Genomic DNA, 55,759 nt, shown 5'->3' with positions numbered 1-55,759 from the left:
CCCTAAGTAAAAATTCAAGCATTTGTAATTCTTGAGAAGCCGGAAATTATTCACAGGACTTACGCAACTGGCACATTGGTAGGGTGCGTCAGACTGCATAAATCTTGCAAATAAACAGATTGTTGATATCTGACGCACCCTACAACAGATTTTTAGTGTGACACTTGCGTAAGTTCTAATTCAATCACCTGAATTTCATCAAGTTGATTAATCACCACGTCTGCACCTTGAACATTATCTGCCCTAGCAATCCAAGTAATCCCAATACAGCCGGCAGCCTTAGCATGACGCGCCATTTGCATATCACCTATAGAATCACCTACCATTAAAGTCGCCGCTGGTGATACTCCCAAGGCTTGGCAAGCTTCTAAAAACAGCGTCGGATCTGGTTTACTCGGACCATCATCAACTCCCTTTTCCAGTTGCAAATAATCGCTTAATTGGTGAGTAGTGACAAATTTTTTGACCTCTTGAGTCGTTGCTGCTGACAGGATTCCCAATTTTAAACCCGCTACTGACAAGTACTTTAATATCTCCAAACTACCCACAAATAAAGGTGAAGGAGTTTTACCAACATATTGTTCAGCTTCTTCTAAAGCTTGACGAGCGATTTTTAAAGATTCAAACCATCCCCTACCAGTTTCTGCAATGTAAGCGGCTGCTGCAACTTCTGTTTCTCTACGACTCGCTACTGATATTAAACCTGCTAGATCTAAGAAATTGCCATTAATACCAAAAGCCATTAATAAAGGTTCGCCAATTCCAGGAATTTGTGCGTCTATCATCCGTGCCGCTTTTTGTCCCAATGTTCTTAAATATGACTCAGAATCTTCTAAAGTACCGTTTTTATCAAATAAAATTGCTTCAATATTAGAAAATGCAATGTTTTTACATTTAATAGTTGCCAAAATATTTCACCCCATTCATGTTAATTGCGGATTTTCGATTGTAAGTAAAAAAAAAGAGGGATTTCCCTCTTCATAATATACTTTAACAATTTGAGTTGTAATCACTGACAATTATCAATCTATGATTCAATAGCTGCGGGGATCTCTTCTTCAATCTCTGTGGCTGGGGGAATTTCTTCCTCAATCACAGCTTCCATAGGTGCAACTTCTTCAGCTACGGCTTCCACATCTGTAGCTTCCACAGGTGTAGTAATACCTTGCTGTTTGGCAAGCAATTGTTCCCGATACTTAGCTGCCATTTCTTCGGCCTTATCATAAACCAAATCACGGTTCTTGATCATGTCACCAGGTTCGGGTTCTAACTGTTTAGTAGACAGTGAAATCCGTCCCCTTTCTGCATCCAAGTCAATGATCATTACTTTCACTTCATCATTAACATTGAATACACTATGAGGAGTATCAATATGCTCGTGGGAAATCTCAGAAATATGTAGTAGTCCGCTCACGCCACCAATGTCAATGAAAGCACCGTAAGGTTTGATACCGCGAACAGTACCAATAACTACTTCGCCCACTTCCAAACGGTTCATCTTCCGCTCAACCAGCGCTCGACGATGGGAGAGAACTAAGCGGTTACGCTCTTCATCTACTTCTAGGAATTTCAAGGGCAGTTCTTCGCCTACCAAATCTTCCTTGGGTTTGCGAGTGCTAATATGAGAACCGGGGATAAAGCCGCGCAGTCCTTCAATTCGCACTAATGCACCACCACGGTTGGTTGCGAAAACGCCAGAACGGACAGTAGCATCTTCTGCTTGTAACTGCCGAACCCGCTCCCAAGCCCGCATATACTCAATCCGACGAATTGAAAGGGTGAGCTGACCATCTTCATTTTCATCCGTAAGGATGAAAAATTCCCGTGTTTCGTTTGATTGTAAGACTTCTTCCGGGGCATCGACCCGGTTAATAGACATTTCTTGTATGGGTATATATGCTGCGGTTTTCGCACCTATGTCAATCAGAGCGCCGCGCGGCTCTATACTGAAAACTGTACCCGGTACGACATCTCCAGGGCTGAAGTGATAGTCGTATTTATCAAGTAGAGCAGCGAAATCTTCGTGGGTAAATCCAATTTCTGTAGCGGTTAAGTTCTGATTGACCATGCTAATGTGTTCCTGGGTCTAGTCTCCGTAAAGGTTTTGTCATAAATTCAGTTTATATGTAAGTAGTGGGAGGACAATTTCCACTTACATTGCTGTCTTATCCTAGCTTAGAATAGCTAGTCTTAACACATATCAACTTCCAGACATAAAATTATATCATATATGGCGGTGAATAGGGAATAGGTGACAGGTGACAGGTGACAGGTGACAGGGAATAGGGAACAGGGAATAGGGAATAGGGGACAGGGAATAGGGAACAGGGAATAGGGAATATCTGAGTTTTAATACCTAAACCAAAATATCCGCTGCTACTTATGATAGTAACAACGGATATTGTTAGTATATATTCCCTAATGAATTGGGAATAAGTAACCTATTTCTCTTTTTTCTCAAACCGGGGGGGTTCGCGGAAGGCGATCGCAAAAAAGAGTACACCTATTGCTAGGGTTAAAATCAAGATGTAAGCAACACTTTCCATATTTTTCAGATCCTGTCTGTTGAGCCAGTAATTTTAGTTTAACAAACCACAGAAAAAGCATGAAGTAGAAAAATCTACTTCACACCTCATCCAAGTTTTAAGCTTCCTTTCTCCGGCGAGTTGTCTTGTCACCCAGCTTCTGGAACAGACCCCATTCAACTTGTTCTTCTTCAATTTCCACACCGGCAAATACATCACGGTAGATTGTCCGTGAACCGTGCCACAAGTGACCAAAGAAGAATAATAGAGCAAATACAGCATGACCAAAGGTAAACCAACCTCTAGGAGATGTGCGGAATACACCGTCAGAGTTCAAGGTTTCTTTGTCAAATTCAAATATTTCTCCACCTTGAGCTTTGCGGGCGTACTTCTTCACATCAGCGGGATCTGTAAAGGTTTGACCATTCAGGTTCCCACCGTAGAAGCTGACTTTTACGCCAGTTTGTTCAAAGCTGTATCTAGATTCTGCCCGACGGAAGGGGATGTCAGCACGGATAACCCCATCTTTATCAGTCAAAATGACTGGGAAGGTTTCAAAGAAGTTAGGTAGACGACGAACTGTTAATTCTCGTCCTTCGGCATCTGTGAACACAGCGTGACCTTGCCAAGATTCAGCAATACCATCACCTTTCACCATTGCCCCTGTACGGAATAGACCACCTTTTGCGGGGCTATTACCAACATAATCATAGAAAGCTAGTTTTTCAGGAATTTGCGACCAAGCTTCGGTCAAAGAAGCACCTTCGGCAACGCTTGTTTGCACACGACGCTGAATTTCTTGGCGGAAGTAGTCTTGATCCCATTGGTAGCGGGTAGGACCAAACAGTTCGATGGGGGTAGCAGCGTTACCGTACCACATAGTTCCGGCTACTACGAAAGCAGCGAAGAATACAGCAGCGATACTGCTGGAAAGTACGGTTTCAATATTACCCATCCGTAGGGCTTTGTAGAGCCTTTCAGGAGGTCTAACTGTGAGGTGGAATAAACCTGCAACAATACCGACGATACCAGCCGCAATGTGGTGAGCGACTATACCACCTGGATTATAGGGGTTAAATCCAGCCGGACCCCATTCAGGGGCTACTGGCTGAATACTGCCCGTCAGTCCATAGGCATCAGATACCCACATTCCTGGACCAAAGAGTCCAGTCTGGTGGAACGCACCAAAACCAAAACAAAGTAAACCGGATAAGAACAGGTGAATACCAAACATTTTTGGCAAGTCTAGTGCAGGTTCACCGGTGCGAGGATCTCTAAAGAGTTCCAAATCCCAGAAAACCCAGTGCCAAACAGCAGCCAAGAATAATAAACCAGAAAGAACGATGTGAGCAGCAGCAACGCCTTCAAATGACCAGAAACCGGGGTCTACTGCTGTGCCACCAGTTACACTCCAACCGCCCCAAGATTCGGTTACGCCTAAACGTGCCATGAAGGGAAGTACGAACATCCCTTGTCGCCACATGGGGTTGAGAACTGGATCACTAGGGTTATAAACGGCTAGTTCGTACAGTGCCATTGAACCTGCCCAGCCAGCTACTAAAGCTGTGTGCATTAAGTGTACAGAAATCAGCCGACCTGGATCGTTGAGAACGACTGTATGTACTCGATACCAAGGTAGTCCCATTGACTACAAGCCTCCTGGATAGTTATGTTTACAAAGCAATTTTCTTACGGAGGTTCACAGATGACGGAAACCGTCAATCAGAGAAAGCTCTGAGTTTTTTTATTGCTGATTTTGAGTTTGGCAATACTGACGCACTACCATAGTTTGAGTTCTTTTGTCAAGAACTTGCTGTTTGAGTGTTTGGGTAATTGCTAAACAAAAATGAGAATATTTTAAAAAGTGTAACTATTGATGGAACGCTTTGCAAGCGTTTCTATTGCTGGAGTTACGTAGCTTGTGGCTTAAATATCGCTATCAGTCCCCAGAAATGCTGGTTATAACCTGATCTATTGGGAAGGCTGAAGTTTTTTAAGGCCACTATTCCAGGATAAAACTAAATTGGGGTTTTGTTCGGCGAACTGCTGGCAGCAGCGCTTTGCGATCGCTCATCGAGAAACTACAGATTTCATTATGGTAAATTAACAGACAAAGAAAACATCATCTACTTTGGGAATCTTCAATATTTATCAGGATCAATCGTCCATACAGGAGACAATTTAACTGGCGCTGGTGATGGTGATGACGAAGTAATTATTATTGATTTACCTCGCATTCCTGCTGATATTGCTAAATTAGTCTTCGTCATCAATATTTACGATTGTATTGCTCGTAAACAAGATTTTACTCAAGTTGACAATGCTTTTGTTAGATTCGTGAATGCAGCTAAGGAACGCAAATTTAATAACCTGCAATTCTGATGTAACCTGGAATGGTGCGTTACGCTGTCGCTAACACACCCTACTTTTGCACCTTATTTAATTCACATTCCTAAGTAATTGGACAAAAATATTTACAGTCATTGCGAGGGAAGGGAAGCAATCACAACCCTTGGAATTGCTTCATTTCACTTCGTTCCATATGGCTAACGCCACGCTTCGCTAACTCAATGACATTATGTAATTAATTCTGTCTCACTACTTATTGATAGCTTAATTGCCAAGTGGCTTCCATGCCGTTCGTTATTTCTTGTGATTTACAGGAACGGGAGGAGGAAAGTCTTAATCAGTTCCAATTATCTATGTCATGCAACCGCTTATAAGCAGAGTATTTAGTGAATGAGTGCGATCGCATGATTAACTTCTGCGGTTTTATAATTCCCCAACTTCAGCAAGAAAGATTGCGAAACTTGAGTCAAGAATTACAATTTGCTATTAATACTAATAATCTCTCGTCAATGGAGTATCACAGTCAGAAAACTAGAAAAGACTGATGAGGTACAGCTAGTACAAGGTTGTATTCCCGCCATCCAACAAGCCAAAGCCATTGCACCAAGCCAAACTAATGCCATGTCTGGCAAACTCTCTCGGATGTTGAATGCAGCTACAGGTGATGATAGTAATGAGGCAGATCGTTTATGGCGGGAATTACAACCAGATGTATAACATTGGTTAAATCAAGAATTACCCAGTAATAGCATTATCACGGGACTTACAGGATGAACACCAAAACTAAAATTGACTGTCCGGTTTGTGGGTATAAAGGAATTGAGAGCAAAAGTTGTCCTCATTGTGACACTGATGTTTCTCTAATCCGTTCCTTGGCAGAATTACCCCAGCGTCCGAAATCTTGGACAACAAGTATTGCCATTTTCATGCTGATAATAGGCATTACTATTGGTGCAGCAGGTAGTTTTTTTGCCCTACAAACGGCTATATATACCGCAACAGTTCCTAAACCTACAGTTACTACTACTAATCTCACTCCTCCTGTAATTACTCCTGTAATTCCTAAACCAGCCCCACCACTAGCCACTTATACCGTAAAATCAAGAGATACTCTTAGTAGTATTGCAGGAAAATTTTGTAGTAAATCTACTGATTGGCAATTAATCGTTGCCGCTAATCCTGAATTACAAAAACGGGAAAATCAGTTAGATATAGATCAGGTGTTGAAAATTCCTAGTAGCTGTCAAAGGAAAAGCCTATGAAGATAGTTGAGGTCACTACTTTTCCACCCTTCGGGTTTTGCACGCACAAGTCGTTTTTCATCCCCTGTCTGTAGCACGAAAGACGGAACTGGAGTTCCTGTTTCTCAGGGGCTTTCAAACTTCCTAGTCTTTCTTGTAAAATAGGATTTTTCGACCGAGATTATTGACAATAGAATCAATAAGGGTGGAAATTGATATGTATCTTTTTATGTCTAAGTAAGTGAACACAATAAAACCAAACTGTGTAAAGAAACGTAAAATCACCCAAACCCTCTTCACTCTTGCCTCTTGCCTCTTGCCTTTTGCCTTGCCATAACGACAATTTTCAACGCCAACCTACTTAACAGGATTGAAATGGTTGGAGAGTTTTGGTTTCAAGGTACGTTGTCCCCCAGTTAGGTTTTTATACAGGTTGATTACCTTTCCTGTCATCTGAGATGATAACATCAAATATAATCAACTTATCACTGGGGGATAAATCCCCTCTTACAGCTTTCATCCCCGGCTAACAAGACATTGATACCTAAAAATTTTGGGGATTTTTAGGTATCAATTCCGGGGTTTTTAGCTTATCTTCTTATAAAATATTTAGAAGATTACTGTCAAGGTTGTCAAGAGCGCAATAGCCAAAATTATATTCAAGCCCAAATGTGGTTAATTTAAGCTTATCAAATGGGTGGACAATTACAAAGAGCGATCGCTCTGAGTCAAATTTTGCGTAATCATCCTCATTCCCAAATCAACACTTAGGCTAACAAAATTCTAGCTGTGCTATCTAAAGAGATTTCCCGTGCCTGATCTATCCCCCAACTATCTGATTAGCGTAGAATTACGAGAATTACTCGTACAAAAACTCGGCGTTCTGCAAAAAGACAATGTGTTATTACAGCAGTCTTTGAGAGAACAGCAAATTAAAACTACAGCCCAAACAGAAGATTTATTCTTGGAACTTTTAGAAGTTGCTGATGCCTTAGAAGCTTTATTAGACTATCTAGAAAACAATCCTAGTCCTAGTCCAGAATTTATAGAACGTCTACCCAGATCCATAGGTGCAGTTAATCGCAAGTTTCTCGGTGTTTTAGGAAAGCGCCAACTTTTACCTATAGAATTACAAAAAGGAACAGAACCAGATTTTAACTTATGTCGCGTCATTGACCGGGAAGAAAGAACAGATATCCCAGACCAAACAATTACTAAAATTGTCCGTCGCGGATTTCATTTAGGTGAAAAAGTTCTCCGTCCCACAGAAGTCATTACTGCTAAATCAGATAATGGTAATGGGTAATTGGTAATGGGTAATTGGTAATTGGTAATTGGTAATTGGTAATTGGGAAAATTCTTTCTCCCCCACTTCCCCCACTTCCCCCACTTCCCCCACTTCCCCCACTTCCCCCACTCCCCCCACTTCCCCTGCCTCTTTTAACTCCTACTTACACTGTTAACTATGACTCCTCACAAAAGTGATATTAAAGATACTTCTTCACAAACAAAAATCTGGAGTAGTTGGCAGGAAAATTTAGTTTTAATAACTATTGCCCTGTGTTTAGCGCTTCTAATTCGGACATTTATTGCTGAACCACGCCTGATTCCCTCAGAATCAATGTATCCTACCTTGCACACAGGCGATCGCTTAGTTGTAGAAAAAGTATCATACCGCCTTCATCCTCCCAAAATCGGCGATATCATCGTTTTTAACTCACCACCAGAACTACAAAGACGTGGATATTCTCAAAACCAAGCCTTTATCAAACGGGTAATTGGTGAACCAGGCGCAATAATTAGTATCGCCCAAGGCAAAGTTTACCTCAACGGTACAGCCTTAACAGAAGACTACATTGCCGAACCACCAAATAGCCCATTTCCCGAAATCAAAGTCCCAGAAGCCGCATTTTTCGTGATGGGAGACAATCGCAATGATAGCAATGATTCTCGCTACTGGGGTTTTGTCCCCAGTCAAAACGTCATCGGTCGCGCCACGTTCCGCTTTTGGCCTCTTGACCGCATCGGCTTAACTTAGTCCACTGACCACTGACAAAGGGCGCAGGCCCTGCGCCCCTACGAAAAGCGTAAATAATACATCAACTGAGCGATCGCATCCCCAGATAATTCTAAACGTTGTTGAAAATCTGCTAAACTTCGGTAAGAACCAGCAGCCACACGGTTTTCCACAACTATCTGTGCTAAAGATAAATCTATAAAAGGGATTTTGGCAAGACTTTCTACCGAAGCAGTATTAGGATTAATCGGCTGAGGTTTATCCAGGGAATTCTGATCATAATAATTAAAATTCAGCAAAGGTTTTAATGGTTCTAACCGTTGTACTGGCAAACCCAAAGCCGCCGCCACATCTTCAATACAGTAGAATACCACACCAGCGCGAGAAAGTTCCACAAGCGATCGCCCTTGATGAATTGACAACCCAGGTAACCGCAGCCAATCATCCACAGTCGCCTGATTAGCATCAACACCCAAACCCAACTCAGCCGCCATTTGCACCTCTTCCCAGGACTGCAAACGATAATAGGCATCATTCATCAACTTAGCGCGAAGCCTTTGCAATTTCAGATTTAAAGGTAGCCACTTATTCATTCTTAACCTGATCCTTTTACCAATCACCTAAATCTGATCCAACATCTGACGACGTTTTTGCTCAAACTCATACTCAGAAATTAATCCATCTTGACGGAGTGCTTCTAACTCACGCAAAGCATTAGCAACCGATTCCACTTGATTACCAACTGGTGATGGTACTCTCGTTACCGACTCACCCAAATTAAAATATCGATCAAAAGTTTCTTCCTCTTGAGTTAAATACCAAACCCCTTCAATAGCACAAGCCACCTTGGGAATAGGTGTCCAAGACAACAAAACATATAGAATTCCCCAAAGTGGCTGTCCCAAGTAAAATTTATGTAAACCCGAAACCGTTAATGTGCCGGAAAATGCTAGAATAGCAGCAATAGTACGGCTTTTTCGTTTAGTGAATATCATTTTATCTATAGCCATTCTACTCAATTCGTCAACTAATGGGTCAAGTTACATAGATTAGTAGTAGGTTGGGTTGAGGTACGTATCCCTGACGGGAGGCGTTAGCCATAACCCAACAAATACGTCGGGTTGCGCTGTCGCTTCATCCAACCTACAAAAAATAATCTCCGCGTCTTTAGACCGGAGAGTGTCAACGAACTCTATACTTGAAGTCAAGTAGTGAAATTCGGGTAAAAACCCCTACTTTAACCGAAGTAGTTTCCCCAGATGAATCTTCTACAATAAAATAAGACATAAAGGCAAAATTCGGAGCTACTCAACTAATAGCATTAAGTTAAAGAAAAGCAAAATGGGATTCTTCGACTCTGAAATAGTGCAGCAAGAAGCCAAGCAATTGTTTGAAGACTATCAAGCACTGATTCAACTTGGCAACCACTACGGCAAATTTGACCGCGAGGGCAAGAAGCTGTTTATTGAGCAAATGGAGTCTATGATGGATAGATACCGCGTCTTCATGAAGCGTTTCGAGCTATCAGAGGATTTCATGGCACAAATGACCATGCAGCAACTAAAAACTCAACTAGGTCAGTTTGGCGTAACTCCACAACAAATGTTTGAGCAAATGAACGTGACCTTAGAAAGGATGAAAGCGGAATTGGAAAAAACAAAATGACTGAGAACTGGAAGCAGTGACAGTAGGGGAGGATAGAGAACTTTTGACTGTTCCCTGTTCCCTGTTCCCTCTTAATTTGATTTAGGACGTGGAAACTGAGAAGTAGACTTAAACTTTTCTACAGGTACACCCTTGAGCGCCTTTGTCATAAAGTCCCGCCATATAGGGGCTACCATGACCCCACCAGTTGCTCCACGTGCCAGTTGTTTGCTATCGTCTCTCCCTACCCACACAGCAGTAGTTAACTGCGGTACAGTACCGATAAACCAAATATCCTTTTCTGAGGATGTAGTTCCTGTCTTACCAGCAGCAGGGCGACCTATTGCAGCATTTTTACCTGTACCTTCAGTCATTACTGAAGTCATAATATCAATAGTAGCTGCTGAAGCCCAAGGATCTAAAACTTGTTTTGGTTTGGGTGTATTATCAAGAATTACATTACCAGCACTATCGGTAATGCGAACAATTACCGTAGGTGGTGACTGCCAACCATAATTAGCCAATGTAGCATAAGCACTAGTCATTTCTAAGGGAGTAACACCAATAGCGCCCAAAGGTAGAGAAGTAACTGGTTCCATTGGACTCATAATACCCAAAGTCCGGCAGGTTTCAATGACTTTATTCATCCCCACCGCTTTACCAAGTTTAATGACCGGAATGTTGCGAGACTGGGCAAGGGCTGTGCGAATTGACATCGCTCCTGAGAAACTACCATCGTAGTTTTTTGGATAGTACCAACCATTACCATCTTGATAACTAACTGGAGCATCTATGACTGTGGTATCAGGTGTATATTTACCAGTAGCAAAGGCGGCATAATAAACAAAAGGTTTAAAAGCCGAACCTGGTTGGCGTTGGGCTTGGGTGGCTCGGTTAAATTCACTGAGTTTATAATCTACACCACCGACAAGGGCTTTCACGAAGTGAGTGCGAGGGTCAATTGACACTAGCGCCATTTGATTCTTAGATAACCCTTGGGACTGAAGCTTTTCGTGCCATTCTTTGACGGTTTCTTCAGCCATTGTTTGGAATTTAGCATCAACAGTGGTTTGGACGCGCATTCCGCCTTTAAGCAAGGAATCACGACCAAATTTCTTCGCCAGCTCTTGAGCTACAGTATTGGTGATGTAAGGTGAGGCACTACCCTGAAAAGACCTGATCTTACCCAGTTTAATTGGTTGTTTCAGGGCATCATCATATTCTTTTTTGGTGATCCAATTTAACTCTACCATCCGCCCCAGAACTTCTTTTTGTTTCTGTTTGGCAAGTTTCATACTCGCAAAAGGGCTAAACTCTTCTGGAGCTTGGATTAAACCTGCCATCATAGCTGATTCACCCAAAGTTAAATATTCTGCTGATTTATTAAAATAACTGCGGGCTGCTGTTTGCACACCGTAATTGTTATGACCCCAATAAACTTGATTGAGGTACATTTCTAGAATTTCGTCTTTACTGAGGATTTGCTCTAAACGAATTGCTAGGACAGCCTCTGCCAATTTCCGCGTAAAAGCCCGTTTTTGAGATAAAAATAGGTTTTTAACTAATTGCATGGTGATGGTAGAACCACCTTCTTTCACGCCTCCTGCTACCATATTAACTACTATGGCACGACCAACACCAGTGGGGTTAATGCCATGATGATCGTAAAAGTGACCATCTTCACTAGCTAAGACGGCGCGTTTGAGGTTGGGGGAAACTTTATTGAGGGGTACTACTTCTCGGTTAGCTTCCCCGTGGATACCAGTTAAAAGTTTGCCTTTTATATCGTATATGTAAGTTGTTTCCGAGGGGAAAAAGTTTTTTATTTGTCTAACATCTGGTAAATTACGGAAACTAATGGCTAAACCTACTAGTGTTCCCGCAACAATAGAGCTTGTTAGGAGTGTTATGGATAGCAAAGTACCGCCAGTTATCTGACCTACTCCCTTAAAGAACTCAAATCCAGATGAAGCCTGCTCTTGTGGTTGTTTGTTTGCAAAAGTCCTAGACGACACGGCGATCTCACTTCCTCACTTGTAAATTTAAATGTAATTCATTAAATGGAAAAAGGCAGTTAATTTTTTGCAATTATAGTAATCTGGCAGAAGAAAGGACAAATAATTGGTTTGTGAACATAATAAACTTAACTTTTAGAGTGGAAAGTATAGTTAATAGTGAATTTCTTAGTATGACGCAAAATTTCTCTTGGTTGCATCGTGGTGTGGCGGAAATTTTTCCGCAACCCCATGTTGGTGATAATGATACGGAAAGTTTGGAAAAGCGATTACTCAATTCTGACCGCCCTTTAAGAATTAAACTGGGTATTGACCCTACGGGAGCAGATATTCATTTTGGTCACAGCATACCTGTACGAAAGTTGCGGGCGTTTCAAGATGCTGGTCACACAGCAGTTCTCATTATTGGTGATTTTACAGCACGGATTGGTGATCCTACTGGTAAATCTGAGGTACGTCGTCAGTTGACAGAAGCACAAGTAGCGCAAAATGCCCAAACTTATCTTGACCAAGTCCGTCCTATTTTAGATTTTGACACACCTGGTCGGTTAGAAGTCCGTTATAACTCAGAATGGCTTTCTCGTCTAGATTTGGGGAAAACTTTGGAGTTACTTTCAACGATGACCGTAGGACAGATGTTAGCTAAGGAAGGTTTTGCGGAACGTTATAAACAAGAGAGTCCGATTTTTCTCCATGAGTTCCTGTATCCACTGATGCAAGGTTATGATTCTGTGGCTGTGGAGGCTGATGTTGAATTAGGGGGGACTGATCAAAAATTTAACATTGCTGTGGGGCGAGATTTACAGCGTCATTTTGGTCTGAAGCCTCAGTTTGGATTGTTATTGCCAATTCTCATTGGTACTGATGGTGTCCAAAAGATGTCTAAGTCTTTAGGTAATTATGTGGGGTTGGGGGAACATCCTTCCCAAAAGTATCAAAAATTTCAAGGTGTACCGGATAATTTACTGTCACAGTATTTTGAATTGCTGACAGATTTACCTTTGGATAGTTTGCCAGAAAATCCGCGCCACGCCCAAGAATTTTTAGCTTGGGAAATTGTCTGTCAGTATCACGGTGAACAGGTGGCTAATGAGGCGAAGGAAGCTGCGAAAAGTGGTGGTAAGGAGGGAACGTTACCTGAATTTTCTCTGGCTGCTATTCCCCAATTTCCTGCTAAATTAGCTTTTATTCTTGGTGCTACCGGTTTATGTAAAAGCGGTGGCGAAGGAAAACGCAAAATCCAAGAAGGTGGTGTGCGCCTAGATGGAAATAAAATTACTGATATTGATACCTCTTTTTCAGAACCTAGCGAATTAAACGGTAAAGTTTTACAAGTTGGTAAAAATAAGTTTGTGCGTTTAGTGGCAGGATAGGGAACAGAGAACAGGTGACAGGTGCTACGCCACGGAGACAGGTGCTACGCCACGGGGACAGGTGACAGAAAAAAGATGCTTCCCAATGACCAATGACCAATGACCAATGACCAATGACCAATGACCAATGACCAATGACCAATGACAACTGACAAAATTATTGTTCCTTTAGATGTACCAGATTTAGAGAGTGCGATCGCTCTTGTTAATAAACTTCCTCAAGTCACTTTCTGGAAAGTTGGTTTGGAGTTGTTTACTAGCACAGGTCCCAAGATTCTGGATATCCTCAAATCTCAAGAAAAGCGGATTTTCCTCGATTTGAAATTTCACGATATCCCCAATACTGTTGCTGGTGCTTGTCGGACTGCGGCTAGTTATGGGGTGGATTTATTGACAATTCACGCAACTTGTGGTAAAGATGCTTTAAAAGCGGCGGCGGAAGCTGTGCAAATTGGGGCGGAAAAAGCAGGAACAAAACCACCAAAATTAATTGCTATTACGTTGTTAACCAGTATTTCGGCGCGACAATTGGCGTTTGATTTGAAAATTCCCCTCGAATTGCCAGAATTTGCTTTAGAAATGGCACTATTGGCTCAAAATTCTGGTTTAAATGGGGTCGTTTGTTCTCCCCAAGAGGTGCAACAATTAAGAACAAGTTGTGAAAAGGATTTTTTACTGGTTTGTCCAGGAATACGACCAATTTGGGCTGAAAAAGGAGATCAAAAGCGATCGCTCACTCCCTCCCAAGCTATCACAGCCGGTGCAGATTATCTAGTTATCGGTCGTCCCATTACGGCGGCGGCTGAACCTGAGTTAGCCTGGAATCAGATTGTTGAGGAGTTAAAAACAGTGTGATGAACAAAGGAGTCTGTAGGGGTTTAGTAATGCTCAATAGACACGCCAGGAACGCCAGGGAATAAATTCCCTGTCTCATAGCTCAAGTCCGTTAAAACGGACTAATAAATTTTCCAAATATTTAGTCATCAAAAGACAACTTTCGCTATTAGCAAGGAACTTGAGTTCCTTGCGGGATATAGGTTTTACTTTCAGTTGACACTAATGAGCAATGCTAAACCCTCAAAAAAAGGTATATTTCTCCACTGCTTTGTGGTTTTCGTGGTTGGTAATCTGTAGTTATTTTCACTACCCAGTAATTGCTAAAAATATTCCTTCTCAACCTGTAAATCCCGAAATTAGTAATTCTTGTTCTGAGCAAAGTTTAGAGACTTTAACAACGCAGATGATGCTGGATTTACCTAGCTATACTAACCGAGTGATTCAACGTTCTCGTCGTCTTAAACGGAGTGTTGATACTTTTTCCTATATGTTGGCTGCTGGTAAACCAGAGTTTGCATCTTTACCATTAAATCCAGGTATTGATAATGGGGACAAGTATAATGTGGATGATGTAAGACAGGTTTTTTTTACTACATTAGAACGGAAATATATTCATAAAAAAGCTGTAGAATTACAAGAATTCCATCGGCTATTTTTAACAAAAACTAATATTGGCTGGACTGTGGTGATGATGTTTTCCCAAACTAGTAGTTATCCAGTCAAACCACCTATTGCACCACCCAGGGATAGTAGTAATAGTGCGATCGCTCAAAGTGTTAAACTGTGGTTACGAGATTGTCAAACAATTGACACAGGAAAATTCAGGAGTAGGGGCGCAGGGCCTGCGCCCAATCAGGATTCAGGCGTTTGATGTGTAGGGATTTAGCAGTGCTTATTGGTGTCAACTTAAGCTAAATCCCTACCGATAGGATAAAGAATCTCAGCAGCTAAAGCCGCTGAGATTGTTAAAGAGTTTGGAAATACTTCTCCAAAGCCTCATGTACCAAATCAGTCATCGGTCGTTCTTGTTTTTCCGCAGTTTCCCTGAGTTGAGCGTAAAAATCATCCCGCAGACTGACACGGTGACGGGATTTACCACTGCTGGTAGAGTCTCCTGGGGTGTATTCAGCCACAAATTCCCGAATCGCATCAAAACCCAATCTGTCGCAAAAATCCCCAAAACTTTCTTTTGGTGTGCGGAACTTTTTAAAGAAGACAAAAATCGGTTCTAGGAAACTTTCAATATCATCATGGTGCAATTTTTCTGTAAAAGGTTGTGCTAACCGGGTTTGATGTGGTGAACCACCCAACCAAACTTGATAGGATTCTGGCGCACTACCCACTAAACCCAATTCTGCCATATAAGGACGAGCGCAACCGTTAGGGCAACCAGTCATTCTGACCACAAAATGTTGATTTTGTAACCCCAGTTTATCTAATAAAGCCCTAATTCTCTCTAAAATACCCGGTATTGCTCGTTCTGATTCCGTGATTGCTAAACCACAGGTAGGTAAAGCCGGACAAGCCATAGCATAGCGGGTTAATAGTGCTATTTGATCGGGATCAGCAACAACGCCACAGTTATCCAGAATCTCTTGAATGGCTACTTTGTCTTCTGGTGCGATGTCGTAAAATAGTAGGTTTTGATTACCTGTGAGGCGAATTGGCAGATTAAATTGCTCAACAATTGTCCGCAAAGCGGTTTTGAGTTGAAATGTGCCATCATCTTTGACACGCCCGTTATCAATAGAAATACCTAAGAAGAGTTTACCGTCTCCTTGTTCATTCCAGCCCAGGAAGTCCTTATATTTAAACTGGATTAGGGGTTTAAATGGTTCCAGTTTTTTGCCAAGGTATTCTTCTACTTGAGTGCGGAATTTATCTACACCCCAATCATTAATTAAGTATTTTAATCTCGCGTGTCGTCTGTCGGTGCGATCGCCATAATCTCGTTGTGTCGCAACTATAGCTTTTACAAGATTATATACATCAGCTTTGGCTACATAACCGATAGGATCAGCCGCTCTAGCAAAGGTTTCTTCCTTATTATGAGTTCTCCCCAAACCACCACCAGCAAAAATATTAAATCCTGCTAATGTGCCTTTTTTATTGGTAATCACTACCAAAGTCAAATCTTGGGAATATAAATCAACAGAATTATCTCCCGGAACTGTGACGCAAATTTTAAATTTGCGAGGCATATAGTGAGTTCCATAGATAGGTTCTACGGAATCATGAACAATAGTACCATTACCGTTGCTGTGTCGGGCTGCTTTAACATCTGGATGTTCTTCGGCGCTAACGGCTTTTTCCCCGTCTAACCAAATTTCGTAATAAGCACCGGTTTGGGGAGAAAGTAAATCAGCGATATTTTGGGCATATTCCCAAGCATACTGATATTCTGAGCGATTTTTAAAGGGGGCTGGCGGAGCCATGACGTTGCGGTTAATGTCACCACAAGCGCCCAAAGTTGAACCGAGATTTTCGACAATTGTAGCGATCGCCGCTTTCAGGTTCTTTTTCAGGATACCATGTAGCTGAAAGCCTTGGCGAGTAGTAGCTCTGAGGGTATGATTACCATATTCATCAGCCAATTTATCCAAAGCCAAATATAGCTCTGGGGGTACTAACCCGCCGGGATTTTTTGTCCGCAGCATCATTTGGTAATCTTTTTCCTGACCCTTAACTCGGTTATCACGGTTATCCTGTTGATAAGAACCGTGAAACTTAAGAATCTGAATTGCGTCTTCAGTAAAGTGGGTGGTGTCTTGGAGGATTTCCGTCGCCACAGGTTCACGCAAAAAATTACTATTTTCTTTGATACCTTCAACTTTAGAAGGCTTACGATTAGTTACAGGAGAAGCAGCAGAGTTAACCATTACAGTAGATACTTGTGTCAAAAAATAAGGCGTAAGTTGAAGCAGGCAAAAGGGGTAAGAGACGGATGCAAACCCCGAAAAATCGGTCGGAATTATGAATAATATTTTAATTTTAACATGGTGAGAGGCCAGCTTGATTCATGATGTAGCTTATCATTTTAGTTGACACTGAGATTAATATTTAAAATTATGCTAGATACCACTAAAATACTATCTGGTTTCATGGGTGTATGTGTGGGTGATGCCTTGGGTGTACCTGTGGAATTTTCTCTTCGTACTGAACGCATCAAGTCACCAGTCACAAAGATGTTAGGTTATGGAACATGGAACCAACCTCCTGGAACTTGGTCTGATGATAGTTCGTTGATGTTATGTTTAGCAGATTCTTTATGTAGTGGCTATGATGTGGATGATATGGGCAAATCATTCTGTCGCTGGTACAGAGAAAATTACTGGACTGCTCATGGTGAGGTATTTGATATTGGTAATACCACATATAAAGCTATCATCAACTTAGAAAAAGGTATTCCACCGTTACAAGCAGGTGGTACTGGTGAAAGTAGCAATGGTAATGGTTCATTAATGCGAATTTTACCAATGGCGTATTTACATGAAACCTTAACTTTTCTCGATTTAATTACAAAAGTACATGAAGTTTCTTGTCTTACCCATAGCCATCTCCCTTCACAAATGGCTTGTGGGATTTATATTAGTATCGCTATAGAATTATTGAAAGGGGCTAATTTAGCAACAGCATATTTACAAGGGTTGGAGAAAATTCAAGAAATTTATACTATTAGTAAATATATTGGGGAAAAATCCCATTTTCAGCGAGTATTTAACGGTAAAATTGCCGCATTACCCATAGAAGAAATTAATTCTGGTGGTTATGTCATTGACACACTAGAAGCGTGTATTTGGTGTTTATTAAATAGCTCATCTTACGCTGAATCGGTTTTCAAGGCTGTTAATTTGGGTGGAGATACAGATACTACTGCTGCGGTGACAGGTGGGTTAGCAGGAATTTATTACGGGGTAGAAAATAGAAAATATTCCCCCGGAATGGTTTCAACAAACCGCACGGAAACAAGACATTATTGATTTATCTCATCGTTTTGCCGCAGTTTGATCAAGCAGAAGTTAGAGTAGTGAACTACTCTAACCAGCAAGTACCTGCATGACCTTTAAACTAAAGACAAAGAGTAGACTTGACCATCAATTAACAGTCTGGTAATCCCCTTAGCCTGTAAATGGCTACTAGCCTTATGGAGCATTTGACTATCGGGGACTTTAATCACGCGATCGCGCTTAGTAGAAAAGCGTTTAGCCACACGATGATTATCAAAAATCGGCAGTGTTTTCTGTTGATTTTCCAGACTCGGAATCAGACCCAAATCACCAAAGTCCTTGAGTGGACGGGTAATTAACTCCGCAGAGCGATCAATTACCAAATAGCAAGTTTTTGGTAAATGGGCAACCGACAATGGTAAAACCTGAACAGATACTTCCCCATTTCCGCGTCTGGTAACTAGGGGTTTTGGGGCTTCATAGTCTTCGTCCTCAAAATCCTCCTCATCCTCATACAAATCATCATCTAAATCGTCATCCAAATCATCAGGTTCATCCAGCAAATCCTCATCCAAGATTTCCGCAAACAAATTGGGCTGTGAATATGGAGATTCTACATCTATCTTAGATTTGGGGACAACTGGTGTTTCTGTCGGCTTGTGTCTGACAATTTCTAATTCTTTGACAACAGGAGTTTCCTTAATAACGGGAAGTTTGGGTTTTTCCACGGATGAGGAGCGTGTTTTTACCCGTCTAATAACTGGAATAGGGTGAGCAAAATCAGAATCACCATCTCCTTCTGGTTCTGGTTCTGGTTTTGGTTCTGGTTCTGCTGCTATTGTCGGCTGTTCTAGTTCTAGATCAGATAACCTCTCCACCGTATCAGCACTGCTAGAAATTTCCACTGTCAATGGTGGTTGATTCAACAGCGGTAACTGCTCATAACTTACCTGCGCTCTGCCTTCAGGGGTTCTAGCAGCACGTTTTAAAGAAACGAGAAATTCATACTCTTCTTCTGGTAAGGTACTTTTGAGCAGTCGGCTAATTGTGGAATTACTCACACCATAGCGTTCTGCTAAAGTCGAAGTTGTTTCGGCAGTTTCTCGATATAGCTTGAGAATTTCTTGTTTGTCAGAATCTGTTAATTTTCTCACGGTAGACACCAAAATTTGTTAAGTTCGTTTGCGTCCACGGTCTCGGCGTTTAAGACTCAATGATGCGTCGTATTCTAGGACAGCACCCAGACCGAATAACACTCCACTAAACACCCAGAATACTTCTAGTATGTCTCCACTTTGATAATCCGGTCTTTGAGCGAATTTAAACCACATATCTGCAATGTAGAGCGAAAATGCGGCTGCGGCAATCATTCGCCAAGATAAGGAGACTTTACCTACCCAAAAAGCCAGTAGCATAGTTGTGGCAATCATTAGTAACGCCACATCGCTAACTATGTAAAACAAATTCAGCAAAAAGGCAATTTGTTCAGTTGATGCTTTTTCCTTTTGAGAAATCAACCAAGCTAGAAAACTGCCTAATGCTTCAACTGCCGCCACAATTAGCCACTGCCGTGCTTCCAGGTTAATTCGGCAAGAAACCAAGGCTAAAGCCATACCATTCCCTAAACATAAATATGTGAGGACAAAAAATATATCAGCAATAGATACATCTGGATCTTGTTTTAGGACGATTTCTGTATAGCCGAAAACGAGTCCACCTATAAAATAGGCAAACATTCCTAACCCGATTGACAGCCAGACTTTTCCACTACTAACCATTTGGGTACTCCGCTAGTTCCTCCAGCATAAGAGACTTGCGACCAAATAAGCCACAGCTTTAAAAATATTTGTGCCAATTACATACCACTGAGCGTGGACTTCTATTCCTCTTTGCACTGGGTCGGGGATTTTGGTACTAAACAACAAAAAGTATAACAATGCTAAGAAAGCCCAGCTAACACCAGCTAAAATAAGATTTTGAGTAGTTGATAGGGACTTAACGGGAGATGAATTATTGTAAGATTTACTCATAGAGACTAACTAAGTAAATGCTCTGAATGTAATATTTTTTGCACATTGAATAAAATATATACTGCAATTGGTTCATAGTTTAACCAAATATGAAACCCCTCTGGTAAACCTCTCCCCGCAACGGGGAGAGGTTTTGAACCTTGTTCTTTGTATGACAAAAAAGTCCAGATTCTAGCCGTTTTGAGTATAGCAGATGGCAGATCAATATCACTTGCAGTTTATTACTAAAACTAGGAAATTAAAAATTTCCTCTTGCCTATTTAGACAATTTTAGATATAATAGTGAAGGTTTCATGGGTACGTAGCTCAGTTGGATAGAGCATCCGCCTTCTAAGCGGACGGTCACAGGTTCGAGTCCTGTCGTACCCATTCATTAAATACAGCAGAATTCAGGAGTCAGGAACTAGGTTGCTGTCTGGCTTTGAATAGAGGGCGTTGCTGATAGCCTGCGTGGCGAAGCCATATTGAGGCATGAAAATCAAAAATTCTATTTCTCAATCTCTTACTCTCTGCGACTTTGCGCTTCTGCGTGTTAGCAAAGCTTGATAAATTCACTAATGCCGAATAAAGAATTGTTGGTTTATATACGCTGTGTTGTACTAGATTTAAACAAGAATAGTTGAGGGTGTTAGGGCTAAAGTTTTCGTTAAATCTGTCAGGAGAAAGCGATCGCAGAGTTTAAATAATTCTATCTCTGTAGAGGTGTGTCGCATCAGCCGCAGGAAATGACCGTCAGTATCAACATTCAAAGCAATGTAGTTAAGAAACATTTTCAGGTAGCCTATCCGCGCACGTTCTGGCATAGTGGAAGCTGTAGGGTTTTGCCATAAGCGATCAATGTAATTGCGTACCTCTGCTAACGGCACTAGTGTGATCTGTTCTCCCCGTAAAGCCTGACGAATTTGATTAAACAGCCAAGGATTTCCAATCGCCCAACGTCCCACCATCACCCCCGCTGCACCTGTTTGCGAAAGCACTTCTAAGGCAGTTGTCGCCGATTTGATATTACCATTAGCCAGCACTGGACAGTTAACCCGTCTCACCGCTTCCGCAATCAAATCATATTTAACTTCCCCGTGATACATATCTTTCACCGTGCGACCATGCAAACTCAATAAATCAATATTGTTATCAGCAATTATATCTAGGATTTTATAAAAGTTATCTGTATTTTCAAAACCTACGCGCATCTTCACCGTTAAAGGTCTATCATTAACCACAGAACGCAGTTCTCCCAAAATCCGCTCGACTTTTTCCGGTTCTCGGAGTAATCCACCTCCAACATTTTTGCGATAGATTCTCGGCGCAGGACAGCCCATATTTAAGTCTACTCCAGCGATATTATAGTCGCAGAGTTCCTTTGCGGTTCTGGCTAAATCGGGGATACTTTCGCCAATCATTTGGGCAAAAACCGGGCGACCTGTATCGTTTTCGGTAATTGCTGCCAGGATTTTCCGATTGAGTCGTGAGGTATCATTGACACGAAAATACTCAGTAAAGAAGTAGTCAGGGCTACCGTAGTGGGCAATGACTTTCATAAACCAGAGATTGGTTACATCTTGCATAGGTGCAAGCGCAGTAAGTGGTAAGTCTTGCTGAAGCGATTGGGGGAGCAATACGTGGGACATAGAGTTGCAAAGCGTTCAACGGTAATTGAGAATTAATTATAACAAAATCCTTACGGAGTAAAGTTTTGACTGTGGTATAAGTAGATTGGCGTTGAAAATTGTCGTTATAGCAAGGCAAGAGGCAAAAGTAAGGAAGTTTTCAGCGATTTTACGTTTCTTTACACAGTTTGGTTTTATTGTGTTCACCTACTTATCTTAGAGGATGTTTTAAAAGTGGTATTCCGTAATTTTTAAGCTGTTACGCAGCTAAATTTGATAACCATAATTTACTTGAACTTTGTAGTGCGGGCATCTTGCCCGCTAGAATTATACAAACTAAATGCACAACAGCTTATCACATTGCTACCCCCCTTTCCCCTTGTAAAGGGGGAAACAATAAAAATCCAGTTCCCTCCCCTTTACAAGGGGAGGGTTAGGGAGGGGTAAAAAATATTTGATACATCAACCATAACTTTTCAAATACCCTCTTAACTCTTTTTGTCATCCCGTTAGCTATCAGACAAATTGATTAATTCGTTGCCAAACACTTTCTAATAAATCATAATTATCCATATTAACATATTCAAGATTAGGAGATTGTCTAAACCAAGTCCGTTGACGTTTAGCGAATTGTCTGGTATGTAAAACAATTAATTCTTTTGCTTCTTCTAAAGAAAGTTCACCGGCTAAATATTGCTTGATTTCTTGATATCCCAAAGTATTTAATAAAGATAAATCAGTACCATATTTTTGACAAAGATATTCAACTTCACCAACTAAACCATCTGCTATCATTTGCTCAGTTCGCTTGCGAATTCTCACGTCTAAATGTTCTGCATCAGAATCTAAACAAATTTGCAAAATTGGATAATCTGGTGGGTTTTCTCCTTGCTGTTCAGAAATGGGTATACCAGTTGTATAATAAACTTCCAAAGCTCTTAAAGTTCGCACCAAATCGTGAGCATGAATTTTTCGGGCAGCGATCGCATCAACTTGTTGTAATATCTGGTAAAGTTGAACTTGTCCTAAAGATTCTAATTGCGATCGCAATTCTGGTTGTGGTGAAACCCTGGGAATCTTCATTCCTTGCACAATGGAACGAATATATAAACCAGTTCCACCCACTAACAACAGTGTTTCACCCCCCAATCTAGCAATTAAAGCTTGTGCTTGTTCCTGATAATTTGCTAATGTCATTATTTCAGTTGGTTCACAGATATCTATTAAATAATGGGGAACTGATTTTTGTTCAACCATATTTGATTTAGCCGTACCAATATCAAACTCACGATATACTTGACGAGAATCAGCACTAAGAATTACAGAATTTAACCTTTGTGCTAAACTCAAAGCCAAACCAGATTTACCCGTCGCTGTCGCTCCACAAATTACAATTAATTTAGTCATTGGTCATTGTCTCTTGAATTCCCGTTAGGGTTACAACCCCTAATAAACTTCTCACAAAATTGCGCTACAGACGGCAGGAAGGCTTTTGTGTTATAATGTTGGGGTGATTTGACTTTTTTAGCCTTTTGGCGATATTAACCCCAAGCATCAGGAGAATTTTCATGACGAGCAGTTACAGTGCCGATCAGATTCAAGTTCTGGAAGGTCTGGAAGCCGTCCGCAAACGACCAGGGATGTACATTGGTACTACAGGTCCGCGAGGACTCCACCATTTAGTTTACGAGGTAGTGGACAACTCTGTTGATGAAGCTTTGGCGGGTCACTGTACCCATGTTGAAGTGGATATCAATGCTGATGGTTCTGTTACAGTAACAGATGATGGTCGGGGTATTCCCGTAGATATTCACCCAAAAACCGGAAAATCAGCTTTAGAAACTGTGTTAACTGTTCTCCATGCTGGTGGTAAGTTTGGTGGTGGTGGCTATAAAGTTTCTGGTGGTTTACACGGAGTGGGAATTTCTGTTGTTAACGCCCTCTCTGAGTTTGTAGAAGTTACGGTTTGGCGAGATCACAAGGTACATACCCAACGATATGAACGGAGTTTCCCTGTTACGGAATTGGTAGCAACGCCTTACAAAGAAGATAGAACTGGTACTTCTATTACCTTCAAGCCAGATACACAAATTTTTACCACCAGCATAGAATTCGATTACATTACTTTATCAGGAAGATTGCGCGAGTTAGCGTACTTAAATGCAGGTGTCAGAATTACTTTTACCGATCATCGTTTAGAAATCATTAAAAGCGATACACCGAGAATAGAAACTTATGAGTACAAGGGTGGTATTAAAGAATATATCGCCTACATGAACCGTGAGAAGCAACCTCTCCATGAAGAAATTATCTATGTCCAAGGGGAACGTAATAACGTCCAGGTAGAAGTTTCTTTGCAGTGGTGTACTGATGCTTATACAGATAATGTCCTCGGCTTTGCTAATAATATTCGGACTATTGATGGTGGTACACACCTAGAAGGTTTAAAAGCCGTTTTAACTCGGACATTAAATGCAACCGCTCGCAAACGGAATAAAATTAAAGAGAATGAATCTAACCTCAGTGGTGAACACGTCCGTGAAGGTCTAACTGCTGTAATTTCTGTTAAAGTCCCTGATCCTGAATTTGAGGGACAAACTAAAACTAAATTGGGAAATACAGAAGTTCGCGGTATCGTTGATTCTTTTGTGGGGGAAGTTCTCACTGAATATCTAGACTTTCATCCGGCGATCGCTGATGCTATTTTAGATAAAGCTATCCAAGCGTTTAAAGCTGCTGAAGCTGCCCGTCATGCGCGGGAATTAGTCCGTCGGAAATCAGTATTAGAATCCTCTCCTCTACCTGGTAAGTTAGCAGATTGTAGTTCTCGTGATCCGGCTGAGTCTGAAATATACATCGTGGAAGGCGATTCAGCGGGAGGCTGTTTTCATGGTGATACATTAGTAGCATTAGTTGATGGGCGATCGCTCAGTTTTAAAGAAATCGTCGCCGAACAAGCAATCGGCAAAGAGCATTTTTGCTACACCATTCGTAATGATGGCACTATTGGGGTAGAACGGATTATTAACCCCCGCATGACTAAAGCCAATGCTGAAGTCATTAAGGTGACATTGGATAATGGCGAAACAATTGTTTGCACACCAGATCATCGCTTCATGTTACGCGATGGCAGTTACAAGCAAGCCGCATTATTAACCCCTGATGATTCCCTCATGCCTCTATATCGGCAAATATCTGATATCAGCAATCCAGGGATTACCATTGATGGTTATGAAATGGTTTGGAATCCCCGTTCTGATTCTTGGTTGTTTACCCATACCTTAGCGGATTGGTATAACCGTTATTTAGGTGTTTATCAGCTAACAGATGGAGAACACTGCCATCATCTTGATTTTAACAAGCGTAACAATAACCCTACGAATTTACAGCGGTTATCCGTTGAGTCACACTTAGCTTTGCATCGCGCTCATATTGAAAAAACATTACATCGTCAAGATGTAATTGACAAGAGCCGGAAAACTCGTCAAGGTAAAGAATTTCGTGCCAAGATGAGTCAAAGAATGCAGCAGCCGGAAACGCAGCAAATTTTGTCAGCACAAGCTAAGGAACAATGGCAAGATGAAGCCTATCAAAGTTATATGCTGGGCAAATGGAGAGAGTTTTATGACAATAACCAAACTTATCGTCAGGAAAACCATAAACGCCTCAATCAAGCACAGCAAGACTATTGGAGTGATGAAGCTAATCGGTTAGCCCAATCCCAAAGAGTTAGCGCCTATTTTGCTAATAATCCCCAAGCCCGTGAAACTCAATCACTTTTGGCTAAGGAACAATGGGAAAATGAAGCTTTATTGGCATGGCGGCGAGAAAAAACACAGCAGCAATGGACACCTGAATTTCGCGCCCAACGTCATGCTACTTTGCAGCAAACCTACTATCGCAAAACTATTACTGTCCTCAAGCAGATTGAAGTTGAGCAAGGTAAGCTTGATTTAGAAGCTTATAATACGTACCGTCAACAAACAAAAGACAAGTCTTTATTACGGTTTGATAATTTTTGTCAACGCTACTTCGATGGTAATCCAGCGTTAGCCTATGAAGCTGTTGCTAATTACAATCACCGCATTGTCAGTATTGAACGTTTAGCAGAACAGGTAGATGTTTACGATATCGAAGTTCCGCAAACACATAACTTCGCTTTAGCCAGTGGTGTATTTGTTCACAATAGTGCCAAGCAGGGACGCGATCGCCGTACCCAGGCAATTCTGCCCCTGCGTGGTAAAATCCTCAACATTGAAAAAACCGACGATGCCAAAATCTATAAAAATAACGAAATTCAAGCCTTAATTACCGCACTGGGTTTAGGTGTCAAAGGTGAAGAATTCAACGCCTCGCAGTTACGATATCATCACGTAGTATTAATGACTGATGCTGACGTAGATGGGGCGCACATCCGCACGCTGTTGTTAACTTTCTTCTATCGTTATCAACGGGCATTGATTGAACAAGGTTTCATCTATATCGCTTGTCCTCCCTTGTACAAAGTCGAACGGGGTAAAAATTACCAGTATTGTTATAGCGAACGGGAATTGCAACAACATCTAGGTACTCTTCCCAGCAATGCTAACTATACCATTCAACGTTTTAAAGGTCTGGGAGAAATGATGCCAGAACAACTCTGGACAACCACCATGAATCCAGAAACCCGTACCCTCAAACGAGTGGAAATTGAAGACGCAGCCGAAGCTGATCGGATTTTTACCATTCTTATGGGCGATCGCGTTGCACCCCGCCGGGAATTCATTGAAACCTATGGTTCTAAACTGAATATGACAGATTTAGATATCTAAGGTAATGAGTAATGGGTAATGGGTGATTGGTAATCACGGATCTACCTCCCCCGTTCCCTTTCTCGATAAATTTTTCACTAAAAATCATAAATTTTCTCCACAAAGGGGGAAAGCATTTGCTATGCTTATAAAGCGCAACTAGATATTATCTACAAAGCAAAGCTTAGTAAGTATACACAAAACTTTTCATAACCAGATGACAGCCACCTTCTTAAAATCCGAAGTATTCATAACTACAATTGACATACGTTAATTTACCCAAATATATCTTTGGGCAACTTTAGCAGCAATATTATTTATCACCTGATTAAAATATCGTTGTATACCATAAGAACAGTTTGTCAAGTTGCACAGGGTAGAAATCTCAACTCTGCGCTAATGTGTGAATAAGGCTAAATCGAGAGAAATCTTAATTCATCTCTTACCTCGCTAAAAATGTGCAAGAACTTTAACTCCTTAGTTCAAGTTCTTGGTATAGCATATACAAGAGTTAGTGCCTGGAAACAAACACCAATCACTAGCTAATAGTGAATATGTACAATTAGTTCAACCAGAACTAATATCTGTAAACAAATATCCGCCTTCGGACTAAGTTCAAGCAGAACATAAATACTATTTGTTCATTTAGGAACAATTTGTATAAGTTTTATAAAGCAGCAAGTGTGCCTACCTTTTAATTTAATAAGAATGCCACTGACCAACCCAAAAGTTTTCGACAAGATTTAATGGTATTACCACCATTTTTAATGTCTTTTTGATAAAGGTGGCTTAATCTTAGTAAATAAGTTCATAAATAATGCACGAAAAGAGTGTAATTTTTGTGAAACAGGCTACAATTGGAACAGTATTTACAGTTAAATCTGCTAAATGTCATACACTGTATCCGCACCGGGAAACTTTTTGAAAAAGATGAATCTAGGTTTATAGATTCGGTTAATCAAAAGTGATATGTAGGATGATCGGGTATGACAATTAAAAAAAGCAGGCAATTCGCTTTCAAAGTGATATTTGCCACTTTTACTAAACAATCCTGCATCAAACAGGAAAAAAATCACCGAAAATATCTGAGGTTAACCAGCCAAAACCCGATTTTCGGTTCACAGATTACTCCACACTAAAAGTAATCGCAATGTCTTCAGTAACTGATTCTGCAAGGAGCATGAGGAACGCGGCATGAACCAGGCTAACAACGTACTCGATAATATTTATCAGCCTGACCTAGAAATGATAAATCCGCCTGAGATCGAATTACAAGCACTCTTAATAGAAGAAGAGGACTTATTGCTGACTGATGACGGCGAAATTGATGATTTTTTAGAGCCTCAGTCTGATGAGGACGACGCAAAGTCTGGAAAAGCCGCTAAATCGCGTCGTCGGACACCAATCGCCAAGAAAAAGCACTATACAGAAGATTCAATTCGTCTGTACCTGCAAGAAATTGGACGGATTCGTTTGTTACGCGCAGACGAAGAAATTGAACTAGCGCGGAAAATCGCTGAGTTACTGGAATTAGAACGGGCGCGGGAAAGGCTTTGTGAACGCCTAGAACGCGATCCTAGAGACAGCGAATGGGCAGCAGAAGTATCATTACCATTACCAACCTTTCGTTACCGTCTGCACGTGGGACGGAGAGCGAAAGACAAGATGGTACAGTCGAACTTGAGACTTGTAGTTTCCATTGCCAAAAAATACATGAATCGGGGCTTGTCCTTCCAAGACTTGATTCAAGAAGGTAGTTTGGGTTTGATTCGTGCGGCTGAAAAGTTTGATCACGAAAAAGGCTATAAGTTTTCTACCTACGCTACATGGTGGATACGTCAAGCAATTACAAGAGCGATCGCTGATCAGTCCCGCACTATCCGTTTACCGGTTCATCTCTACGAAACCATTTCTCGGATTAAGAAAACTACCAAACTCCTATCTCAAGAAATGGGACGCAAACCCACAGAAGAAGAAATTGCAACTCGTATGGAAATGACCATCGAGAAACTGCGGTTTATTGCCAAATCTGCCCAGTTACCAATTTCTTTAGAAACACCTATTGGTAAAGAAGAAGATTCTCGTTTAGGTGATTTCATTGAATCTGATGGTGAAACTCCAGAAGATCAAGTTTCTAAGAACTTGCTGCGGGAAGACCTAGAAAAAGTCCTTGATAGTCTCAGTCCTCGGGAAAGGGACGTTCTCCGACTTCGCTATGGTTTAGATGATGGGCGCATGAAAACTCTGGAAGAAATCGGTCAGATTTTCAACGTTACCCGCGAACGCATTCGCCAAATCGAAGCTAAAGCACTCCGTAAATTACGCCATCCCAATCGGAATAGTGTATTGAAAGAGTATATTCGTTAATTGTTAGGGGTGGGTTTAAGTCATTAATCTCTTAAACCTGCCCCCAGCATTAATTACATCTTGCCTTTCTGCATCACTTCTTGGAGATGATGACGAATTTCGTGCGCCTGTTCAATTTCCGATTGCCGTAATTTTTGGAAAAGTTCTACACAGGGTTGAGAATTAGCTTCTTTGGCATCTTTGATATAATTTTCATAAGCTTGAACTGCTACGGCTTTAGTATGCAGGACGCTGATAAAATCATACTCTAAATTGCTAATAGGTTCTTGAGTTTTAGTTTTAGTCATGTCTCTACTCCGTTACTTATTTAATTAACTTCTACTTATTTCTCTAGATTTATTCATCTGTCCAAAAGCTGAGAAAATATTGGATTAGTAGCTGATGAAAGAGTAGAGACGTTCCCGATAACGTCCCTACCTACTTATTTAAGTTTTTCAATTGTTGTAATAACTCCTGGGAATTTTTCACCCACTGTAAATTACCTTGAATATTATATAAATCTTGAGCATATTGGAAGACTTGTACAGCTTCCTTGTATTGTTTCAACTGCATAAAAACTAATCCTGCACCATAATAAGCGTTAGCATAAGTAGAATTAGCTGCGGCTGATTTTCTGAAAGCTGCTAAAGCTTCATTTAATTGACCTTGATTAAACAAAATTGAGCCAAGATTATAGTGTGCTTCTGCATATTTGGGATTTATTTGAATTGCTTGATTAAAAGCTGCTTTTGCTTGTTCAGTTTTCCCTTGTTGCAAATAACAGATACCTAAATGATATGCTGGTTCGGGAGCATTTTGACTATAGTTTCTAGCTTTTTTAAAAGAAGCGATCGCACTTGACCAATTTTTCTCCTGTTCCTTCAGCAACCCCATGTTATAATGGGCAAAACCCAGACTTGGATTTAACTTCAAAGCCTGATTTAAATAATCTTGCGCCAATTTTAAATTATTTCCTTCTAATAGCACCCCACCTAAATTGGCAAAAGCTAAAGCAAATTGGGAATCAGCTTGGGTAGCTTGATAAAAAGCATCTGCCGCAGGTTGTAATTTTCCCGATTGTCGCAGTGCTAAACCCAAGTTATAATGCGCTGCTGCTAATTTAGGATCTAGTTTAATAGCTTGACGAAAAGCGGTAATTGCTGCTTCTATTTTTCCCAATTGAATCGCTTGTAACCCTTGATTTAAAGAATCTGTAGCCGCTTTACTATTTGTGGCTTGTGCCAGTATTAGAGTAGGGGGAGAATTGGAAAATACTGGTTGAATATTAATACTTAATAATAACAAATTGATTATTCCCAAGATGGGATATTTAATGAGTGATAATTGCATGGATTTATTTCGCGCAAAGGCACAAAGGATTAAAGATGCAAAGGAAGATATTGATATCTACATCTAGATAAACATATTAAAATAATAGGCGTTGCTGATTAAGGGTATGAATTTTAGTCTCACGCAAAGGCGCAAAGACGCAAAGGTAAGAGTTTTAAAGGTTCAATTTGGGAATTTCATACCTCAATTCAGCAACGCCAAATAATACTACTTGTATTTAGCCCATGCACCATTACTCAAATTCCTCAATAAAGGTAAATCTTGAGTAGCCTTTATAAATATCTCCGTTTCTCCAAATACATCCTCAAGGCTTAATAAATGAATCTTTAGCTGTGTATTAATCTGCTTACTTTGAATAGCTTTATTTAAACGAGAACGAAATCCGTCTGTATAACCAACACCAGCTAACATTATGCCAATATTAGCTTCATGGATTATCATATTACCAATCAATTCTGCTGAATAAGAGGCATCTAAGATATTTTGGGATAATTTAGATTGAAAATAAATCATATCATTATTTAGTTCGGCATAACCATCTATTCCTCCATCACTTCCAGATTTTCCTGGTGTTAATCCCAGATAAGCAGCAAAACGTCTACCTAAATCTTGTTTTGCTGTTTCGCTAGAATAAATAATGCCGCTTACTAACGCATCAATTTCTAAGAAATCCATTTTTATTTCTCTTGATTAACAGTTTTAAATTCTCCAACTAATTGTTTATAAAGTAAATTTATACCAACAAACAAACATTCATTTATTCTATCTTTCATATCTAACTGTTCTATTTTGTCTGATGTTTCAGGTGATAGCCTAATTTTCCCTGAAAATCTATCACGGTCTTTTCTAGACATATTTTCTATGGGAGTAATTTGTTTTAACTCGGCTTGATAATTTTCTGATTCTTCATCAATTATTTTTTGGATACTTTCTTTATGCTCAGAGAAAAGAAAATATACATAATTAATTACTGATTCTAGAAATAGTTCTTTTGCTAATCTTAGAATTGCAGTTAGCTTTTGTATCTTTTCTAACTCAGAGTTGGTATATCTTAATTCTATATCTAAGTTTTGAATTTCTTGTTTTTCTTCTTCTACTTTTTTTATGCCATTTTGGATGGCATTATCGGCCAAAAAATCTTTACTTTGAGTAGTTAGTTTATCTTCTGTAGACATAATTCATCTCCTAACATTATCCATCTAATAAATCAACAAAGTAATCGTATAAATGTTCTAAACCTTCATAATTCCAAATATATTTTCTATCTTTATAGATGGCAGATTGCATCTCTTCTTGACAATCATACATTTCATCCGCAACTTTGTATTTTCGAGGTTTCAAATCATCTTCCAATCTGTCAACTATATCATATATGGATGATTGTGATATTCCTAAAGGGACAATTATTACCTGTGGAGTATATCCGGCTTTTGTTTCTAGTTGAGCAATAACTTTTAAAGTTCGGGGAAGATTACGCAATGCTTTGATTTTCTGAGACTTATTAACTGGTACTAAAATCAAATCTGGGTCATTACCTACTATTGTTTGTACAGTATTTTTTAAAGGACTGTTAATATCTAAAACAATATGGTCATATTGCCCTTTTGGTAGCTCTTTTGGGATTGCTTCACGCCTTTCATTATACATTACTGTACTATTATAATATCTTTCCCAATCTTTTGATTTTTGCGGATTGCGGTCAATATAAAACTGCCAAAAATCTGCCTGATCATCACAATCAACTAGAAGTGTACTATATCTTGTCTATTAAGAAGAACACCAGCAATATGGACGGCAAGGGTAGTTTTGCCTACGCCACCATCATTATGAGTACATAGAATAATCAATGTAAACAGCCTCTCTCAAATCTTAAATAGAATTTACAGCATCATAACATATCATCATTACCAAAAGACACGCAAGGACTATCAATTTCTACCGCTGGAGTGAATGAATTACAGAAAGTGACAATAGCACAATTAACTGCCAACTCATCAGGGTGAGTGCATTGTAATTTGATATAAAAAGCACACTCTTCACAAATAGTTTTATGTAATAATTGCATTATTATCTTGCGTTTATTGTAAATTGACAACAAAAGAGCAGTTACGAAACTGGACTTTATTAACTTATCTTGTTTTAATTAGTTTGTAGAATTAAGCTATTTTTGGTACATAGAATAAGTAGCCTACATAAATAATTGGCTTTTATCCCATACTTGACATCAAATAAGCGTGAGTGCTAAACGTCTGCCAGAAACTACTGCTCATGTGAGAGTTACCCGCCAATCTTGGCAACAAGGCTTTCTTGAAGGTGAAGTTAGCGCCGGTAATTTTCAGTGGCATTTCCAGTGGCATTTCCGCCGGGGAGAACTTTCTGTGAAGCCTTCCCAGGGTCGTGCTTTAATCAAAGAACCTCTAGGGCGGTTTTTAGAACAACAGGACTATCAGTTAGAACCTGGAGGGGATTATGCTTTTACAATTCGGGCTGAATTGTAAATTAGTTGTCAGTTAGTCGGTTAAGATATCGTTCAATCAGGAGAATGGCCACAATGTCATCTATTGGCCGGGGGGGTTGACGCAAACCTTGGGGTAATAGTTTTGTGATGCCTTGGGGTGGATACATCTGCCAATAGCGATCGCGTGCTTGTAAAGTGGAATAACGTTCATCAACTAAAATGATATTGGTGGGTTTGCTTAATTCCTGATTAAGTTGCTGTTTCCACTTTTTAGCCGTTGTTTGATCTCCCATCACCATTAAGGATACAGGGAATTTTTGCAGTTGTGTTTCAATATTAGCGATCGCCTCATTTGCCAAAACAACTTGATGATAAAATAGTTGTCTATCCAATCCCATCACCGCAATCCCGCATTTATCACGACCGGGATCAAATCCTAAAATTACAGGTTGTGTATTAGTCATTAGTTACGTAGGGGCGCAGGGCCTGCGCCCAATATTGATTGTAGTAATTTTCAATCTTTAATTAAATTCTTCACGTACTAAAAAGAATTTGTCCATTCAAGAGGGCTACTAACTTGACTCTTAGCGGACCTACAGTATAAGTATTTTCTGCGGCTACAGCTTTGATTTCTACTTCCTGTTCCGTTTGCTGTAATTGGGTAACAAAGCGCAGAAAAGTTCCTTCTATTTGGACACTTTCGACAATTCCCGCATTGCGGGCGCGAAACTGGGAAGCGGAAATCAGTAAATCTAAGCGTTGACGCATTTGTTCAGATGTCATATTTTTTAAATCCGCTGTAGTAGTAGCCAACACTTCCCCTGATGAAAATACGAGTTGATTTCTCGCTGCATCTGCAAAAAATTCTATTTGCTTTTCACCTCTGACATAGTTACCTGCGGAGAAAATTCGGACTACATATTCTCGACCATCTTTAATTTGTGCAACTAGTGCTTTAACCTGATCTTTAGTGACACGGAGTATTTCTTTATTAGCCGGAATAGCACCAGGTTCAGTTAATTGAATATTGGCATTGCGGTTAGCTTCCTGAAGAATTTGGATAATTGCCTGCTGTGCTGCATCAGGCTTGTCTACAATAATTAATCCTGCCGCTATTACTTGACCCTTTACTAAGGCTAGTTTACCCAAGCGGAGGTCACGATAGGACTGATAATATTTTTCTAGTCTGGCTACTTCCTGCTCTAAAAATTGTTGTTGTTTCTCTAATTCTTTTAAGCGAGATTCTCTAGTCATAATAACTTCTTCCCGCTGTTTAATTTCGAGGTTACGATTTTGAATAAGTTTATCTAATTTAACAATTTTGCGATCGCGTTTTTCAATCACCGTCTTCGCTTCATCAATTGCCTGTTTGGCTTCAGCGTATAATCTTTTTCGTTCCGCCTTTAACTCTTCTACTGCCGTTTGTAATGTTTGTCGCTGATTATAAAGAGTTTGTAATTCACTTCTTGCCTGTTGATACCTAATAACAATTCCACCAAGATGGCTTTGAGTTGCATTCAGTCGGGTTTGGGTTTTAGCTTGCTGATTAAGAGTGCGATTGAGTTGAGCTTGTGTGGTCTTTTGTTTAGTATTTGCTGCCTGTAATGACTTATTAATTTTCTGTAATTCTTCTTGTGCCTGACTTTGTTCTTGTTTGGCTTTATTTAACTCACTCTCAACCTGACTTTTTTGCGCTTCTGCGATTTTTAGTTGTTCCCGCTTGTTCCCCAAATCTCTTTGAATATCCTCTAATTCAAATACGCCCTTTCGCAATCCGCCATCAGCCGCAAAGAGAATTGCTAAAGTTGATGCAGAAATTAGACCGCCTGTAAAAATAGTCACAATTACAGCAGTTTTTTTCGGACGTAAATTGAAAAGTGAGAGACGAGCTTTGCCAACTCGTGTGCCGATGCGATCGCCAACGGTAGCAATTACGCCTCCCAAAATAAGAATTGCTGCAATAAGGATGTACCCGGTGGCCATTTTTAACTACCGCAATGCTGACCGATACAGCCTACTACGTTCAACCATTGTCTGTGAGTAAATGGAGTTAGGCCAAAGTAGGAATTATACAATTTTGAGACTTTCCTCCAAATTAACGGTTTAATCTCTATGGTAGTGACGCTACTTAGGGATACCCTAAGACCGCATTACCTCAAAAATAGAAGCCGTGCCAACTCCATTTACCCATAACTTTTAAGTAAATTGCTTACTTAAAGCAACAGGTTTATGCACAGTAATCTTCTTTTTATGAATGGAAATCATTTTCTTCTCGCGTAGATCTCCCAGCAGTCTAGTGACTGTAACGCGAGTAGAGCCAATTGCCTCAGCGATCGCCTGATGGGATAACTTCAGATCAATGGTAATACCATCAGCGCAAGGAACGCCAAAATCTCGACAAAGAATCAACAAGAAACTAATTAACCTTGAACCCATATCGCGGTGAGCAAGAGTTTCAATCATCATCTCCGTCTGCAAAATCCGCGAAGAAAGACCTCGCAGCATTAACATTGATAACTCTGGGTTTTCCTTCAGTGCCTGTTCAACTTGTTCAATTGGGGCTGAAAGTAATTCTACAGTAGTAAATGCCACTGCATGATAAAATCGATCAGACTTATTGCCTGTCAGCAACGACAGCACACCAAAGACGCTATTTTCTCGCAGCAGAGCCACCGTTATTTCTTCTCCTGCCTCGTACACCCTTGAGAGTTTCACAGCACCCTTGAGAAGAAAATAAACTCGTTCAGCAGGATCTCCCGGAAAAAAGATCGTCTTGTTCCGTTCAAATGTTTCCACCACCGGAGGAAAAGCCCCGGTCGCCATTTGACGAAAAACATTTGCTAGGGCTTTATCTTGTGTCACTATCATTTCTCCCTTCCCCTACCCAATGCCAGAAAAACAAAAACTAATTACCTAAGAATACACCCGAAAAATCAATAAATCACCATTAACCTTGCTGTTTTTTCCTATACCCAAACGCGGAATTCCTGGCCTTCCGTTTATAATGATACATAATTGTTGTTCCGTTTAGCTAGTAATTATTGATAAGTAGTTTCACCAATTATACTCCAAAAGTTTTGCCTCTAAAAATTGTCAATTTCTTGAGAATTTTTGTAAATATGGGCATGATTTTTTGGGGCTTACTGCTTGCTTATGGAGCATTTTGGAAAATCCCTAGCCCAATGCAGTCAAACTAGGCTCAGATTCTAGTATGCTCCTAATGATGAATTAAATTAGCAATTTCTATGCTCAATCTATCTGGAAAAAATGCCCTAGTTACAGGTATTGCCAATAACCGTTCTATCGCTTGGGGAATTGCCCAACAACTACACAAAGCCGGGGCTAATTTGGGCATTACCTACTTGCCAGATGACAAGGGTAAAATGGAAAAAAAAGTTTCTGAATTGGTAGAAACGCTCAGTCCTAGCCTATTTCTGCCCTGCAATGTTGAAAATGACGAGCAAATTCAATCTACTTTTGAAACCATCCGGCAAGAATGGGGGAAAATAGATATTCTAGTGCATTGTTTAGCCTTTGCAAAAAAAGAAGATTTGACCGGAGGTTTTAGTCAAACTTCTCGTTCTGGTTTCAATACGGCTCTGGAAGTTAGCACCTATTCACTGGTACAGTTAAGCGGTGCAGCTAAACCTTTAATGACTGAAGGCGGAAGTATTATTACTCTTACATATTTGGGAGCAGTTCGAGCAATTCCTAACTATAATGTCATGGGTGTGGCTAAAGCTGGTTTAGAAGCCAGTGTTCGCTACTTGGCAGCGGAACTCGGACCCGATAATATTCGCGTCAATGGTATTTCTGCTGGACCTATTCGCACCTTAGCGTCTTCAGCCGTTGGTGGCATTTTGGATATGATTCATCACGTCGAAAAAGTAGCACCACTCCGTCGCACCGTCACTCAACTAGAGGTAGGAAATACAGCAGCTTTCTTATGCAGTGATTTAGCAAGCGGTATTACTGGACAAATCCTGTATGTAGATGCGGGATATGAAATTATGGGGATGTAGGGGATGTGGGGGAGGTGGGGGAGGTAGGGGAGGTGGGGGAGGTAGGGGAGGTGGGGGAGGTGGGGGATGTGGGGGATGTGGGGGATGTGGGGGATGTGGGGGAGGTAGGAGAGGTAGGAGAGGTAGGAGAGGTAGGGGAGGTGGGGGATGTGGGGGATGTGGGGGATGTGGGGGATGTGGGGGATGTGGGGGATGTGGGGAGAAAGAATTTTTCCAATGACAACTGACTCCTGACAACTGACAACTGACAACTGACAACTGACTCCTGACTCCTGACTCCTGACAACTGACAACTAACAACTGACAACTGACAAATGACTAACAAACAAACTCATCGGATAGCTTCAGTTCACCGCACTACTGGTGAAACAGATGTTCACGTTACTATCAATCTAGATGGTACAGGGATATGTAAAGTTTCTACAGGTATTCCCTTTTTAGATCATATGCTCCATCAAATCGCCTCTCATGGGCTTTTTGATTTGGACATTCAAGCTAAAGGTGATTTGGAAATTGATGATCACCACACTAACGAAGATGTGGGGATTACCTTGGGACAAGCTTTATTCCAAGCTTTGGGTAATAAAAAGGGAATTGTCCGGTTTGGGAATTTTCTTGCGCCCTTAGATGAAGCTTTGGTACAAGTTGCTTTAGACTTTTCTGGTAGACCTCATCTCAGTTATGGTTTAGAAATTCCTACTCAACGGGTGGGGACTTATGATACTCAGTTAGTGCGGGAGTTTTTCGTAGCCTTGGTGAATCATAGCCAAATGACGTTACATATTCGCCAATTGGATGGAATTAATTCCCATCATATTATTGAAGCCACATTTAAGGCTTTTGCTAGAGCCATGCGAATAGCAGTGGAAATTGATCCTCGGCGGACAGAAACAATTCCTAGTTCTAAAGGTGTGTTATAAAAATCCTCAGCATCGGTTAATCTGTAGTTAGCTCTAAATAGTCAGTAGTTGGTAGTTTCATCGCCATGAATTCTGTTGTAGACAACCCCGATTCTCAGCAAAATCCCTTAGATAAACAACCCGTAGTCCTGACTTCTGAATTGCGAAAAGTCTATCGCACGGGGTTTTGGCTCAATCAAAAGGTTGTATCGCTCAAAAACTGTTCTTTACAAGTGTACCCAGGAGAAACCTTTGGTTTGTTGGGTCCTAATGGTGCGGGTAAAACCACGTTGTTAAAATTATTGTTGGGAATTATCCGCCCTACATCTGGAAGGGGATTATTGTTAGGTAAACCCATAGGCGATCGCTCTGTCAAGCAGCATATTGGCTACCTCCCAGAAAATTCCTATTTATACGAATATCTGAGCGGTTGGGAATTTTTGCAATTAACAGCGGGTTTATTTCAAATTCCCCAAAAGTTACAACGTCAACGCATTCCCCAATTGTTGGAATTAGTGGGGTTATCCCAAGCCGATGCTCGTAAAAAGCAAATGCGGCGCTATTCTAAGGGAATGCTTCAGCGCGTGGGTATGGCTCAGGCATTAATAAATGATCCAGATCTAGTTTTTTTGGATGAACCTATGTCTGGACTTGATCCTCTGGGACGTTACCAAATGCGAGAAATTATTCTTGCTTTGAAAGCATCTGGTAAAACCATATTTTTTAATAGTCATGTATTGAGTGAAGTGGAACAAATTTGCGATCGCGTGGCTATTCTTGATCAAGGAGAATTAATCTGTTGCGGTTCTCTCAATGAACTTTTAGGTAATCAAAACACCTATCATGTTAAAGGTCAAGGCGGAGACGGGGAAATCTTGAGAAAATGGATAGGTAATTTAGAATTTCGGTCTGATGGTTCTTGGCAGGGTATACTCCAAGAAGATTATTATGATTTTCTGTCTAGTTTGAGGTTAATGGGGGGAAAAGTTATCACTATGAATCTGTCACGTCAATCTCTAGAAGAGTTTTTTATCCATCAAATTCAAATCCGAAATCATCCGCTTAATTAGTACAAACAGGTAGAAAATAAGAGAGATAAATCACCCATAAGTAGTAATTTTTGCGAATTATTTGATGATTCTAAAAGTCAGTTACTTATGTGTTAATAATTCCTGATAAATTTAGTGTTATGACTGTACCATCAGCGGATGAATTAGTTGTTGACATAGGACGAAAATTGTTATCAGCGAGGAACCGTAACTTGCAAAAAGCACTGAAAATATTTCCTAACATTCAGAGAAGATTTAAAATCAAATTCCTTACGCAACAAATTATTTATGTCCGGAAAACTAAAGATTTATTAGAAAATAAAATTGTTGAGTCACTAGGATTCTTCAGTATACTCGATGTTAAAATGTTTCCGAATAACTCTAAATATCGTCATTTTCAATTCTCAGGTAAATATGCTTAATAAAGATTTGTGTAAATTTCTCACCCACTCAACTATGGGTTTAGCATTGTTAACAACAGTGAATATCGCTTTGCCATCGGTGAGTTTAGCGCAAAAACAGCCAGTAAAATCAACACCCAGTATCGCTACAGATTATTTATTAGGCGGCGGCGATCGCATCCGTGTCAATGTATTTGAAGTACCAGAATATACGGGTGAATATCAAGTTCCTCCTGGTGGTTCAATTAATATGCCTTTAATTGGCAGTATCCCCGTTTCGGGCTTAACCACAGAACAAGCTGCTGATACAATCGCCAGAAGATATGCTCGCTTCCTCAAACGTCCGCTCATTTCCGTCAACTTATTATCACCCCGTCCCATTAATGTGTTTGTTGCTGGGGAAGTAACAAGACCGGGTGCTTATACCCTCAGCTTAGAAGGGGGAGCAGGAAATAACCCCGGTGTCCAATATCCAACAGTATTAGCTGCCCTGACCAGCGCTCAAGGTGTGACACTAGCAGCAGATGTAACTCAAGTACAATTACGCCGCAAGGTAGGACGTTCTGGAGAGCAGACAGTTTCCCTAAATTTAAAGGAATTGACGCAAACAGGTAGAATATCTCAGGAGATTACCTTACGAGATGGAGACACCATAATTGTCCCCACTGCTGCCAGTTTGAATGTGGCTGAAGCCCGGAATTTATTTGCAGCTAACTTTGCCGCTAGTCAAAGTTCACCCCGCACAGTGGTGGTAATTGGTCAAGTTTACCGTCCTGGTTCTTATCTTGTTACTGCTGGAAATGCCGGTGGGGCAGAGGGTGGTGGTGCTGGGGGTGGTTTACCCACTGTCATGCGGAGTTTACAACTAGCAGGGGGAATTACGTCCATTGCGGATGTTCGGAAGATTAAATTACGCCGTCCTACCCGAACTGGTACGGAACAAACTATAGATATTAACCTATGGGAATTACTACAAAGCGGTGATATCAATCAAGACATAGTGGTGCAAGATGGCGATACTATCATCATTCCTACAGCTACGGATATTAGTGCCGCCGAATCTACCCAATTAGCAACAACAACTTTGTCCCCAAATACTATTGAAGTGGGTGTAGTGGGTGAAGTCAAAAGAGCAGGGGCGGTAAGATTACAACCAAATAGCTCTTTAAATCAGGCATTATTAGCCGCTGGTGGTTTTAATGATAGTAGAGCCAGTAAAGGAACTGTAGAATTAATTCGCCTCAATACCAATGGTACAGTTACTAAACGTCCAATTAAAGTGGATTTATCTAAGGGAATTAATGAGGAAACCAATCCGATCCTTCGCAACAATGATGTTGTCGTAGTTGATCGCAACGGGTTAGCTAAAACTGGTGATAGAGTTAATACTGTAGCCGGTCCTTTAGGTACTATCTTGGGGATTATCAGACTATTTACTACTGGATTTTAGTTTAAGTCGAAAGGTTGGTTTTCTAGGTTTCCACTCAAAAAATCTAGACCCAAAACATAATTATTATACATCTTAGGTTATTTTTTTCGGCAACTCATGATTAGAGGTGTAGCGATCGCCTATAATGCGATCGCAGGTTTATCATTTTTATAGTTAACAATCGGGAAATTACGCAATTAACCCATTTTAATTTACAGTTAATGCCAGCCATAACCCTAACAATCAATTCTGCCCAAAGCCGAAAGAGGAGAATAACTGAATGGACCCAATAATTTTTATCATATTTTTAGCTCTAGTAGGTTATGCCTTAGCATCTGCAAAGATGGTAAATCAAGGAAATGTCGCCTTAGTTGAACGCTTGGGGCGGTATCATCGCAAACTAAATCCTGGACTAAGTTTCATAGTTCCCATTCTCGATCAAATTGTGATGGAGGATACAACCAGAGAGCAGTTATTAGATATAAAACCGCAAAATGTAATTACTAAAGACGGAGTTTACTTAGAAGTTGATGCAATTCTTTACTGGCGGATCAAAGACATTGAAAAAAGCTTTTATGCTATTGATGACTTAGAAACAGCTTTAGCTAACTTAGCCACAACCACCCTTCGGGAAAATATTGCTCAAAATTCCTTAGAGGATACTAATATGTCCAGAGACGAGATGGACGGAAGCATATTAGGTGTATTAAATCCAATTACATCCGCATGGGGAATTGAAATTATCCGTTTAGATATTCAAAGTATCACCCCACCAGAAGCTGTACGCAAGTCAATGCAAGAACAACAAACAGCACAAATTAAAAAAAAGGCAGCAATAGAAGCAGCAGAAGGAGAACGACAAGCAGCAGTTAAACGAGCGGAAGGAACTAGAACATCAATAGAAATAATTTCTGAAGCCTTGCGTTCTCACCCCGAAAGTAAAGATATTTTAAGGTATCTTGTTGCCCAAGATTATGTAGATGCTAGTCAAAAACTGGGTGAAAGCAATAATGCCAAAATTGTATTTGTAGATCCTGCTAACTCAACAGAAATGTTTCAGGAATTGATTTCTGATTCAGTACAAGAAAATCATGGTAAAAATCCCACTAATGGAAAGGGTAATGGCAATGGTAAAGGTAATGGGAATGGATCTAATTAGAGCTTGACACCATTAACTGGGCGCGGGCCCCGCGCCCCTACCTCCTAACCTATGGCTAACGCCACGCTGCGCTATCACGAAAAATAGCATCTGCTACCAGAGTAACTTCTTGCATTTCTCGAACATCGTGGACTCGGAGAATATCTGCACCATTAAAAATAGCCGCACAACAAGCTGCGGCTGTTCCCCAAACCCGTAATGTTGGATCTGGTTGATTAAGAATATTACCAATAAAACTTTTACGAGATGCTCCCACCAAAATTGGAGAATTAAGTGTTTTTAGTGATTCTAAACAGCGAAAAATTTCTAAATTCTGTTGATGGTTTTTAGCAAAACCAATACCAGGATCAATAATTATTTTATTTTGATCAATTCCTAAAAGCCTAGCATTTGTAATTTGCTCAAATAAAAATTTATAAATATCAGCAATTAAATCCTCATAATCAGTACATTTTTGCATAGTTTGGGGAGTTCCCTTGATGTGCATTAACACAATCGGCACATTTAAACTAGCAACAGTTGGCAACATTTGGGGGTCAAATGTCCCCGCTGAAATATCATTAACTATATCTGCTCCAGCAATAATTGCTGCTTTGGCTACCTCTGCTCTAGTTGTATCTACAGAAATAGGGACATCAACGACTGGACGTAGCAACTCCACAACTGATAGCACCCTCTCCAATTCTGCTTCTAGGGATATTTGCTCCGCACCTGGACGAGTTGATTGTCCACCAATATCAATAATATCAGCACCAGCCGCCACCATTGCTTGTGCCTGGGTTAAAGCGGCTGAGGTGGTGTTAAATTTACCACCATCACTAAAGCTATCCGGGGTGACATTCAAAATTCCCATGAGATAAGTCCGCTTTCCCCAATCAAAACAATGACTTCGGATAGTTAAGTTGTTAGACATGAAATTTTTGAACTTTTAATTTCTAATTGATTTATTCCCCAATCCCCAATCCCCAATCCCCATTATTGATAATTGACAATTCTGGCAAAACTATCAGCTTTTAGACTAGCACCACCAACGAGAGCGCCGTCAATTTCTGGTTGTTCCATAATTTCATCAATATTATTCGGGTTGACTGAACCGCCATATTGGATAGGAACGAGGGGATTAGTCAATTCATTACGAATCAAGCCAATTACCCGATTTGCTTCCTTCGATTCACAGGTATCACCGGTACCAATAGCCCAGATTGGCTCATAGGCAATGATCAAGTTAGTTTGATCAATATCTACCAAGTCTTTTTTTAACTGGGCGCTAATTATTGATTCTGTTTCCCCCGTGTCCCGCTGTTGTTTAGTTTCCCCAACACAGAGAATGGGTGTGAGTCCATGCTTTTGGGCAGCTTTAAGACGGAGATTGACAGTTACATCTGTTTCCCCGAAGAATTGCCGTCTTTCACTATGTCCCACAATGACAAAACGTACACCGATTTCTGTTAGCATAGAGGCGGCGATTTCGCCTGTATATGCTCCACTTTCTTCCCAATGGACGTTTTGTGCGCCCAAATTTACACGGCTACCATGCAAAGATTTAGACACCAGGCTTAGGTCTGTGAAGGGAGGAAATAATACCACTTCTCGTTCTGAGGGGGTTTCCTCCAGGTGAGGCAAAAATCCGCTTAAAAATTCTGCGGATTCTGCCTGGGTTTTGAACATTTTCCAGTTACCAGCAATAACGATTTTCCGCACAGGTGATTTAATCAAAATTTTAATGTTACTAGATGCACTTTTTAATGTACTACTTTTTTAGGACTATTCACGAAGCAGAATTTATCGGGCTACAGAAACGGTAGTCAGTAGGAATATAGGCAAAAGTGTTGGTCTTTATAATAAATGAGATGCTTTATAAGTTATTTGTTTATATGCTATCAATCAAGAGGAGGATGCCAACCACTAATTACCCAACGCTTTCGAGCAATCAGAATTACTGGATTATTGATTCGTAGCTTAACTATTGTAGTCCGACCAATAGCATTTATACCTTCTAATCTTGTACCATCAGCGCTCCATCCAAAATGGTCAGTCCATTTCTGTTGACGAGGGTTAAAAAGTTGTATAGTTTCACCACTCAAAGGATCTATAGATTCAACTGCATCACTTTTGAATTCGTTGCATGAACGACAAGCTAAACAAAGATTTTCAAAAGTTGTTTCTCCACCCTTAGAGGATGTTTGAAAAGTGGTATTCCGTAATTTTCATCACATTGCTACCCCCCTTAGTCCCCCCTTGTAAAGGGGGGAAACAATAAAAATCCAGTTCCCTCCCCTTTACAAGGGGAGGGTTAGGGTGGGGTAAAAAATATTTGATACATCAACCATAACTTTTCAAACACCCTCTTAGAAACTGGGTGAATATGATCATAAGTCATAGGAATACCGCTATTTGCTTCAGATGTCAAGCAATAACAGCAACGTGATTTATCCCTCTCTATGATTTTTTGTCTTAAACTTTCAGAAATATATGTAGACACAACAATTTAAGAATTTGATAAACGATACCCTCGCCAACTGAGTAATACTGCTGCTTGGGCTTTACATAACATAAATAAATCAGCCTCATGTCGAAGTGACATCAACTCTAATTGTTCTACTTCTGTAAGTATACCCCTAGAGTTATGATCAAGCAGGATGTTATATCTGTCCATATCATCTGCTGTTTTTCGACTATTGGCAATTTGCCAGAGAGTATTGTCATCTAGCTTATCTAATGCGGCAATTTCAGCTTGAAATTCTTCTGGGACATCATCCCAAGCTGGTGGACTACCAACTTGCAAAGCATGAAGCATTACTTCTTCTAAGGGACGTTGAATAGCATTAGCAGTATTAACTAATCGCTGATAGATAATTTCTGGAATTTGGAGAGTTACTGTTTCAGTGGGCATAGGGTGAAGGTTAGGGTTTATTTTATATTGATTATTTTACTTCGTTTCAATTATTAATCTCTTGAAATCTAAATCCTAGATTTCCATGTGATAGTATACAATATCATAAATAATACATTTATTTATCTATAATGAACGTATTAAAACTTTCATTAAATCCTGTTTTTTTAATCTTTAGCACTGCATTATAATTCTTTTTGAATAATTTTGCTTTAACTTGAATTTGTGTTGATGTTATAGGGCATCTAGTTGTGATTATATAGCAATACTTGAGGACTGTTTTATAATTTTTGGAGACAATTTTTATAGTATTTTCAATTTGATCAAAAGCGTGTTCTACATCAGAACCTTTTAATTCTATATAAATTTCAATATAAGGTTCATTGATAATTAGTAACCAATCACATTTAACTCCTTGAATATCTAAACAGCCATCTACTTGAACTTTAGTCAGTTCTATTGAATTTTCATTTATAAAGACTATTTTACTACTTTTCTTTTCTTCTATTAATATATTTTTATGGCTTATTTTTTCGGAACATTTATCTAAATCCACAGATGTTATTCTCCAAATTCAAGTTCTATTAATTTTTCAAACACTTGACTAAATTCGTTGGATACTTCATCAATGATATTTGTATCAATCAAGTTATTATCTTCATTGATCAAACTCTCAATCATACCATTTTTGATGGTGTAAGCAGCAACATCATTAATATCTAATGTTTGATTTTCTGGAACTATTTTGAATAAAGCTTCTAGTAAATCATTTTGTTCAGGTTTCTCTCTTAATGCTTTCAGAGTGTTACCTGCTTGAATTAGGTTATTAAAAGCTGTTAGTATGTAAGGACTATGAGTCGTAATAAAAAATTTATGCTTTTTTTCAGTTGTATTAAAAACCTGGCTGATTAAACTTACAATATGTTTTTGTGATGTAGGAAATAAATGTGCTTCTGGTTCTTCTATAATAAAAAGGCGTGTTGTTGAGCTAATAAAAGGCAAAATAGCTAATATAAGTGTCATGGGTAGAGCCTCCTGCTGTCCAGAGGATGAATGTGATAAATTAGTCCTTCTATTTTTGTTTGTTTCATTAGTGTATAATATCCAGTCCTGATCTTTTTCATAGGAATAATTACCAACTATTATCTGATTAATTAATTCATCAATTGAATCATTTAGATTTAACGCATGAATCAATTTTCTAAGTTGATAAATATTTTTTACTCTTTCATAAGCTGAACCAAATTCCTGTAGAAAATAATCTATAACTATATTTCCTGATAAAAAAGAAAAAATATTATTTTGTAAGTTAGCAAAAAACGACCTCCCAGCAGGAATAAAAGTTATCAATTCAAGACTATTAAAGTGATTATCTTTCAGAATATATTCAGTGAAAATTGTATTGTAATATTCTTCTATTTTTTCAGGATTATTTTCTGCATATTCAAGAGTTTTTTTGTTGTATTCGCTTAAGATTTTTCTGCGAACTTTAACTAAATATTCAGAATATATCAAAGATAATTTAGACTTATTGTCATCTGATTTTTGGTTATTTAAAGCTACGGAATAACTATCAAACTCATATAAAATTTGAAACTCCTGATTTTTCCAAGAATATTCAGGGAATATAATTTTAAACGTTGTAATTATACTTTTATCAAATTCTGCTTTTTTCTGCTTCTTATGGATGGAAGAACGATATTTAATGAAAAAATCTTTAAAGAAATAAACTAATTTAGCAAGTATGCTTTTACCACTAGCTTGCTGTCCAATAATAATATTTATCTTGGATAAATTAAATTCAATATCTTTGATATTTAAAAAGTTTTTTACTGTCAGTTTTTCCATAAGTGCAATATAATAAGCTGTTACGCAGCTAAATTTGATAACCATAATTTACTTGAACTTTGTAGTGCGGGCATCTTGCCCGCTAGAATTATACAAACTAAATGCACAACAGCTTATCAGCAATACAAATGTATTGCTAGAAAAATAAGTCATTAATACATTGTACACGATATTTTAGAAATTTAAAATCAGAATAAATAGGAGTTTTTAATGTATTTTAAAAATTACAACTTTTTGATGTATAAAAGTTGGTGCGCTACGCTGCACTAACGCACCCTACATCTGTATTATCTAATTCATCCCAAATACAGAACCAACTGTAGACTTAATCGAGTTTCCAGCATCTTTTAAAGCTTGAGTAAAGGGTTGCTTGTTTTGTAAAAAGACCCTCGCACAATTACGTCCTGGCATCCCGGAAATTGAACCGCCGGGATGTGTTCCTGCGCCTGTTAAAAAGAGATTATCAATGGGAGTTTTATAATTAGCTAATTCGGGTAAAGGTCGGAAAAAGATCATTTGATCCATTGTCATATCAATATGATAATAATTCCCCTTGTATGCTCCTAATCTTTCCCCTAATTCCGCTGGACTTTCAACTCTTCTAGCGATAGTTGCTTTTTTCACATTGGGGGCATAAGTTGCTAATTTGTCAATTACTCTATCTGCAACTTGATTTTTCAATTCATCAGTCCAACCTGTTCCTTTTAAACCTGTGCCGTTAGCATTAGCAATTTGATAAGGTGCAAAAAATTCAATCCATAAAGTATGTTTTCCAGGTGGTGCTAAACTGGGGTCAAGGGCGCTAGGCATGACGAGATACATGGAGGGGTCAGAATCGGGAATTTCGCCTAATGTACATTTACTATGAGCCTGTTCAACATGATTCATAGAATCAGCAATGAGAATTGAACCAATGAGATATTCATCTTTATGATCATGGTGAGAAAAATGTAATGGTTCATCTAATGCTAAATCTATTTTCAGGATGGTTTCATTGTTGTTAATAATGCGGCGTTCTAATCTTTCCCATAAATCAGGATCAAGGGCATCAATATCACTTTTTTCTGTCATTTGCAAGAATAATCTTTGGGCATCAATATTAGAAATTACGCCATGTTTTGCTCGATATTCTTTACCACCTGCCACCCGCACACCCTCGGCTTTAGCATCATTAATTAAAATCTTTTCCACGTGCTGGTCTGTAAGAATTACCCCACCTTTACTATTAACTAATTTCACCAATGCTTGCACCAATGCACCTGTACCGCCGCGAGGTCTAGCCATGCCAGGATTATGACGCATTGCCATCATCATTACCCCAATTGCGAGATTTTTTTGAGAAGGTGGCGCACCTAATTCAGAAGAGAGTCTAGCTAGGGGTGCTTTGAGAAATTCTTCATCAAACCATTCATTGAGAATATCTTCGGCACTATTAAGCATTGTTCGCACAAAATCAAAGCTTTTGGCGGGAGAACCCACTACAGAAAATAAATCTTTAACCTGTTGAAAATTGTAGTTGCCAAAAATATCTATAATTGATTTGGGTGGGGCATTAAACATGGGTGTCATGGCGTTAATTGCCCGTTGCCAATAATCTGTAAATTGGGCATATTTTTTAGAGTCTCGTTGATTGTAACGAGCGATTTCTGCACAGGTTTTTTCTAATGATTTATGTGCTAAGAAATATTTACCGTCGGGGTGAGGACAAAAGACAACTGGGTCACAGTCTAGATATTCTAAGCCATATTTTGTTAGTTCTAATTCTTCTACAACTGGACCTAGATGAATAAATTCATGGTCAATGGCACACAAGTTAAATTTAAAACCTGGTGCTTTGTCTGGAATACATTCTTCTGTTGTGGCTGCACCACCGGGAACAGGACGTTTTTCTAGTAGAAGGACGCTATAACCTGCTTTGAGTAAATAAGCTGCACAAACTAAACCGTTGTGTCCAGCGCCGATGATGATAACGTCGTATTCTTGCATATCTCTGATGATATAAAAACCTGGCTTTTTTATATTATTATATTTAGAGAATGCAAGCAAGTATTAAAAAAATAGATGATAAACACAGATCCCCGACTTTTCATATATAATCAGAATTTATTTACAAGATAAGAAAAGAAGTCGGGGATCTTAATTGACTAAATTAAACTTTCACTGGCTCTAAATTTGCAGATTTTGGTTGACGAATATTCTGAATCTCTAAATTTATTGGACGATTTGGACCTGTGACTAAACCGCGTCTTTGTGGTTTAATTTCGTGAGTATCAATTAATTTCATTGACCATGTTTTCATGACTTTAGCTAATATTAATTTCATTTCCATTTGGGCAAACGCTAAACCTATACAACGTCTTGCACCACCACCAAAAGGTAGAAATTCATAAGGAGAAAATTGTTTTTCTAAAAAGCGTTCTGGGTGAAATTTCTCATGTTCAGGATAAATATCTTCGCGGTGATGAGTTAAATAAATTGAACCTATGACAACTGTACCTGGTTCAAGTTGATAACCACAGAGAGAAATAGGGGTTTTAACCATTCTAGGAAAAGTTAACATTCCTACGGGATAAATCCTTAATGTTTCATTACAAACTGCAGTTAAATATGGCAATTTAAAGACAGTATTAGAATCATAATCTTCTCCTAAACTATCTAATTCTGCTAATAACTTTTCTCTAACTTCTGGGAGCTTATGAATCCAGTAAAAAGCCCAAGAAATAGCTGTAGCTGTAGTTTCATGACCTGCGACTAATAAAGTCATTAATTCATCTCTTAATTCTGCATCAGTCATAGGTTGATCATTTTCATCTTTAGCAGACATAAGTAAACTAAGAATATCCGTCCGCTGAGGATCAAAATTCTCTCTTCTTTCTTGAATTTCCTGATAAATGAGTTGGTCAGCTTGTTCCTGTTTCTTCATTTGTCGTTTCCAAATTTCTGAAATCCCCAACATCTCTTTAAATTTAGGAAAATAGATAAAAATCACCCTCCAAGGAGTGCTACCCTGTTCTAAAATTTCACAAAGTAAATGTTTAAGTTTTGCTGCTCGTTCTCCTTCGTAGATACCGAAAACAGCTTCCATCATTACCTGAAGAGTGATATCTTGGGTAATGTTCCTAATATTAAAAAATTGATTTTTTTGTTGTTGATTAAAAACTTTTGTGGTGACATTCTCAATTAATTCTGAATAAGTTCGCATTCTTTCCCCGTGAAAAGGGGGCATAATTAATTGACGTTGACGTTGATGCTCTTTACCACTTAGACTAATGACAGAATTTTTGCCCAGTAAATATTCAAAAATACTATTTAAATCTCCTGGTGCTTCCAATTCTTTTTGATCATTACTGAGTATTTGCTGAATAGCTTCAGGAGAATGAACAAATAACAGTGGTGGTAAATTACCCCGTAATTTTAGAGCAAAAACATCTCCATAATTTTTAGCACATTCCACCATATAAGGCATAGGTCTGAATATCCAGTTTAAAACTTGAATAGTAGATGATGCTTTGGGTCCTGGTATTATTTGCATAATTTTCTCCCGTTTTGATTACACAATTAATTATAGAATAACTCAACTTCAACTATAAACCCTTTTGGGGTCAGGGGAACTTGGCAAGAGGCAAAACCTAAAAAATCATCAACTTATTCTCAACTTCCAGTTGATCAAAAACTGGGTGATGACGACCTTTAAGTACCATTTTAATAGGCGGTTAATTCTTTAGTATCATAAGTGATAATTCTTCAGAATCCGTCAAAATTGCTGACGATAACCATCTTCTTCCCTTCTTCCTTCGTGTACTTCGTCCCTTCGTGGTTCATTTAACTTGACTTAAAAATAATACCCCTCCCCGCTCTTCGAGAAGGGAATAAGAGGTTTTTTTATGTGTTGCTGTACGCAGTTCATGATGGCTACTTATGGTGATGTTGCAAAAATACAATTAACTATTAGATCCTCAAAGATGTAAGATTTTGGTTACATTGAACCAGAAACTCAAGTTTTTTCCGATTTTATTAAGGTACTTATTAGCATGACAGTAATTACGACAAAGGCAGCTTCCGCAGTTCCAAATTTTTGTGAAGGGATACAATATTTTGGGGAAGCATTGCCAGACTTTGAAACTTATGGGGCAACTCCCGTGATAGAATCGGGCAGGAATGCGATCGCCTCCCCCACAGATGCAAATGCAGTATATCAAACCCTACTCGCCGCTGATGCCCTGCGCTACCTAACCCTCCAAGTCACAGGTAGTAAGGCTTCTGGACATCCCGGCGGTTTTGCCAGCCAAGCGGAAGCTTATGCAGCTTTGGTCATGCTGGGACATAAAAACATTATCACGGAAGTGGGACATCACGCCCCCGGTTTCTATAGTGCCATGTTCCTAGACCGATCTTTGGAAGACATGGGCATTTCTACAGTACAACAATTGCGCGATCGCTTTCGGGAAAAGCATGGATTATTAGGACACCTTTCCGGCTACATTCCCGGCATTCTCGCACCGGCTGGACCCCTGGGACAAGGACAACATTTCGCCATGTCTGCTGCCCTCTTGCACCGTGATAAACTCTTCCCCTTCACAGTGGGAGACGGGGGACTGGGTGAACCCTATATCATGAGTTCAATGGCACATTTTAACACCGCTTACCCCACTGTTGCCAACTTCTTGCCCATATTAGTGTGGAACGGTTACAGCCAAGAACACCACAGCATGGTATCTCTGAAAACCAACGAAGAGATGATTGCATTCTGGAAAGGTAACGGTTTTGCGGAAGTCGTGTTAGTAAATGCCAAAGATTTTGACGACCAAAATCAAGCCGGTGAATATGTTGATAGTACGGTATTTTCCTTTGCCAAGCGCCTAGAATTTACCAAAGCCGTATTAGTAGGCATGGATAAAGCTGCCCGTTCTGCACTCGGCGGTAAATTGACCGTATTTATTATCAAACAACTCAAAGGGGCAGGGGTTCACGCCTTGGGGGCAAAATCCCACAACCTCTATCCTCAAGATACTTTAACCGCGCCCCATATCGTCAGCGCTTTACAAAAACGCGCATTATCAGCCCCAGCATGGCAAATTGTGCGGACAAATGCAGAACGGGCTGGAGGTGGTCCGGCTGCGAAAACTGTAGTCACAGAATTTGAATTACCCTTAGCAGAAATTGGTGAATTACCATTAGTAGAATATCAAGTTGGCGCAGTTCCCCAAGTTTCTACAACTGTCATGGGTAAGCTGGTGGGAGTAGTAGGAAATAAAGATAAAAACTTCTTAGTTACTAACGCCGATGGTAACGCTGCTTCAGGAATTGGTAATATTAATGAAGCATTAAAAATCATTCACCCCACCACCGATGACACCTATCATCAAGCCCCATCTGGGCAAGTTTACGAACCTTTGAGCGAAGATGCTTGTGCTGGTTTAGCGGCTGGTTTATCCTTAATGGGGGCGAGAACTTTGTGGTGTTCCTATGAATCTTTTGCTATCAATGGTTTACCAATTTGGCAAACTGTCACCCAAGCAATGGCAGAATTACGCCGCAAAACACCGTCAACAATTACATTATTTACAGCCGGGGCTTTAGAACAAGGACGCAACGGTTGGACTCACCAAAGACCAGAAATTGAAGCTTATTTTGCTTCTTTGATGAGAACGGGAAATGTCTTCCCATTATTTCCCCCAGATGCTAACAGTATTCAAGTCTGTTATGACTGGGCTTTGCAAACAAAAAATAAGGGCCTTGTCATTACTGCTAGTAAGTCTCCTTTGCCAATTCGTAGCACCTTTGCCCAAACTGAAAAAGGCTTAATTGATGGTGCGGTGTTATTACATGAAGTGGCTGGTGGGAAGACAGTTGTATTTGCTGTCATTGGCGATTTGACTTTAATTCCTGTGTTTGAAGCGGCGGCTTTTTTAGAAACTGAAGGTATTGGGGTGAAGATTGTTTCTATTATCAATCCTCGTCGTTTATATCGTCCTCATGATACTGCTTGGGATACTTGTTCTGAACCTGATAACGGTTTTTTACGTGATGCCGATTTTGAGCAATTGTTTGGTGGAGATGCCTTAATTGGTGTGACAGGTGGCGCTGCGGCGATGTTAGAACCTATCATGTTACGCAGTAATTCTCAGCGTGATTCTTTTGCCTGGAAGCGTGGGGAAACTACGGCTAGTGCGGGTGAGTTGATGGCTTTTAATGGTTTGACTGCGGAAGCGTTGACTAAGCGGGCTATTGAGTTGGTGCATTAATTAGAACGCAGATGTACGCAGCATAGCATAATCTGTAGGGTGGGTTAGCGACAACGTAACCCACCGAATTAATAATAATTTTCACATAAAATCGAACTTGTGTAATATTTCTTTATCTTCATTTTCTATGATTTTAAAAGTCACTAAATTTTCTGATAGTAATATTTTTTTTATTTCTTGTTCTTTATTTGCTTCAGTTTTATAAAAAATAAATTCTCGTGCTTTTAAAGCATGGAATCGAAGAAAAATACCAGTAACTATCTTATTTTCTGGTTTGACTATTGCACAAAAATATTTTCCCTCATTTTTTTCTTTATACAAGTCCCCTAATCTATTATCATTAAGTTTATCTTCAACTTCCTTATATATATCATTGAAAGAATCACTCTTTATCCCTTCATAACTATTTTCACTATTTTCTGAGAATATTTTACCTACGCCTTTACGATTTATATCACCGTGATATAAATCGTGTAATCTATCATATAGAGTTAATATTAGATCAGGGTCTTGTATAGAATTTAAAGATATGGGTATTATTTGATATTTCCATAGTAATAACTTCAGTAAATTTTTGTCTTGTGATATTTTTATAATTTTGTCTTTCCATCTTTCAGTAGCTTTACGATTGTCTTCATCATTCCCATCAATAATGTTCTTTTTATTGAATTCTTCAATAAGACTATCTAATTCTTTTAAATAATCCTTGAGATTTTCTTCAAGATGTTTTTGAAGAATATTGATATATATATTGGTTTTTTCATCTACTTCTTTTTTAATTAAATCGCTAATTTGGTTTGGAATCCATTTTCCTAATAATGTATCAATGCTACATATTCCTAATATATTATCAGGAATAACTTTCGGAAAAAGCTTAAAAAAATTTTCGATATCAATCGGTTTTTTTGCGGGATTATTTTGTTTTGTCTCTTTATCTTCAAATCCTTTTTCCCTTAAAATAGTAGACACTTCATTATTATTTTTTCTTTGTTCTTTGGCATCTTTAGAAAGTTTGATAATAAATCTTAAATCTATTAAATGGTCTTGCTGCCATTTATGGTAAAAACTACCAATCGAAAGAAGATTAACAACTTTCTGAGATTCTTTTTGTTTTTTCACAAGTTCTCTTTGTTTTTGTAATCTTTCTTCTAACTCTTCTTCAGGTATCCTATAATTATTTTTTAAATTCATAAAGATATTATAAAAATCTCTTAGTGAATCATTATCATCAAAAATATGGCCTATTTCAATATTCTTGTATATCCCACCATTAGTAAGATTAGCAGAAGTAATAATACCAAAGCCTTGATAATATGCGTCACTTCTATGGTCACAATTTATTAGTGCATAAGCCTTAGCATGAAAAAGTGGTTTTGGTGATGGCGATATTGGCATAATTGAAATATTTTTTGAAGATAGTTTTGTAATTGTTGCTAAATAAGCAATAAAGGAATCCATATCTAACAAATCCTTACACGATTCTTTACAATATTCATTTATATCAATCAAAAGATGAAATTCACATAAGCTATTTCCTAGAATATTGTGAATTAATTCTGCTAATTCTTTAGTTGCGTCTTGGTCAAAATAACAAGTCATTGCATAAAACTTGTAAGAGTTAATTTTTGACAATTTTTGAGTATGATCTTTTATAAAATCGAGAAAACTTTGGTTATCAACATTAAATAAGGTTGCCATATTTACCTGAAATTAAATTATATAACAAGAGTATATTGTAATACCAAGTGTAAATAATGTCAATTTTATTGACTTATTAATAAAGCACTTATTCCAAACCAAAAACCCTGTATCTGTTCCCATCATCTCACCCAAACATCACCAACTATCATGTAAATAAGAGAAGACAATAGAACCATGAGAGATACACCTGAAAAGATTTACCTCACCTGATTTAGATGGTAGATATGTGAGAACTGACAATGCTGTTAAAGGGTATTTTAACTTAGGTAGAATAATTGTTGAAAATACTGAAATTTAAAGAACTTCAACATCTCTAACCACCTCTAACAATGATTGTAAAAAATTATCAAAATCTGAAAGTTTACCTGTAAATTGTAAATCAGAAAAACCTTCTATTTCTATTAAGCTTTTCGATGTTTTAACTCTCAGCTTTATTTCATGTTCATAGTTATCATCAGCATCATTTAAAGGTATTTTTTTCCAAACAATAAAAACATTATCTTTTCCTGGTAATTTATTGTAAACATTACTATAAATGAAAGTTTCAGAGGATTTATAAATTGATATAGAGTCATATCCTGAAGCACCGACAGCATTAGGATTTTTAGCAAAACACTCTAGGGATTTGAAAGTTCCATTATCAACTAGACTGACAGAACCATCTGTTCTTCCCATTACTCTATAGTTAGCAGGAATTTTCAAAGCAACACCAAACTGTTTTAATTCAATATTTCTGCTAAGTTTAGAAGGATATTCTGCTTCAATACCACAATTAGTCAAATTAGAGGGTTCAGCTTTTATAGGAAAACTAATTAAGTGAGTGATTAAACAAGATAGAAATATAGTAGAAAGAATTGTTGGTTTTTTGTGGTTTTTATTATTGCACATAACTGTTACTTGATTTCATTACAAATCTGCAATTTAAATTTGAGATAATTAATTGTAAATTATAAATATAAAATACAAACCTATTGTTCTTCTTATTCTTCAATGCGCCACCCAAAAACAGTTTCTTTATTTGCTCCATTATTTGCAGTTGTAACATATAAAACTTCTCCATAAGCACTTTCAAACCGAAAATAGCAAAGACCTAAACCTGAGCCAGCACAATCTTGAATTTCCGTATACTCTTTTTTAGTAAAAAAATAATCTACTGGTGCGCTTCTTTCAGAGTTTAAGATTTCTCTATTAAATATTGCTTGCCAACCTGCTTCTAATAACATCTCCCTAGCTTTTGAATAAGGCATATTTTGTTTAAGTTTTGGTAATTCTTGCCTTACACAAGGTTTTCTATCTATGGTTGGCTTTTTTGTTTGTGCGATCGCTTTATTACCAACGCTAGGAATATCACCAAATACAATTAAACTGCTGATACTAACGACACTTGCAAATACTAGATTGATTAATTTACTTTTCATAGACTACATTTGTTAGTAAAACTGTTGTAAGTATTGTATGATATAGCGACTGATTATTGCAAATATTATACATAAAAATTTTCTATAATTTCACTTAGCAAGTAGGTTAGGTTGACACAAGGAAACCCAAAAATATTAATAATACTAAATTACAACCCAAAAAACC

Annotated in this window: 52 protein-coding genes, 1 tRNA gene and 3 pseudogenes; 23 read left to right on the top strand and 33 right to left on the bottom strand. The window is 39.1% G+C overall.

Annotated elements, in window-relative coordinates; genetic code table 11:
* Nucleotides 1-152: 152 nt before the first annotated feature.
* The 4 genes from FJR37_RS10820 to psbB all read right to left on the bottom strand — a co-directional run bounded on the left by FJR37_RS10820 (nucleotide 153) and on the right by psbB (nucleotide 4,170).
* A complete protein-coding gene (locus FJR37_RS10820) occupies nucleotides 153-908 on the bottom strand; it encodes an HAD family hydrolase (protein WP_039199350.1) in 756 nt (251 codons plus the stop codon).
* 119 nt (nucleotides 909-1,027) lie between these two features.
* Nucleotides 1,028-2,068 (bottom strand): 30S ribosomal protein S1, encoded by a 1,041-nt coding sequence (locus tag FJR37_RS10815; RefSeq protein ID WP_039199351.1) that lies wholly within the window; start codon nucleotides 2,066-2,068, stop codon nucleotides 1,028-1,030.
* A gap of 373 nt (nucleotides 2,069-2,441) precedes the next feature.
* A complete protein-coding gene (locus tag FJR37_RS10810) occupies nucleotides 2,442-2,546 on the bottom strand; it encodes a photosystem II reaction center protein T (protein ID WP_027401293.1) in 105 nt (34 codons plus the stop codon).
* A gap of 97 nt (nucleotides 2,547-2,643) precedes the next feature.
* A complete protein-coding gene (gene psbB / locus FJR37_RS10805) occupies nucleotides 2,644-4,170 on the bottom strand; it encodes a photosystem II chlorophyll-binding protein CP47 (RefSeq protein WP_053538712.1) in 1,527 nt (508 codons plus the stop codon).
* Here psbB and FJR37_RS10800 point away from each other — a divergent pair.
* The 6 genes from FJR37_RS10800 (at nucleotide 4,170) to lepB (ending at nucleotide 8,153) form a co-directional block, all read left to right on the top strand.
* The gene (locus FJR37_RS10800) at nucleotides 4,170-4,313 is read left to right on the top strand and encodes a hypothetical protein (protein ID WP_160289888.1); all 144 of its coding nucleotides are present in this window, start codon (nucleotides 4,170-4,172) and stop codon (nucleotides 4,311-4,313) included. The genes psbB and FJR37_RS10800 overlap by 1 nt on opposite strands.
* Before the next feature lie 243 nt (nucleotides 4,314-4,556).
* Entirely contained in the window at nucleotides 4,557-4,907 is a 351-nt protein-coding gene (locus FJR37_RS10795) for a TerD family protein (protein ID WP_254434560.1), read from the top strand.
* Nucleotides 4,908-5,354: 447 nt separating this feature from the next.
* Nucleotides 5,355-5,591 carry a hypothetical protein gene (locus FJR37_RS10790; RefSeq protein WP_039199357.1) on the top strand — a complete coding sequence of 79 codons (237 nt, stop codon included), beginning with the start codon at nucleotides 5,355-5,357 and terminating at the stop codon, nucleotides 5,589-5,591.
* 53 nt (nucleotides 5,592-5,644) lie between these two features.
* Nucleotides 5,645-6,136: a LysM peptidoglycan-binding domain-containing protein gene (locus FJR37_RS10785; RefSeq protein WP_039199359.1), complete on the top strand. Its 492-nt coding sequence runs from the start codon at nucleotides 5,645-5,647 to the stop codon at nucleotides 6,134-6,136.
* 790 nt (nucleotides 6,137-6,926) lie between these two features.
* Nucleotides 6,927-7,421: a nucleotide exchange factor GrpE gene (locus tag FJR37_RS10775; RefSeq protein WP_052149725.1), complete on the top strand. Its 495-nt coding sequence runs from the start codon at nucleotides 6,927-6,929 to the stop codon at nucleotides 7,419-7,421.
* Between the two features lie 159 nt (nucleotides 7,422-7,580).
* Entirely contained in the window at nucleotides 7,581-8,153 is a 573-nt protein-coding gene (gene lepB, locus FJR37_RS10770; protein WP_039199364.1) for a signal peptidase I, read from the top strand.
* 38 nt (nucleotides 8,154-8,191) lie between these two features.
* Here the strand turns inward: lepB and FJR37_RS10765 are convergent, their stop codons facing one another.
* Both FJR37_RS10765 and FJR37_RS10760 read right to left on the bottom strand, forming a co-directional pair.
* Nucleotides 8,192-8,725 (bottom strand): ComEA family DNA-binding protein, encoded by a 534-nt coding sequence (locus FJR37_RS10765; protein ID WP_039199365.1) that lies wholly within the window; start codon nucleotides 8,723-8,725, stop codon nucleotides 8,192-8,194.
* A 27-nt stretch (nucleotides 8,726-8,752) separates the two neighbouring features.
* The gene (locus tag FJR37_RS10760; protein WP_039199390.1) at nucleotides 8,753-9,124 is read right to left on the bottom strand and encodes an NINE protein; all 372 of its coding nucleotides are present in this window, start codon (nucleotides 9,122-9,124) and stop codon (nucleotides 8,753-8,755) included.
* Nucleotides 9,125-9,473: 349 nt separating this feature from the next.
* Between FJR37_RS10760 and FJR37_RS10755 the strand changes: the two genes are divergently transcribed.
* Nucleotides 9,474-9,797: a DUF1825 family protein gene (locus FJR37_RS10755; RefSeq protein ID WP_039199368.1), complete on the top strand. Its 324-nt coding sequence runs from the start codon at nucleotides 9,474-9,476 to the stop codon at nucleotides 9,795-9,797.
* A gap of 71 nt (nucleotides 9,798-9,868) precedes the next feature.
* On the opposite strand, the gene FJR37_RS10750 is transcribed toward FJR37_RS10755, so the two are convergent.
* Entirely contained in the window at nucleotides 9,869-11,791 is a 1,923-nt protein-coding gene (locus FJR37_RS10750) for a transglycosylase domain-containing protein (RefSeq protein WP_168466009.1), read from the bottom strand.
* Between the two features lie 173 nt (nucleotides 11,792-11,964).
* On the opposite strand from FJR37_RS10750, the gene tyrS reads away from it, so the two are divergent.
* The 3 genes from tyrS (at nucleotide 11,965) to FJR37_RS10735 (ending at nucleotide 14,872) form a co-directional block, all read left to right on the top strand.
* Complete coding sequence (tyrS, locus tag FJR37_RS10745; RefSeq protein ID WP_168466008.1) at nucleotides 11,965-13,164, top strand: tyrosine--tRNA ligase; 1,200 nt, start codon at nucleotides 11,965-11,967, stop codon at nucleotides 13,162-13,164.
* A 141-nt stretch (nucleotides 13,165-13,305) separates the two neighbouring features.
* Complete coding sequence (gene pyrF, locus FJR37_RS10740) at nucleotides 13,306-14,019, top strand: orotidine-5'-phosphate decarboxylase (protein ID WP_168466007.1); 714 nt, start codon at nucleotides 13,306-13,308, stop codon at nucleotides 14,017-14,019.
* 211 nt (nucleotides 14,020-14,230) lie between these two features.
* Nucleotides 14,231-14,872 (top strand): hypothetical protein, encoded by a 642-nt coding sequence (locus FJR37_RS10735; RefSeq protein WP_235334447.1) that lies wholly within the window; start codon nucleotides 14,231-14,233, stop codon nucleotides 14,870-14,872.
* Nucleotides 14,873-14,966: 94 nt separating this feature from the next.
* Here FJR37_RS10735 and sir read toward each other — a convergent pair whose 3' ends face one another.
* Nucleotides 14,967-16,880, bottom strand: coding sequence for a sulfite reductase, ferredoxin dependent (gene sir / locus FJR37_RS10730; protein ID WP_168466006.1), 1,914 nt, complete (start codon nucleotides 16,878-16,880; stop codon nucleotides 14,967-14,969).
* 189 nt (nucleotides 16,881-17,069) lie between these two features.
* Here sir and FJR37_RS10725 point away from each other — a divergent pair.
* Nucleotides 17,070-18,009: pseudogene (locus FJR37_RS10725) on the top strand (ADP-ribosylglycohydrolase family protein).
* 55 nt (nucleotides 18,010-18,064) lie between these two features.
* Here FJR37_RS10725 and FJR37_RS26190 read toward each other — a convergent pair.
* Together FJR37_RS26190 and FJR37_RS10715 are read right to left on the bottom strand one after the other, a co-directional pair.
* Nucleotides 18,065-19,102: a transposase gene (locus FJR37_RS26190; RefSeq protein WP_174763413.1), complete on the bottom strand. Its 1,038-nt coding sequence runs from the start codon at nucleotides 19,100-19,102 to the stop codon at nucleotides 18,065-18,067.
* Between the two features lie 18 nt (nucleotides 19,103-19,120).
* A pseudogene (locus tag FJR37_RS10715) lies at nucleotides 19,121-19,978 on the bottom strand (hypothetical protein).
* Between the two features lie 295 nt (nucleotides 19,979-20,273).
* Between FJR37_RS10715 and FJR37_RS10710 the strand changes: the two are divergent.
* A tRNA-Arg gene (locus FJR37_RS10710) sits at nucleotides 20,274-20,347 on the top strand.
* Between the two features lie 236 nt (nucleotides 20,348-20,583).
* Here FJR37_RS10710 and FJR37_RS10705 read toward each other — a convergent pair.
* Both FJR37_RS10705 and miaA read right to left on the bottom strand, forming a co-directional pair.
* A complete protein-coding gene (locus FJR37_RS10705; protein WP_039199683.1) occupies nucleotides 20,584-21,606 on the bottom strand; it encodes a tRNA-dihydrouridine synthase family protein in 1,023 nt (340 codons plus the stop codon).
* Between the two features lie 495 nt (nucleotides 21,607-22,101).
* Nucleotides 22,102-22,992 carry a tRNA (adenosine(37)-N6)-dimethylallyltransferase MiaA gene (miaA, locus tag FJR37_RS10700; protein WP_168466005.1) on the bottom strand — a complete coding sequence of 297 codons (891 nt, stop codon included), beginning with the start codon at nucleotides 22,990-22,992 and terminating at the stop codon, nucleotides 22,102-22,104.
* A 161-nt stretch (nucleotides 22,993-23,153) separates the two neighbouring features.
* On the opposite strand from miaA, the gene gyrB reads away from it, so the two are divergent.
* Together gyrB and rpoD are read left to right on the top strand one after the other, a co-directional pair.
* Nucleotides 23,154-26,396 (top strand): DNA topoisomerase (ATP-hydrolyzing) subunit B, encoded by a 3,243-nt coding sequence (gene gyrB, locus FJR37_RS10695; protein ID WP_039199681.1) that lies wholly within the window; start codon nucleotides 23,154-23,156, stop codon nucleotides 26,394-26,396.
* 1,173 nt (nucleotides 26,397-27,569) lie between these two features.
* Complete coding sequence (gene rpoD / locus FJR37_RS10690) at nucleotides 27,570-28,742, top strand: RNA polymerase sigma factor RpoD (RefSeq protein WP_027401183.1); 1,173 nt, start codon at nucleotides 27,570-27,572, stop codon at nucleotides 28,740-28,742.
* Nucleotides 28,743-28,795: 53 nt separating this feature from the next.
* Here rpoD and FJR37_RS10685 read toward each other — a convergent pair whose 3' ends face one another.
* From FJR37_RS10685 to FJR37_RS10660, 6 genes are all read right to left on the bottom strand, one after another.
* The gene (locus tag FJR37_RS10685; protein WP_027401182.1) at nucleotides 28,796-29,029 is read right to left on the bottom strand and encodes a hypothetical protein; all 234 of its coding nucleotides are present in this window, start codon (nucleotides 29,027-29,029) and stop codon (nucleotides 28,796-28,798) included.
* 130 nt (nucleotides 29,030-29,159) lie between these two features.
* Entirely contained in the window at nucleotides 29,160-30,071 is a 912-nt protein-coding gene (locus FJR37_RS10680) for a lipopolysaccharide assembly protein LapB (RefSeq protein WP_039199680.1), read from the bottom strand.
* Nucleotides 30,072-30,278: 207 nt separating this feature from the next.
* Nucleotides 30,279-30,746, bottom strand: a complete 468-nt coding sequence (locus tag FJR37_RS10675) for a restriction endonuclease (RefSeq protein WP_168466004.1) — start codon at nucleotides 30,744-30,746, stop codon at nucleotides 30,279-30,281.
* 2 nt (nucleotides 30,747-30,748) lie between these two features.
* Nucleotides 30,749-31,246, bottom strand: a complete 498-nt coding sequence (locus tag FJR37_RS10670) for a hypothetical protein (protein WP_168466003.1) — start codon at nucleotides 31,244-31,246, stop codon at nucleotides 30,749-30,751.
* A gap of 16 nt (nucleotides 31,247-31,262) precedes the next feature.
* Nucleotides 31,263-31,718, bottom strand: coding sequence for a ParA family protein (locus tag FJR37_RS10665; protein ID WP_254434559.1), 456 nt, complete (start codon nucleotides 31,716-31,718; stop codon nucleotides 31,263-31,265).
* A gap of 241 nt (nucleotides 31,719-31,959) precedes the next feature.
* The gene (locus FJR37_RS10660; protein ID WP_168466002.1) at nucleotides 31,960-32,136 is read right to left on the bottom strand and encodes a hypothetical protein; all 177 of its coding nucleotides are present in this window, start codon (nucleotides 32,134-32,136) and stop codon (nucleotides 31,960-31,962) included.
* A 169-nt stretch (nucleotides 32,137-32,305) separates the two neighbouring features.
* Here FJR37_RS10660 and FJR37_RS10655 point away from each other — a divergent pair, with 169 nt between their 5' ends.
* Nucleotides 32,306-32,569 carry a DUF3146 family protein gene (locus FJR37_RS10655; RefSeq protein WP_027401177.1) on the top strand — a complete coding sequence of 88 codons (264 nt, stop codon included), beginning with the start codon at nucleotides 32,306-32,308 and terminating at the stop codon, nucleotides 32,567-32,569.
* 1 nt (nucleotide 32,570) lies between these two features.
* Here the strand turns inward: FJR37_RS10655 and FJR37_RS10650 are convergent, their stop codons facing one another.
* The 3 genes from FJR37_RS10650 to ntcA form a co-directional block, all read right to left on the bottom strand.
* Nucleotides 32,571-32,993 carry a pre-16S rRNA-processing nuclease YqgF gene (locus FJR37_RS10650; protein WP_039199674.1) on the bottom strand — a complete coding sequence of 141 codons (423 nt, stop codon included), beginning with the start codon at nucleotides 32,991-32,993 and terminating at the stop codon, nucleotides 32,571-32,573.
* A 70-nt stretch (nucleotides 32,994-33,063) separates the two neighbouring features.
* Nucleotides 33,064-34,512, bottom strand: a complete 1,449-nt coding sequence (locus tag FJR37_RS10645) for a DUF3084 domain-containing protein (protein WP_168466001.1) — start codon at nucleotides 34,510-34,512, stop codon at nucleotides 33,064-33,066.
* Between the two features lie 213 nt (nucleotides 34,513-34,725).
* Nucleotides 34,726-35,397: a global nitrogen regulator NtcA gene (ntcA, locus tag FJR37_RS10640; protein WP_027401174.1), complete on the bottom strand. Its 672-nt coding sequence runs from the start codon at nucleotides 35,395-35,397 to the stop codon at nucleotides 34,726-34,728.
* 377 nt (nucleotides 35,398-35,774) lie between these two features.
* On the opposite strand from ntcA, the gene fabI reads away from it, so the two are divergent.
* The 7 genes from fabI (at nucleotide 35,775) to FJR37_RS10605 (ending at nucleotide 41,488) form a co-directional block, all read left to right on the top strand.
* Nucleotides 35,775-36,551: an enoyl-ACP reductase FabI gene (gene fabI / locus FJR37_RS10635; RefSeq protein ID WP_053538688.1), complete on the top strand. Its 777-nt coding sequence runs from the start codon at nucleotides 35,775-35,777 to the stop codon at nucleotides 36,549-36,551.
* Nucleotides 36,552-36,583: 32 nt separating this feature from the next.
* The gene (locus FJR37_RS10630; RefSeq protein WP_217355236.1) at nucleotides 36,584-36,778 is read left to right on the top strand and encodes a hypothetical protein; all 195 of its coding nucleotides are present in this window, start codon (nucleotides 36,584-36,586) and stop codon (nucleotides 36,776-36,778) included.
* 87 nt (nucleotides 36,779-36,865) lie between these two features.
* A complete protein-coding gene (hisB, locus tag FJR37_RS10625) occupies nucleotides 36,866-37,471 on the top strand; it encodes an imidazoleglycerol-phosphate dehydratase HisB (protein WP_053538686.1) in 606 nt (201 codons plus the stop codon).
* Between the two features lie 65 nt (nucleotides 37,472-37,536).
* Nucleotides 37,537-38,520, top strand: coding sequence for an ABC transporter ATP-binding protein (locus FJR37_RS10620; protein ID WP_168465999.1), 984 nt, complete (start codon nucleotides 37,537-37,539; stop codon nucleotides 38,518-38,520).
* Between the two features lie 119 nt (nucleotides 38,521-38,639).
* Complete coding sequence (locus FJR37_RS10615) at nucleotides 38,640-38,921, top strand: hypothetical protein (protein WP_168465998.1); 282 nt, start codon at nucleotides 38,640-38,642, stop codon at nucleotides 38,919-38,921.
* Entirely contained in the window at nucleotides 38,914-40,350 is a 1,437-nt protein-coding gene (locus FJR37_RS10610; RefSeq protein WP_168465997.1) for a polysaccharide biosynthesis/export family protein, read from the top strand. Before FJR37_RS10615 ends, FJR37_RS10610 begins: the two co-directional genes overlap by 8 nt.
* A 259-nt stretch (nucleotides 40,351-40,609) precedes the next feature.
* Entirely contained in the window at nucleotides 40,610-41,488 is an 879-nt protein-coding gene (locus tag FJR37_RS10605; protein WP_168465996.1) for an SPFH domain-containing protein, read from the top strand.
* A 55-nt stretch (nucleotides 41,489-41,543) separates the two neighbouring features.
* Here FJR37_RS10605 and folP read toward each other — a convergent pair whose 3' ends face one another.
* The 9 genes and pseudogenes from folP to FJR37_RS10560 all read right to left on the bottom strand — a co-directional run bounded on the left by folP (nucleotide 41,544) and on the right by FJR37_RS10560 (nucleotide 49,761).
* Nucleotides 41,544-42,401 carry a dihydropteroate synthase gene (gene folP / locus FJR37_RS10600; RefSeq protein WP_168465995.1) on the bottom strand — a complete coding sequence of 286 codons (858 nt, stop codon included), beginning with the start codon at nucleotides 42,399-42,401 and terminating at the stop codon, nucleotides 41,544-41,546.
* 62 nt (nucleotides 42,402-42,463) lie between these two features.
* A complete protein-coding gene (gene tpiA, locus FJR37_RS10595; RefSeq protein ID WP_039201789.1) occupies nucleotides 42,464-43,189 on the bottom strand; it encodes a triose-phosphate isomerase in 726 nt (241 codons plus the stop codon).
* A 179-nt stretch (nucleotides 43,190-43,368) separates the two neighbouring features.
* A complete protein-coding gene (locus FJR37_RS10590; RefSeq protein ID WP_254434558.1) occupies nucleotides 43,369-43,572 on the bottom strand; it encodes a hypothetical protein in 204 nt (67 codons plus the stop codon).
* A gap of 30 nt (nucleotides 43,573-43,602) precedes the next feature.
* A pseudogene (locus FJR37_RS27440) lies at nucleotides 43,603-43,659 on the bottom strand (HNH endonuclease); the annotation flags it as partial.
* A 317-nt stretch (nucleotides 43,660-43,976) separates the two neighbouring features.
* Nucleotides 43,977-44,381 (bottom strand): hypothetical protein, encoded by a 405-nt coding sequence (locus FJR37_RS10580; RefSeq protein WP_168465994.1) that lies wholly within the window; start codon nucleotides 44,379-44,381, stop codon nucleotides 43,977-43,979.
* Between the two features lie 118 nt (nucleotides 44,382-44,499).
* Nucleotides 44,500-44,937 carry a hypothetical protein gene (locus tag FJR37_RS10575; RefSeq protein WP_168465993.1) on the bottom strand — a complete coding sequence of 146 codons (438 nt, stop codon included), beginning with the start codon at nucleotides 44,935-44,937 and terminating at the stop codon, nucleotides 44,500-44,502.
* A gap of 5 nt (nucleotides 44,938-44,942) precedes the next feature.
* Nucleotides 44,943-46,274, bottom strand: coding sequence for an AAA family ATPase (locus FJR37_RS10570; RefSeq protein WP_168465992.1), 1,332 nt, complete (start codon nucleotides 46,272-46,274; stop codon nucleotides 44,943-44,945).
* Between the two features lie 246 nt (nucleotides 46,275-46,520).
* On the bottom strand, nucleotides 46,521-48,215 hold the full coding sequence (gene crtO / locus FJR37_RS10565; protein WP_168465991.1) for a beta-carotene ketolase CrtO: 1,695 nt from the start codon (nucleotides 48,213-48,215) through the stop codon (nucleotides 46,521-46,523).
* Nucleotides 48,216-48,378: 163 nt separating this feature from the next.
* Nucleotides 48,379-49,761: a cytochrome P450 gene (locus FJR37_RS10560; RefSeq protein ID WP_168465990.1), complete on the bottom strand. Its 1,383-nt coding sequence runs from the start codon at nucleotides 49,759-49,761 to the stop codon at nucleotides 48,379-48,381.
* 499 nt (nucleotides 49,762-50,260) lie between these two features.
* Here FJR37_RS10560 and FJR37_RS10555 point away from each other — a divergent pair, with 499 nt between their 5' ends.
* Nucleotides 50,261-52,474 carry a phosphoketolase gene (locus tag FJR37_RS10555; RefSeq protein WP_168465989.1) on the top strand — a complete coding sequence of 738 codons (2,214 nt, stop codon included), beginning with the start codon at nucleotides 50,261-50,263 and terminating at the stop codon, nucleotides 52,472-52,474.
* A gap of 81 nt (nucleotides 52,475-52,555) precedes the next feature.
* On the opposite strand, the gene FJR37_RS10550 is transcribed toward FJR37_RS10555, so the two are convergent.
* From FJR37_RS10550 to FJR37_RS10540, 3 genes are all read right to left on the bottom strand, one after another.
* Entirely contained in the window at nucleotides 52,556-54,172 is a 1,617-nt protein-coding gene (locus FJR37_RS10550; RefSeq protein WP_168465988.1) for a hypothetical protein, read from the bottom strand.
* 297 nt (nucleotides 54,173-54,469) lie between these two features.
* Nucleotides 54,470-55,063 carry a hypothetical protein gene (locus tag FJR37_RS10545; RefSeq protein ID WP_168465987.1) on the bottom strand — a complete coding sequence of 198 codons (594 nt, stop codon included), beginning with the start codon at nucleotides 55,061-55,063 and terminating at the stop codon, nucleotides 54,470-54,472.
* A 92-nt stretch (nucleotides 55,064-55,155) separates the two neighbouring features.
* Nucleotides 55,156-55,593 (bottom strand): hypothetical protein, encoded by a 438-nt coding sequence (locus FJR37_RS10540; RefSeq protein ID WP_168465986.1) that lies wholly within the window; start codon nucleotides 55,591-55,593, stop codon nucleotides 55,156-55,158.
* Nucleotides 55,594-55,759 lie beyond the last annotated feature (166 nt).

It is taken from the genome of Aphanizomenon sp. UHCC 0183 (assembly GCF_009712065.1).
GTDB lineage: Bacteria > Cyanobacteriota > Cyanobacteriia > Cyanobacteriales > Nostocaceae > Dolichospermum > Dolichospermum heterosporum.
Note: the sequence above shows the minus strand (reverse complement) of the source record. Positions and strands in the feature narration are given on the sequence as shown.

What these genes read in the sequence shown, in the direction of transcription:
- hisB (WP_053538686.1), top strand. Translation starts at nt 36,866, where the DNA reads ATGACTAACAAACAAACTCATCGGATAGCTTCAGTTCACCGCACTACT.
- FJR37_RS10665 (WP_254434559.1), bottom strand. Translation starts at nt 31,718, where the DNA reads ATGTATAATGAAAGGCGTGAAGCAATCCCAAAAGAGCTACCAAAAGGG.
- folP (WP_168465995.1), bottom strand. Translation starts at nt 42,401, where the DNA reads ATGTCTAACAACTTAACTATCCGAAGTCATTGTTTTGATTGGGGAAAG.
- ntcA (WP_027401174.1), bottom strand. Translation starts at nt 35,397, where the DNA reads ATGATAGTGACACAAGATAAAGCCCTAGCAAATGTTTTTCGTCAAATG.
- FJR37_RS10670 (WP_168466003.1), bottom strand. Translation starts at nt 31,246, where the DNA reads ATGTCTACAGAAGATAAACTAACTACTCAAAGTAAAGATTTTTTGGCC.
- miaA (WP_168466005.1), bottom strand. Translation starts at nt 22,992, where the DNA reads ATGACTAAATTAATTGTAATTTGTGGAGCGACAGCGACGGGTAAATCT.
- FJR37_RS10810 (WP_027401293.1), bottom strand. Translation starts at nt 2,546, where the DNA reads ATGGAAAGTGTTGCTTACATCTTGATTTTAACCCTAGCAATAGGTGTA.
- FJR37_RS10555 (WP_168465989.1), top strand. Translation starts at nt 50,261, where the DNA reads ATGACAGTAATTACGACAAAGGCAGCTTCCGCAGTTCCAAATTTTTGT.
- FJR37_RS10735 (WP_235334447.1), top strand. Translation starts at nt 14,231, where the DNA reads ATGCTAAACCCTCAAAAAAAGGTATATTTCTCCACTGCTTTGTGGTTT.
- FJR37_RS10605 (WP_168465996.1), top strand. Translation starts at nt 40,610, where the DNA reads ATGGACCCAATAATTTTTATCATATTTTTAGCTCTAGTAGGTTATGCC.
- fabI (WP_053538688.1), top strand. Translation starts at nt 35,775, where the DNA reads ATGCTCAATCTATCTGGAAAAAATGCCCTAGTTACAGGTATTGCCAAT.
- rpoD (WP_027401183.1), top strand. Translation starts at nt 27,570, where the DNA reads ATGAACCAGGCTAACAACGTACTCGATAATATTTATCAGCCTGACCTA.
- FJR37_RS10615 (WP_168465998.1), top strand. Translation starts at nt 38,640, where the DNA reads ATGACTGTACCATCAGCGGATGAATTAGTTGTTGACATAGGACGAAAA.
- FJR37_RS10660 (WP_168466002.1), bottom strand. Translation starts at nt 32,136, where the DNA reads ATGCAATTATTACATAAAACTATTTGTGAAGAGTGTGCTTTTTATATC.
- FJR37_RS10570 (WP_168465992.1), bottom strand. Translation starts at nt 46,274, where the DNA reads ATGGTTATCAAATTTAGCTGCGTAACAGCTTATTATATTGCACTTATG.
- pyrF (WP_168466007.1), top strand. Translation starts at nt 13,306, where the DNA reads ATGACAACTGACAAAATTATTGTTCCTTTAGATGTACCAGATTTAGAG.
- sir (WP_168466006.1), bottom strand. Translation starts at nt 16,880, where the DNA reads ATGGTTAACTCTGCTGCTTCTCCTGTAACTAATCGTAAGCCTTCTAAA.
- FJR37_RS10610 (WP_168465997.1), top strand. Translation starts at nt 38,914, where the DNA reads ATGCTTAATAAAGATTTGTGTAAATTTCTCACCCACTCAACTATGGGT.
- FJR37_RS10560 (WP_168465990.1), bottom strand. Translation starts at nt 49,761, where the DNA reads ATGCAAATAATACCAGGACCCAAAGCATCATCTACTATTCAAGTTTTA.
- gyrB (WP_039199681.1), top strand. Translation starts at nt 23,154, where the DNA reads ATGACGAGCAGTTACAGTGCCGATCAGATTCAAGTTCTGGAAGGTCTG.
- FJR37_RS10675 (WP_168466004.1), bottom strand. Translation starts at nt 30,746, where the DNA reads ATGGATTTCTTAGAAATTGATGCGTTAGTAAGCGGCATTATTTATTCT.
- FJR37_RS10545 (WP_168465987.1), bottom strand. Translation starts at nt 55,063, where the DNA reads ATGTGCAATAATAAAAACCACAAAAAACCAACAATTCTTTCTACTATA.
- psbB (WP_053538712.1), bottom strand. Translation starts at nt 4,170, where the DNA reads ATGGGACTACCTTGGTATCGAGTACATACAGTCGTTCTCAACGATCCA.
- FJR37_RS10580 (WP_168465994.1), bottom strand. Translation starts at nt 44,381, where the DNA reads ATGCCCACTGAAACAGTAACTCTCCAAATTCCAGAAATTATCTATCAG.
- FJR37_RS10645 (WP_168466001.1), bottom strand. Translation starts at nt 34,512, where the DNA reads ATGGCCACCGGGTACATCCTTATTGCAGCAATTCTTATTTTGGGAGGC.
- FJR37_RS10620 (WP_168465999.1), top strand. Translation starts at nt 37,537, where the DNA reads ATGAATTCTGTTGTAGACAACCCCGATTCTCAGCAAAATCCCTTAGAT.
- FJR37_RS10650 (WP_039199674.1), bottom strand. Translation starts at nt 32,993, where the DNA reads ATGACTAATACACAACCTGTAATTTTAGGATTTGATCCCGGTCGTGAT.
- FJR37_RS10705 (WP_039199683.1), bottom strand. Translation starts at nt 21,606, where the DNA reads ATGTCCCACGTATTGCTCCCCCAATCGCTTCAGCAAGACTTACCACTT.
- FJR37_RS10680 (WP_039199680.1), bottom strand. Translation starts at nt 30,071, where the DNA reads ATGCAATTATCACTCATTAAATATCCCATCTTGGGAATAATCAATTTG.
- crtO (WP_168465991.1), bottom strand. Translation starts at nt 48,215, where the DNA reads ATGCAAGAATACGACGTTATCATCATCGGCGCTGGACACAACGGTTTA.
- FJR37_RS10815 (WP_039199351.1), bottom strand. Translation starts at nt 2,068, where the DNA reads ATGGTCAATCAGAACTTAACCGCTACAGAAATTGGATTTACCCACGAA.
- FJR37_RS10685 (WP_027401182.1), bottom strand. Translation starts at nt 29,029, where the DNA reads ATGACTAAAACTAAAACTCAAGAACCTATTAGCAATTTAGAGTATGAT.
- lepB (WP_039199364.1), top strand. Translation starts at nt 7,581, where the DNA reads ATGACTCCTCACAAAAGTGATATTAAAGATACTTCTTCACAAACAAAA.
- FJR37_RS10785 (WP_039199359.1), top strand. Translation starts at nt 5,645, where the DNA reads ATGAACACCAAAACTAAAATTGACTGTCCGGTTTGTGGGTATAAAGGA.
- FJR37_RS10540 (WP_168465986.1), bottom strand. Translation starts at nt 55,593, where the DNA reads ATGAAAAGTAAATTAATCAATCTAGTATTTGCAAGTGTCGTTAGTATC.
- FJR37_RS10755 (WP_039199368.1), top strand. Translation starts at nt 9,474, where the DNA reads ATGGGATTCTTCGACTCTGAAATAGTGCAGCAAGAAGCCAAGCAATTG.
- tyrS (WP_168466008.1), top strand. Translation starts at nt 11,965, where the DNA reads ATGACGCAAAATTTCTCTTGGTTGCATCGTGGTGTGGCGGAAATTTTT.
- FJR37_RS10765 (WP_039199365.1), bottom strand. Translation starts at nt 8,725, where the DNA reads ATGAATAAGTGGCTACCTTTAAATCTGAAATTGCAAAGGCTTCGCGCT.
- FJR37_RS10550 (WP_168465988.1), bottom strand. Translation starts at nt 54,172, where the DNA reads ATGGCAACCTTATTTAATGTTGATAACCAAAGTTTTCTCGATTTTATA.